Consider the following 49,904-nt stretch of genomic DNA (forward strand, 5'->3'; position numbering starts at 1 on the left):
AGCCGGTGATCGGCGTGGTGTGCGATCCTAATCACCATGAAACCTTCCACGCCTGCCGTGGCAAAGGTGCCTGGGTCAATGAAAAACGGATTCAGGCACATAGTGCTCAGCACCTCAATCAAGGTGTGCTCGGCTTGAGCAGCTCAAACAGTCAGCCAGTTGAACCTTTGACGGCCTTTATTGGTGGCTTGCTCTCGCAGGGCGGCATGTTTATCCGCAATGGTTCCGGCGCGTTGATGAGCGCATGGGCGGCGGCAGGCCGGCTAATAGGCTATTACGAAGCGCACATGAATCCCTGGGATGGTTTACCGGGGATCGTGCTAATGCGTGAGGCGGGTGGCCGCACCAATGACTACCTCAGCAATAACGGACTACAAAGGGGTAATCCGGTGCTGCTGGCGAATAACGTGATCTATCCACAACTCCAAGCCCTGTTACCCGACCATCTTCCACTGTGAAAGCAGCGCTCTCACTCCTGATACTGCTGGCATGCTCTGCCATGCCAGCGCATGCAGAAGATCATTATCAGCTGGAAAAAGTGGTAGAAATCAGCCGTCATGGCATACGTCCACCGACGCCGGGCAACCGTAAAGAGATAGAAGCGGCCACTGAACGCCCTTGGCCGCGCTGGCATACCGCCGATGGAGAACTCACCGCCCATGGCTACGCGGCCGTGGTCAATAAAGGTCGCAGGGAGGGGGATCACTATCGTCAACTCGGCCTACTCTCGCCAGGTTGCCCAGATAAGCAACAGATTTATGTGCGCGCCAGCCCAATGCAACGGACGCGGGCGACGGCGGATGCACTGGTGACCGGTGCTTTTGCTGGCTGTAACCTGACCATTCATCACGTTGCAGACGAAAATGATCCCCTGTTCCAGAGTGAGAAATTCGCTTTTGCTCAAGTCGATCCGGCTAAAGAGTATGCTGCAATTGCCAATAAAGCGGGCGATCTCGCCGCGCTGCAGCAACGTTTGCAACCCGCCATCCAGCAGTTGAAGCAAGCCGTTTGCGCCACTCACTGCCCCTTTTTTGATCGCCCATGGCAGCTTAAGCAAACGAAAAGCGGCAGCACCTATGTGCAGGGATTAAGCGTACTGGCGAGTATGGTGGAAACACTGCGTCTTGGCTGGAACGAACACCTGCCCTCCCCTCAACTTGCCTGGGGCAATATCACATCATCCGCGCAAATTAGCGCATTGCTGCCGCTGCTGACGGCCAATTACGATCTCAGCAACGATGTTTTTTATATTGCCCAGAAGCGCGGCTCCATTTTGCTGGATGCCGTGGTGAAAAGCCTGCAAGACAGCCCTGACACGCCAAATACCCGCTGGTTACTGTTGGTGGCGCATGACACCAACATCGCGATGGTGCGCACACTGATGCCGTTCAACTGGCAATTGCCAGGCTATTCACGAGGGAACATTCCGCCGGGCAGCAGTCTGGTGTTTGAGCGCTGGCGCGATACGCAAACCGGAACGCGTTACCTGCACATCTACTTTCAGGCGCAAAGTCTCGACGAATTACGTTTGTTGACGCCCATCACTGACACGCATCCGCTGTTACGCGAGGAGTGGCATCAGAAAGATTGTCGAACTACCTCGGTGGGCATGCTTTGTCCTTATCATTCGACCTTGCAGCAATTCAGTGCCGCCATTGATCGCAGCGCGCTCAGCCAGGTTAGCTACCCTCAATAGCCATAGCCGGATTCATTATTGATGCTAAATCATTTAGCTTGAACGATTCAGCGACACAACACTTATTTCCAGCCGAACCTGCGATTATTCTAATTTTTCCTGGTCATGATGTTTCCGCGCCGAAAACGCGTATCCTGACAGCGTCAATCATCCCTTAGAAATACCCCTTTTTCTCCTTTGTCACTTTTTTCGGCGACAGGACGCGCCGATTTATTTTTAGCACCAGCTATAACTGGAAAAAAATAAACATTCACTTTTGGGTTTTAAATATGACTGCGAATATTCCCCACCGCTATCGTGCGGATATCGACGGCCTGCGCGCCGTTGCCATTCTTTTGGTTGTGCTTTTCCATTCAGGCGTCACTGCGCTACAAGGCGGTTTCATTGGCGTCGACTTATTCTTTGTTATATCCGGCTTCCTGATTGGTGGCATTATTAGCAAGGAAATTGCCGAGAAACGTTTCTCGTTTTACCAATTCTATTTACGCCGTATTCGCCGCATTGCTCCCGCACTCTTTTTCATGATGACGATATTATTGGCGCTCGGTTTTATTTTGCTATCGCCTTTGGAATTCAGCCAGTTGGCAAAATATAGCGTGGCAGTATTTATCTCTGTACCCAATATGTTATTGCTGAAAAGTGGCGACTATTTCAGTACCGATTCCGATCTCAATCCACTGTTAATGACCTGGTCATTAGGCATTGAGGAGCAATTCTATATTGTGCTGCCTTTTATTTTGCTGCTGGCAGTGCGACTGCGGCGATCCATGGTCAGCGTGGTATTAACCATCAGTGTGGTTTCCTTCGTCGCCTGTATCTGGCTGACCTCAATTGACAGCACTCAAGCCTTTTATCTGCTGCCCACGCGTGCGTGGGAGCTTGGCGCGGGTGTGCTGCTGGCATTATGGAAACCACAGCCTGTTACTGGCCGGGCTGCCAGCCTGATGAATCTCTTGGGTTGGCTGTTGATTATCGCCTCTAGCGTGCTGATCAGCAGTGATGACCGTTTTCCTGGCTGGGTGGCTATCATCCCGGTTGTGGCTGGTTGCTTAATGATCGGCGCGCGTAGTGAACTCAATCAGTTACTGCTGGAAAACTCGCTGATGCGCTTTATCGGCAAAATCTCTTACTCGTGGTATCTGTGGCACTGGCCGCTGTTGAGTCTTGCCCGCATTTGTAGTGACAATCCACTGACCGTTTGGCAAGGGCTGTTGATTAGCACCTTCGCGCTTGGTATCGCGTGGATCTCCTGGCGCTTCGTTGAACAGCCCTTCCGCCAGGCACGCGCGGGCACGCGTTGGGTCATTCCCGGTTACTGCGCCTCGTCATTGTTAGCAGCGGGCGCGATGGTGTTGCTGTGGCAAACAGGGGGGATGAAGTCACGGGTCAGTGAGCTGGTGGTCAATGCCGATAGCTGGAAAATCTCGGCACAGCGTAACCCTTGCCTTCTCAGCTACGGTGCCAACCTGCCTTCACGAGATACCGAGTGTCAACCCAACACCAGCCGTCCGGGTATTGCCCTGATTGGTGACAGCCACGCTGCCGCACTCCGCGCGTCGGTATCCGGCTACGCCTTGCGACAAGATAAACCGCTGTACCAACTCACCAAAGCGTCTTGCCCCTTCCTGATTGGCGCGACCCGCGTGGTGAACCAGGTACCCAATCACGCGCAGCAGTGCATCACCTTTAACCAGAAGGTGTTGCAAATGGTGATGAGCGACAAGATTGATGAAGTGGTCATCAGCGCCTATTGGGCCTCTGGCATGAGCCTGTTACCCGGCGCGGGCTACCGTGAAATCGGCCATCCCGAGAAGAGCAACCTGGAAGCACTGCAAGCGGGGATGGACCGGGTGATCGCGCAGTTAAAACAAGCAGGTAAAAAAGTGACGGTGATTGAGGATGCGCCATCGGTGGATGTCGATCCGTTGCGTTACAGTAATAACCGCAATATGCCGATTCGTCGTGAACTGAGTGCCTGGCTGGGCAAGTGGGAAGCGCCGCCGCTGTTAAGCGAACGCACCATACTGTTCCAGTTCCCAGAAGAAGCGGTGGAGAAGTTGTTGCAAGCCTACAAGCAGCAAGGCGTGCGTGTACTGTCTCTGAGGGAAAATCTGTGTAATCAACAGGGATGCATGATCACCAGCGAAGGATTACCACTCTACTACGACAATAACCACTTGAGCCCAGCGGGCGGTGATATCGCGTTAGGGAAGAACTGGTAGAGGTATCACACGCGCAATAAATAGCGCCGCTACAACGTCATACTGGATTGTAGCGGCACGATTTATCGTACGATGTTGAATTAGCCTTTACGCTTTTTCGCCAGCGGCCAGGCCAGCAACAACAGCAGGATCCACGCGAAGCCCGCGTACAGTGACACGCGCGTATCCGGGAAATAACCAATCAGCGCAATGATAAACACCAGAAACGCCACGCCGACCCAAGCCGTTGCGCTGCCGCCGGGTAATGCAAACTGCAATTTACCGGCTTCCTGCGCACCAATTTTGCGGCGGAAGGCAATCTGCGATAGCAGGATCATAATCCATACCCAAACGGTGGCGAAGGTGGCCAGTGAGGCAATCACCAGGAACACTTTTTCCGGCATCAGGTAGTTGAGATACACCGCCATCAACAGCGCGACCATCATGACAACCACCGTCACCCACGGGGCGCCGCGATCGCTGGTATTAGTGAACACTTTTGGCGCATGGCCCTGCTGCGCCATGCCGTGCAGCATACGGCCCACGCCAAACACATCGCTGTTAATCGCTGACAGAGACGCGGTGATCACCACAAAGTTGAGAAGCGAAGCCGCCGCCGCAATACCAAGGTGCTGGAAGGTCAAGACAAACGGACTGCCCTGCGTACCCACCTGGTTCCATGGATAGATCGACATGATGACAAACAGCGTACCCACATAGAACACCAAAATGCGTAGCGGTACGGAATTGATAGCGCGAGGAATCGACTTTGCAGGATCTTCCGCTTCACCGGCGGTGATACCGATAATTTCAATGCCGCCATACGCAAACATCACCATCTGCAGGGAGAGCAGCATGCCCACAATGCCATGGGCAAAGAAGCCGCCATTAGACCAAAGATTATGAATGCCGGTTGGCTGGCCGCCGTTGCCGATACCCCAAAAGATGATACCGAAACCGGCAAGAATCATGATGATGATGGTGGCGACTTTGAAGAAGGAGAACCAAAACTCCACTTCACCAAACACCTTCACGCTCATCAGGTTAATGCCGCCGATGATCAACACCACGCTCAATACCCAAATCCAGTGCGGTACTTCGGGGAACCATACGCCCATGTAGATACCAAACGCGGTCACGTCGGCAATCGCCACAATCAGGATTTCAAAACAGTAGGTCCAGCCGGTGATGTATCCCGCCAATGGGCCAAGATAATCCTGCGCATAGCGCGAGAATGAACTGGCCTGGGGATTATTTACCGACATCTCACCCAGCGCGCGCATGATGATATACGCAATCGCACCGCCGATGATGTAAGCCAGCAATACGCTGGGCCCCGCCATTTTGATAGCATCAGCCGAGCCGTAAAACAGCCCGGTACCGATTGCCGATCCCAGCGCCATAAAACGGATGTGGCGCGTGCTCAGTCCGCGTTTGAGCTTGTTGGTTTCTTGCATAACCGCCTGTACCTTGAAAATGAAAAACCACGGGCAAGCCCGTGGTTGAAATTAACAGCAATGTTGCTTACTGATGGACAGCGACCTGTTCGCGTCCTTTTGCTCGATCCACCACCGCTGCAATCACCAGCATCACCAGCGATGGCGGCAACCAGGAAAGTCCCTGATCGGCCAGCGGCAAGTGCTGACTAAACAGCGGCAAGGCATCTTTAAAGTTGGTGGTTTTGATCGCATCAACAATACCAAACAGCAGGCTCACCAGCATGGTTGGCGCAATGATGCGCGTGCTTTTATTCCACCACTTCAGGGTGAAGCTCAACACCACCAGCACGATGCACGGCGGATAAATTGCCGTCAGCACCGGAATTGAAATTTGAATCAAATGGCTCAGGCCGAGATTCGACACCACCATTGAGAACAGACCCAGAATAAACACCAGCGTTTTATACGACAACGGCAGGTGCTGCGCAAAGAATTCAGCACACGCACAGGTCAGGCCAACCGCCGTCACCATGCAAGCGACGAAGATCAGCGCGGCAAGGAAGAAGCTGCCCATGCCGCCAAAGGTCTGCTGCACGTAAGCATGCAAAATCGCCGCACCGTTGGCATTCTGATCGACCAGGCCCGCACTACCGGAACCCAGTTTGAACAGGCTGAGGTAAACCAGCGTCAAGCCTACGCCCGCGATGACACCGGCCAGCATGGTATAGCGCGTCAGCAATTTGGCATCTTCAACACCGCGTGAACGCGCGGCGTTAACAATAACAATTCCGAACACCAGCGCACCTAACGTATCCATGGTCAGATAGCCGTTGACGAAACCGCTGGAGAAAGCCGCACGTTGATAATCCGCCGTGGCAGGCGCGATACCGCCCGCAGGCCATAACAGTGCTGCCAGACCCAAAATAGTCAGCGCAACGATTTTCAGCGGTGCCAGAAAGTGGCCAACGGTATCCAGCAGTTTGCCCGGATACAGAGAAATGCCGATCACCAGCGCGAAGTAAATCAGGCTGTAAACAAACAGCGGCAGTGCGCCATCACCGGTCAGCGGGGCAATCCCGACTTCAAAGGAGACGGTGGCCGTACGCGGCGTGGCGAACAGCGGGCCAACCGCAAGGTAGCAGACGGTCGCCAATAGCAGGCCCGCCGCTTTACCAATCGGTGAGCTGAGCGCATCAATACCACCGCCAACGCGTGCGAGCGCGATGACGGTCATCACTGGCAAGCCAACAGCAGTAATCAGAAAGCCGAATGCGGCAATCCAGACGTGTTCGCCAGACTGAATCCCCACCATCGGTGGAAAGATAATGTTTCCTGCGCCAACGAACAGGGCAAACGTCATGAAGCCCAGCGCCAGGATATCCTTGGAGGTTAAACGATGTGTCATAAACTTCTGTACTGCCTGTGGCTGATGTTGCGGTGGAAGTTGAGTTCGTGTTGTCCTCTGGATGCACGTAAACAAGGCCTTATCTGACGGAATCAGAGCGTTATGCGGGCCTAATCGTTAAAGCGCAGGTGATTTAAACTACTTTTCTTCTGTTCGCAGAGGGATAAATCGACAACGGCGCAAATTAAAACGTTTATAGCGAAGAAAGGCAATACGGGATCGAAAAACCAGAAGGATATAACAACAAAGTGACACAAAGCAGTGCATCAGCGGGGAATAGCGGTAAAACACCTCAGATGATTTGCTTAAAGTTTCCGCATCGCGGGAGATCTCTTTGCAAAATCCCCTATTAAGATGCACGAAAGGCGCGATTTACGCGCCTGTTTGCACAAGTTTACAGCATCACCACACTTGTTTCGCGATATCGACCACCAGACGAATCTTCTGCCACTGCTGATCTTCGCTCAGGCTGTTGCCTTCCTCGGTGGAAGCGAAGCCGCACTGCGGGCTCAGGCAGATCTGGTCAAGGCTCACGAACTGTGAAGCTTCCTCCAGACGTGCTTTAACCTGCGCCGGATCCTCCAGCTCACCGTTTTTGGTAGTGATCAGTCCCAGAACAACCTGCTGATGGCCTGGTTTGATGAAACGCAGTGGCTCAAATCCGCCGGAGCGCTCGTTGTCATACTCCAGGAAGTAAGCATCGATATTCACCTGACCGAACAGAATCTCTGCGACCGGCTCATAGCCGCCCTCAGAAATCCAGGTCGAGCGGAAGTTACCGCGACACACATGCAGACCGATGGTGAGATCGGCCGGTTTATCTTCCAGCGCTTTATTCAGCACCTCAGCATAAATGCGCGCCAGTTCTTGCGGATCTTCACCACGTTCACGAATCTGCTGCTGTTGATCAGATGAGCACAGGTAAGCCCATACGGTGTCATCCAACTGCAGGAAACGACAGCCTTCAGCGTAAAACGCGGCGATCGCATCTTTATAAGTCTGCGCCAGATCGGCGAAGTACTGTTTTAAATCAGGATAAACGGTGGCATCAATCACCTTACGGCCACCGCGGAAATGCAGCACGCTAGGGCTCGGGATGGTCATCTTCGCCACGGCATCACCGGCAATGCTTTTCAGGAAACGGAAGTGTTCCAGCATCGGATGGTTAGGGTTGAAGCCCACTTTACCGGTGACTTTCACCCCGTGCGCTTTAGTCTGCACGCCATTGAATTGAATGCCCTGCTCGGCTTCAAACAGCTCGACGCCCTGCAGATCGCCAAAGAAGTCAAAATGCCACCATGCACGACGGAATTCACCGTCGGTCACCACCTGCAAACCGTTAGCACGTTGCTGTTCGACCACATGACGGATTTCGCTGTCTTCGACCTGACGCAACTGCTCAGCGCCAATCTCGCCATTGGCAAACTGCACGCGCGCTTGCTTAATCGCCGCTGGACGTAAAAAACTGCCGACGGTATCGGCACGGAACGGTTGATGAGATGGCATGTTCACTCCTGGCTAAACGCATAATTGCGTCAGGGTATAATTTCGCGCGGTTATTTTTAGCCATCTGGATGGCTATATGTCCACAGAGTGACACGCCGCTTACGTGAGAGCAATGGAAGAAAATTCAGGTGACATGAAAAAAATTCACATTGAGATGTTCGTTCTTCAATTTCCCTCAATTGCCGCCCGCGCCTGCGCCATCTGCTGCTCAGATAACGGCAGATAACCCGCTTCGGTCACTCGGCGCTGCCCTTCTGCCGACAGCACCTGATGCAGGAAAGCATTCACCAATGGCGGTAGTGGCTTACCAGGCGCCTTGTTGACGTAAATATAGAGTGGACGTGACCAAGGATAGCGGCCGCTGCGAATCGATTCGGCATCTGGCATCACGCTATCGCCGCTGGCGGTCATAATCGGCAGCATTTTTACGCCGCTGAGATGAAAACCGAAACTGGCATAGCCAATGCTATTGGGAGTGGCAGCCACGGCTTGCACCACCGCAGCGGAGCCGGGAAACTCCGCGACATCAGAACGGAAGTCACCTTTGCACAGCGCCTGCTGCTTAAAGAATCCCCACGTGCCCGAGGCGGAATTACGGCCAAAGCGCTGGATACTGCGTTTCGCCCAACCAGGCTGATTCAGTCCAAGATCGCCCCAGCGCTGCGGCACAGGGTGTGCACCACACAGGCGGGTCACCGAGAAGAGTGCATCGAGTTGCGGTTGATCGATGTGTGGCAGCGGATTGTCCTGATTCACCACCACCACCAGCGCATCCATTGCCACCGGTACGGCCAGCGGCGGATAACCATAGCGCGTGGTGAATAGCTGACGTTCGTCTATTTGCATAGGACGGCTCATCGCGCCGAGCTGCGCGGCGCCAGCCGCCAAAGCGGTGGGTGCGGTTGAGGATCCGGCCGCCTGCACCTGAACGTTCACGCCCGGTGACTGGCGGCTGAAATCCTCGCCCCATAAGGTCATCAGGTAGCCGAGGGTGTCAGAACCGACGCTGCTCAAATTGCCGGTGAGCATGGTTTGTTGGCCTTGCGCCAGCGCAGAGCACAACAGCAAAGTGAACAGCAACAGCGATTTCATCAGATCTTCCGCAAATCAGGTCGTTAACATTGAAGTGCACATTCTGGAGCGGTGCGATTTATCACGCAATAAATTGCGCCGTTAAGTCGTCTTTAACTGACCTTCTCATGCAGGCCTTTTGCCACAATCAACCGTGGCGGCAGAACAAAACTAAAACAGGTTTCCTGATGCGGAATACTGGTGATCTCCAGGCGCGCATTGTGGTGACTCAGGGCATGCTTAACGATAGCCAGCCCCAAACCGCTGCCGCCAGTGGCGCGAGAGCGAGCTTTGTCCACACGATAGAATCGCTCGGTGAGACGTGGCAAATGCTCTTCGCTAATCCCCGGCCCATTATCACACACCTTAAATTGCGCCCCCTCTCTGGTACGCAGCCAGCTGATATCCAGCCGCGTGCCGTCCGGCGTATGATTGACCGCGTTGTACACCAGGTTGGAAATCGCGCTACGCAGTTGCTCATCGTTGCCAAACACTTTCAGGTGCGGATCGGTGTGGAAATGGATGCTATGGCGGCCCTGACTGAGCGTTTCGGCTTCGCGCTGCAACAACATCAACATGCCGGGTACATCCACCGTCTCCTTCAAGTCGATAGCGGGAGCAGCTTCAATGCGCGACAGCGTCAGCAGCTGTTTCACCAAACTGTCCATGCGACGTGTTTGCTCCTGCATGGTGTGCAACGCCTTGCTACGCGTGCGCTCGTTCATCGCCGCGTCATCCATCATCTCCAGATAGCCCTGCAACACCGTCAACGGCGTACGCAGCTCATGGCTGACGTTGGCGAAGAAGTTACGTCGTGCGCCTTCCAGTTGATGCATCTGGGTCACATCACGCGCCACCATCAGCCACTGACCTTCGCTGTAGGGCATAACACGAAATTCCATATGATGCTGGTTGTTCAGCACCAGCGTCAGCGGTTTATCGAAATCGCGTTGGCGGATATAGCGGGAAAATTCAGGATAGCGCAGTAAATTCAGGATGTTCTGACCGTTATCTTCTGGCCAGCGCAGGCCCAAATGCTGCTGTGCCAAACCGTTGCACCAAAAAATAGTGCCCTCTTCGGTGGTGAGTATCACCGCATCCGGCAGCGATTCTGCACCACTGCGAAAACGTTTGATCAGATTTCCGAGTTCACGGCGGCGACGGCGGTTACGCAGTTGCATCTGGTACAAGCCGTAAAACAGCGGTTCCCAGCTGCCACGACCAGAAGGAGGCGTCATTGAACGATCGACCCACAGCCAGTGCGACAAACGCATCAAGTTTCTAAAGTGCCAAAACATCACGCCGGATACTGCAATCAGCAGCAGCCAGGGCAGATAACCGAACAACAGACCAACCACCAGCGCAGGTAAACAAACCAGCGCCAGCTCGGTCAACAATCTCTTCCAGGAGAGTCGTTCCAGCACGGTAAAAGACTCCGTTTAGTAGCGGGCGGAGAAACGATACCCTGTTCCGCGAACAGTTTGAACCATGCGATCGTGGCCAGAGACTTCCAGCGCTTTACGTAAACGACGAATATGCACATCAACCGTACGGTCTTCAACGTACACATTGGTGCCCCACACGTGGTTCAGCAACTGTTCACGGCTGTAAACACGCTCTGGGTGCGTCATAAAGAAATGCAGTAATTTATATTCAGTCGGGCCCATTTCTAACGGGGTACTTTCCGACATCACACGATGTGAAGAAGGATCCAGGCTTAGGCCCTGCATCTCGATCACCTCTTCCACCGCCATCGGTGAAATACGACGCATCACCGCTTTGATACGCGCCATCAGCTCTTTCGGTGAGAAAGGCTTGGTGATGTAATCATCTGCGCCCACTTCAAGACCGCGTACGCGATCCTCTTCTTCACCGCGTGCCGTCAGCATCATCACCGGGATGTCGCGCGTCATCGCTTCACGTTTTAAATGTTTAATAAACTGAATACCGCTGCCGCCAGGCAACATCCAATCCAGCAGAATTAAATCGGGCCAAGGTTCGATCAGCTTACCAATCGCGCTGTCATAGTCTTCTGCCTCAATAGGCTGGTAATCATTCTGTTCCAGCACGAAACATAACATTTCACGGATGGGAGCTTCGTCTTCCACAACCAAAATGCGCTTAGCCATTATAACTCCTGCTTTTGTGACAATCTGTCACTGGGATTTGCGGCGCCATTATGCGTCAGTTTTATGACACTTTTATGAAAAACCCAACCTATGATAAATAGTTAAAAAACAGAAATGTGACAACGATTATCGCTTTTTTTTCTTTGCGATCTGAAGAGGTTATAATTCGCCTTCGCTTAACTAAGCACGGAGTTTTCATGCGTATCATTCACACAGCGGATTGGCATCTCGGTCAGTTCTTTTACAGCAAGAGCCGAGCGGCAGAGCATCAGGCTTTTCTCAACTGGTTGCTGGAGCAGATTGTTCAGCATCAGGTCGATGCCCTGATCATCGCTGGAGACCTGTTTGATACCGGCTCGCCCCCCAGCTATGCGCGCGAAATGTTTAACCGTTTTGTGGTCGCGCTGCAACCGAGTGGTTGCCAGCTCGTGGTGTTGGCGGGCAACCATGACTCCGTTGCCACCCTTAATGAATCCCGCGAGCTGCTTGCCTGTTTGAATACGCAGGTCATCACCAGCGCCACGCCGCAGGGTGAGCAGCAGGTGCTGACGTTACAGCAGCGCGATGGCACGCCCGGGGCGCTACTGTGCGCCATCCCTTACCTGCGCCCGCGTGACATTCTGCGCAGCCAGGCGGGGCAATCAGGCCGTGAGAAGCAGATCTCCCTGCTGGAAGCCATCGAGCAGCATTACCAGCAGTGTTATGCCGCAGCGCTGGCCGAACGAGCCGATCGCGCACTTCCCATTATTGCGACCGGCCATCTCACCACGGTTGGGGTAACCAAAAGTGACTCGGTGCGTGATATCTATATCGGCACGCTGGATGCCTTTCCAGCACAGGCATTTCCTGCCGCCGATTATATTGCGCTGGGTCATATTCATCGGGCACAGCGCATCGCCGATAGCGAGCATATTCGCTACAGCGGTTCGCCGATCCCACTCAGCTTTGATGAGCTTGGCCGTGATAAAAGCGTGTTCCTGTTGGATTTCAGCAACCAGTTAGAGGCAGTCACCGCGCTGACCATTCCGCTGTTCCAGCCGATGCAGATGTTGAAAGGGTCGATGGCGGAGATTGAGCAGCAGCTGAATCAATTCACTGCGGGTGATAGCCAACAGCCGGTCTGGCTGGATATTGAAATTACCACCCAAGAATACCTCAGCGATTTACAGCGCCGCGTTGAGCTGCTTACTGAATCGCTTCCGGTGGAAGTGTTGCTGGTGCGTCGCAGCCGTGAACAGCGCCAACGCAGCCTGGCGCGTATGGACAACGAAACCCTGAACGAGTTGAAAGTGGAAGAGGTGTTCGCCCGCCGTCTGGCGCAGGAAGACCAGCTGGATGCCGATCAAACCGAGCAACTCACCCAGTTGTTCCGCACCACCCTCGCCGCGCTGGAGAATCCCTCTGCATGAAAATTTTGACGTTACGCTTTAAAAACCTCAATGCGCTGCGCGGCGAATGGTTTATCGATTTTCGCCGCGAGCCTTTTGCCAGCAACGGATTATTTGCCATTACTGGAGCCACCGGCGCGGGTAAAACCACCCTGTTGGATGCAATTTGCCTGGCGCTGTATCACCAGACACCGCGCCTTGGCGTGTTGTCACAAACGCAAAACGAGTTGATTACGCGCGATACCGCCGAATGTCTGGCTGAGGTGGAATTTGAAATCAAAGGTGAAGCCTGGCGCGCCTTTTGGAGCCAGAACCGCGCACGCGGTCAGGCGGATGGCAAATTGCAGGCACCGCGCGTTGAACTAGCGCGCGTGGCCGATAACCAGATTATTGCCGACAAAGTGGGTGACAAACTCAAAGCGATAGAAACGCTCTCCGGACTGGATTTTGCGCGCTTCACCCGCTCAATGATGCTGTCGCAGGGCCAGTTTGCCGCCTTCCTCAACGCCAAACCCGGCGAGCGCGCCGAATTGTTAGAAGAGCTGACCGGAACCGAAATTTACGGCCAGATCTCAATGCAGATTTATGAGCGTTGGCGCACGGCGCGCACGGCATTGGATACGCTGCGCGCACGCGCAAGCGGCATGATGTTGCTGGATGAAGCTCGTCGCAGCGAACTGACTCAGCAATTGCATACGTTGGCTGCTGAAGAAAAAACGCTCAGCGAACAACTGGAACAGGCGCAACAGCAGCAGCAGTGGCTGGCACAATCCCAGCAGTTGGCACAGGAACAACAACAGGCGGAACAAGCAGGGCTCGCCGCGGATCACAGTTGGCTGCAGGCAGAGAACGATCGCCAGCGACTGGCACGAGCTGAACCTGCGGAAAAGCTGCGCGAGAAGCTGCAGCAGCGCGAACAGCTGCAGCGTGATCAACAGGCGCTCACGCAGCAGTCACAGCAGTTGCTTAGCCAGCAGCAACAGGCGCAAACCGCGCTGCTGCTGGGTGAAAGCCAGTATCAAACGGCACAGCAGGCGCGAGACCAAGCCGTGACCGATCAGCATCAGCTGGAAACCTTACTCACTGAACAAGTCATCCCGCTTGATCAGCAGCTCACGCACGGTGCGCAACAGCTGGCTGAACAGCATCGCCTGCACACGCAGCAACAACAGGTATTGCAGCAGAGCCAAAGCGCGCTCAACCAGCATCAACAAGCGAGTGAACGCTTACATCAGCAATTAGCGCAGCAGCTTACCTTCCGTCAACAGGAAGCAGCGCTCGCCAACTGGGGTGCCGAACTGCCGCGCTGGCAGGCAGAGATTGCACGCATTGAAGAGCGCGAACAGTCTCTGGCTCAGCTCAGTGCTCAACAGCAACAACAGCGCACCCAACTCACCCAGCAGCAGCAGGCCATTGCTGAACGTGAACAAGCGCTGCAACCTTTGCAGCACGCTGAAGCGCAAGCCAACCAGCAGCGCCAACAAGCGGAGCAGGCGCTCACTGCGCTGGAAGCTGAGTTTGCCAGCACTGGGTTACGCGATGCCCTGGCGCAGCATCAACATCAGCGCGCAGCACGCCAACAGCTCAGCCTGCTGGCCGCGCGTTGGCAATCGTTGCAACCTCAACGCCAGCAGCGTCAGCAAAAACTGGCGCAACAGCAGCAGCAGCACCAACAAGATCAGCTGGCCTTACAAGCGCTGCGCGAAGACTACAAACGAGAAAATCAGTCGCTGCTTGATATCCGCAAAATATGCGAACTTGAGCGCACTATTGCGCAGTTAGCCGACGAACGCGCCAAACTGCAGGCAGATCAGCCCTGCCCGTTATGCGGATCGTGCCAGCATCCGGCGATTGAACACTATCAGCAACTGCAACTGGGCGAGAATCAGCAACGTTTAGCAGTGCAAGAAGCGCTGGTGGCAAAACTGAAAGAGGATGGCACGGCCAAAGGAGAGCAGCAGAAGCTTTCACTGCAACAGCAGCAGGTTTTACAACAGGAGATAAGCGAGTTAGATCAGCAGATCGCCGCCACGAGTGAGCAATGGCAGCGCTTGAGCAGTGAGCTGGCACTTACCTTCACGCTTGAACAGCAGGATGCATTCTCTCACTGGCAACAGCAGCAAGACGCTCAGGAAACCGCTCAGCAACAACAACTGCAGCAACGAGAAAATGCTGCACGGGCACTGCAACAAGCGAAAGATGCCCATCTGCAACAGCAACAGCAGCTGCAACACCAGCAAAACGCACAACAACTGGCGCAGCAACAGCTAAATAGCGCACAGCAAGCGCTTGATGAGACTCACCAACGTGAAAGCCACGAGCGCAGCGCCTGGCAACAATTAACGCAGCAGCTGGAACAGCAGTTGGCGGCGCATCAATTAGTGCTGCCGGAACGCACCGCTCGTGGCCACTGGTTGCAGGAAGGGCTCCAGCGCTGGCACGCCTGGCAGCAAAGTGAAAAACAACTCAGTGAGTTACAGCCGCAGATAGCGAAAGCCGAAAGTGAGCTTAGTAACCTGCAAAACACGCTGACGCGCGAACAGCAACAGCTGGATACTCTGCAGCAAACGCTCAACACCTTGCAGCAGCACCAGGCTGAACAGCAGCAGCAGCGTCAGCAACTGTTTGGCGATCGCCAGGTCGTGGAGGCACGCCAGCAGCAGCAGGCCGCGCTACAGCAGTGTGAACAGGTTCTGACGCAGCAACTGCAACAGTGGCAGCACGCGCAAAGCCAGTTGCACAGTCTTAACGGGCAGTGCGAACAGATCACCAACCAGCTGCAGGCGATGCAAACGCGCACCCACGACGCTGAATCCGCCTTTCTGGCAGCCTTGCAGCAGAGTGATTTCAACGATGAAGACGCCTTACGCGCTGCACTGCTGGATGAGCAGGAGGTCCAGCGTTTGCGCCAACAGCTGCATACGCTGGAGCAGCAGCGCCAGCAACAGATCACCCTGAATCAACAGCTTAGCCAACGGATGAGCGCCCATCAGCAGCAACGCCCATCGACGCTGAGCGATGAGATCGCGGCCGGTCTCGAGGCGCAACTCGCTTCGCTACGCCAGGCCTTACGCGACAATGGCCGCCATCAAGGTGAGGCGCAGCAGCAGCTAAACAGCGATGCTCAGCAGCGTCAACAGCAGCAATCCTTACTGACGCAGATTGCCGATGATGACGTTTCACTGACGCATCTTGGGCGTCTGAATGATTTAATCGGTTCAGCTAAGGGCGATAAATTCCGTCGCTTCGCGCAAGGATTAACCTTGGATCATTTGGTGTGGCTGGCTAACCGTCAGTTGGATCGCTTGCACGGTCGCTATCTGCTGCAACGCCGCGCTAGCGAAGAGCTGGAACTGGAAGTGGTCGACACCTGGCAAGCCGATGCGACACGTGATACGCGCACGTTGTCAGGCGGTGAAAGTTTTCTGGTAAGCCTGGCGCTGGCATTGGCGTTGTCGGACCTGGTCAGCCACAAAACGCGTATTGAATCGCTGTTCCTGGATGAAGGCTTCGGCACCCTCGATGCTGAAACGCTGGACACCGCGCTGGATGCCTTGGATGCGCTGAACGCCAGCGGCAAAACCATCGGTGTCATCAGCCACGTAGAGGCGATGAAAGAGCGGATTCCGGTGCAGATTAGGGTGCGTAAAATGAATGGCTTAGGCTACAGCAAGCTGGAGTTACCGGGAGATTAAACACAAGCCGCGCAGATGATTACGCCAGGTTTTGTAGGGTGCGCCCACTTCGGATGAAGGGCGCGCCAAGGCGCATCCCGACAACTTAACCCTGACGGCGCAAGTCAGTATGCCATCTCTTTCCTTCAGAGTCAGAGTAATGCCATAGCATTCCCCTTCTCTCTCGGTAAACTGGTGGCAGACTTTTGTACAATCAGGCAAATCAATGAACTCACTGAACCGCACCGCTGGTTTGCTGGCGTTGGCTATGTTGCTCAGCGCTTGTCAGCATCCGTCGGCACCGCCATCCACATCTGTCGCCAATCTGTGCCAGCCACAAAGCGAACCTGGCAGTACATCCTGTAAATGGACTGATGCGATGCAGCACCAGTTGAATCAACAATTTCAGGACGCGGCGCGCTATGCCGGGCAACAATGTATGGTGCGACTGGAATGGCAAAACAGTGGGCGTTATGCGGTGACACAGACGCAAGGCGACGAAACCTTGTGCCTGCGCGCCTGGCAATTGATTGGTCAGTCGAAAGGTTTACCGCCGCCACCCGATCGCACACAGCCAGCGTGGTTTGGCTTTGCGCCGCATCGGGCTAGTTCACCAGCCCATCCTGACGCCACTGGCGCGGGCTGATGCCGAACCAGCGACGAAATGCCCGTGAAAAGGCGCTGACCTCTGAGTAACCCAGCAGCAGCGCCATTTCAGAGATCGGTAGTTGCTTCTGCTGGAGGTAGTGCGTGGCCATCTCGCAGCGCACTTTATCCACCAGCGCGGTAAAGCTGATGCCCTCTTCGCGCAGCCGCCGTTGTAGCGACCAACTCGACAGCCCCATTTTCTCGGCAATCTCCTCCAGCACCGGTTCGCCCTGCATCAGCGACAGATTAACCTGCGATCGTGCCTGCTCCACCACACTCTGCAATGAGGCGCTGCTGTTGAGGCGACGGATCGCATCCTGCATCACCATCAGCAGCATCGGGTCTTGCTCTGGCATGGTACGCAGCAGATCGCGCTTCGGGATCAGCAGCGAGTTGAAAGGCTGATCGAACCACACCGGCGCATCAAATACTTTGCAGTGCTCATGCCACTGTTCCGGTCGCGGGTGCTCGAAATGCACTTCACGCGGCGCCCAGTTTTTTCCGGCCACATGGCGGATCAGATTCAGGAACATGCCCAACGTTAATTCGGCATCCTGACGACGGGAGAGGATCGCCCCATGACGCACCTGGTAATCAAGCCGCCAGCAGTCGCCTTTATCTACCAACCGCGTCAAGGTATCGTGCTGATGCCAAGGGAAGGCATTCACCACGTTATGCAGTGCCTGCTCAAGCGTGGGTGAACACAACCCAATATAGCCAATCAAGCCTAATGACTGCGGTTTGAACTGCCTGCCGTAGTGCAAACCGAAGTTATCAAAGCCCGAATGGCGTGCCGCTTCTTCCATCACGCGGCAGTAGTTGACCAGACCAAGGCTGAGCGTAGGACTGGCCAGCAGTTCGGAATTGATACCGCTGATGCCAAAAATACGGTCCACATCGCCGCCTTTGTCGGTGATGAAGGTGCTTAAGCCGGTTGCCGCTGCCGCCAGCACGCCACGGTTGTTGGCCTGAGCAGAGAGCGAGCTGTACGCTTCAGAAGGAGTCATGAGTGATTGCATCGGAACCTCACAGGGATCGCGCGAGTGAAACTAATAGGGAGATCCAGCAAGATTCGTACCATGACGCACCATTCCATCAGGTCGTCATCAATGACGCCCCTACAACGTCCTGCGACACCTCGCAAGGAGTGCCTTCATACGCCGCAATTCCCCATAGGGTGCGCATTCATGCGCATCGGGTGAAAATTTGAGGGAAAGGTTGATGGCACTGCGCTGTTTCGACGCAGTGCTGCTCATTACTGGTGCAACTCAAACGCCCACAGGCAGCAAATTGGTTTCAAGATAGCGACGACACAAACGCACTGAATGATCCGCCCAGCGCGGTCCCAGACTCAGCGCCATCTCGGTGTCTGCATGCGTACCCATCCATGCGGTCATCTGGATGCGACGTTGAATCAGCAGCGTTGGCACCATCGCCATCTCCTCATCGCTGATGTGTGCCACCCGCTCGTAGCCTTGGATCCAGTTATCCACCCACTCGGCGGCACGAGGATGATGCTCAACAAAACTGATCGCTGCCGCCAGATCATGCAGATACCATCCCATGCCGCAGTCATCGAAATCGATCACCCGGGTTTCACCTTTGTGTAGCAGTAAATTGGTGAGGCGCAGATCGGCGTGGATCAATCCATAACGATCCGTACCTTTGCCAAAGCCCTGCAGCTCTTGCCCGACTCGTGCCATCGCTTCAGTGACAATGCCATGATCGGCCGGATTGAGGTTTGGCGCATCCTGCCAGCGGCCCCAATGGCTCTGATCGCTGACCATGGTGTGATGATCCCAGATGATGCGCTGGAACCCGGCAGGTTTCTGCCAGCTGCGGCTGTGTAGATGCAGGCGCGCCGTGATGTGCCCCAACTGCTGGAAGGCTTTAGGATCGACATCGGTGGTTGGCATCTCGCCTTCGATCCAGTGGAACAAGACCGCGTAACGCACGCCGCCATCGGTCATATTCAGTGACAGCACCGTCTCACCATCGTTTGCCGGGATCGCCTGCGGCACCATGATGCCAATCTCGCGCAGGGCGTCCAGCCACAGTAGCTCGCTCTGAATATCGGCTTTGCTGTGATAGTCAGGACGATGCAGGCGCAGCGCATAGCGTTCCCCACCGGCCTGCAGCAAGAAGGTGGCATTCTCAGAGCGGCACAGGAGCTTCAGCTCGCCCTGCAATGGCGCGGGGTAACAGGCCAGTGCCTGCTGCGCCAATATCGTCATTTCAGCATCGGTCAGGGTATCGGACTGTTTAGCGCTCATTCATCAATCTCCAGCATCAATCTTAAGGTAGGCAAGTGTTATCAGCATGGGATGACAGCGTCCTGACTGCTTGACCACAGACAACCCAAAGTTGACCGCAGCGTGCATCTGGCACTTTTTTTGCCTCAGAGTTGACCGTGGGGGACAAAACTCACTGCGCCCGCGTCAAGTTTTCCCGCCACAGGCAGCGGCATTATCACTTCACTGTAGTGCATACAAAAAAACAGCGCGGTGCAGCCGCCGCACAACAATCACGACGGGGAGACGATTATGACGAGTAAGCTCAAACCCACGCTGGGCACTCTGCATTTGTGGGGTATCGCGGTTGGACTGGTAATTTCCGGGGAGTACTTTGGCTGGAGTTATGGCTGGGGCGTGGCAGGCACGTTGGGATTTCTTATCACCACCGCGCTGATTGCCACGATGTACACCTGCTTCATTTTTAGCTTTACCGAACTGACCACCGCCATTCCGCACGCTGGCGGTCCGTTTGCGTATAGCCGCCGCGCCTTTGGTGAAACCGGTGGTTTGATTGCGGGTCTGGCGACACTGATTGAGTTTGTGTTCGCCCCACCGGCCATTGCCATGGCGATTGGTGCCTATCTCAACGTGCAATATCCCGACCTCAATCCGAAAACCGCCGCGGTCGGCGCTTATCTGGTGTTCATGACGCTCAACATCCTTGGCGTGAAGCTGGCTGCGATGTTTGAATTAGTGGTAACGGTGTTAGCGGTGCTGGAACTGCTGGTGTTTATGGGCGTGGTCTCGCCGGGCTTCAGTATCGCTAACTTTGCCGCCAATGGTTGGGCCGGAAGCGATCACTTCGGCATGCCCGCTGTTTCGGGCATCTTTGCCGCGATCCCCTTTGCCATCTGGTTCTTCCTCGCTATTGAAGGTGCTGCTATGGCCGCCGAAGAGGCAAAAGATCCTAAGCGCACCATTCCCAAAGCCTATATCACTGGGATTTTAACGCTGGTGGTGCTGGCGATAGGTGTGATGCTGCTGGCGGGTGGTGCGGGCGACTGGCGTAAGCTGTCGGACATTAACGATCCGCTGCCGCAGGCAATGAAAATGATTGTGGGCGAGCACTCCAACTGGATGCATATGCTGGTGTGGATTGGCTTGTTTGGTCTGGTTGCCAGCTTCCACGGCATTATTCTTGGCTATTCCCGCCAGTTCTTTGCCCTGGCTCGCGCGGGTTATCTTCCGCCAAGTCTGGCGAAGCTGTCGCGCTTCCAGACACCTCACCGGGCGATTATTGCGGGTGGCGTGATTGGTATCGCAGCGATTTACAGCGATGGGCTGATCAACCTGCAAGGTATGACGCTGACCGCCGCAATGATTACCATGGCCGTGTTTGGCGCCATCGTAATGTACCTGATGAGCATGCTGAGCCTGTTTAAATTGCGCCGTACCGCACCCGAGATGGAACGCAGCTTCCGCGCGCCGGGCTATCCAATTGTCCCCGGTATCGCGCTGGTATTGTCAATGGTGTGCTTGATTGCGATGTTGTGGTTCAACCCAGTGATCGGCGCGTTGTTCGTGGCGATTATGGTGGCGGGATATATTTACTTCCTCGCCACTAAAACCCAGCGTCAGAATGCGCCGCAGGATGCAATGCTGATGGGAGAATAATCACAGGATTGCCTCGCGCGCAAAAATACACATGCGCTGTCAGGGTCCTTTTATTCAACAGCACGCACAATAGGTAAATAGCAGGCTAGCGCCGCTTAGAGGCTGGCAATCTGCAGCGCTGAACAGAGTGAGTCTGCCAGGAGAGCCCGCAGGACGCGGGCGAAAGGCGGGTCGGCACATGGATGTGCCATCCCGCCGGTCCGTCAGGCAGATGAACGGCGCGAGGACGCCAGACGCTAAGCGCCGCCAGACTGCGTTATGGTCAGATACTTCATTAACGAACTTACGCTATCAAAACGACCTTTTTCTTACGATTTCAGCGGCCACAGCCACGCCGCACCGCGCACACCGCTGGAGTCACCGTGTACCGCCTTCAACACCGGCGTTTCACATTCACGGCCAAACACCCATTGTTTCATCAGTGCGGGCACGGTCTGATACAACCGATCGTTGTTACTCATGCCGCCGCCCAGCACGATCACATCAGGATCGAGTAAATTCACCACCTGCGCCAATGATTTGGCCAAGCGCATTTCGTAACGGCTCATCGCTAATTCCGCCACAGGATCCTGCTGCTCAATTAGCTTGATGATCTCCGCGCCCTTCAATGCTTTGCCGCTTAAGCGTTGATAGTCGATGGCAAACCCTGTGCCAGAGACAAAAGTCTCAATACAGCCCTGTAAACCGCAATAGCAGGGTACCTCTTCGCGATGCCTTAACTCATCTGCGTCCATCCACGGCAACGGATTGTGACCCCACTCGCCCGCATTACCGTTGCCGCCAATGCGCGACTCACCGCCAATCGCCACGCCCGCACCTGAACCGGTGCCGATAATCACCGCAAACACCAGCGGCTGGCCTGCGCCTGCACCATCCACCGCTTCAGACACCGCTAAACAATTCGCGTCATTGGCGATGCGCACGTCACGATTCAGCGCCTCGGCCAAATCCTTGTCCAGCGGCTGGCCGTTGAGCCAGGTAGAATTAGCATTTTTTACCCGCTGGGTGTACGGCGAAATGGTGCCGGGAATGCCGATCCCCACGGTGCCCTTTTCCCCGGTTTTCTCTTCTGCCAGCAGCACTAAATCCACAATCGCCTGCACCGTGGCGGCATAGTCATCGCGCGGGGTATTGACGCGGTGACGGAACAGCTCTTGTCCATGATCGGAGAGCGCAATCACTTCAATCTTGGTACCGCCTAAATCAATCCCAATACGCACGATTTATTCCTCATTATTCGTTCAGGTGACAGATACAGTAGAAGGCTGAATCGGGAAAGGCAATGAAACCGATCCGATGTTTCGCTATCATGCGCGCTGACTTTGAGACTTGTGCGCCCGATCGCACCCACGGTAAGGAATCCCGATGTTGTGGTTTAAAAATATGATGGTTTATCGTCTGAATCGTGACATCCCGCTGTCCGCAGACGATCTGGAGAAGCAGCTCGACGCCTTCACGTTTTCACCGTGCGGCAGCCAGGATATGGCGAAAACCGGCTGGGTGTCACCGATGGGCAACCGCGGCGAATCACTGACCCATGAGATTAAAGGGCAGATCGTGATCTGCGCGCGCACCGAGCAGAAAATCCTGCCTTCACCCGTTGTGAAGCAGGCGCTGGAAGCCAAAATCGACAATCTGGAAGCCGAACAGAGCCGCAAGCTGAAGAAGACCGAGAAAGACTCGCTGAAAGATGAAGTACTGCATAGCCTGCTGCCACGGGCGTTTAGCCGTTTCAGCCAGACTTTCATGTGGATCGACACCGTTAACAACCTGATCATCGTCGATTGTGCCAGCGCCAAAAAAGCGGAAGACACCTTAGCGCTGCTGCGTAAAAGCATCGGTTCACTGCCGGTGGTGCCGCTGACGCTGGAAAATCCGATTGAGCTGACGCTGACCGAATGGGTGCGTTCGGGTGAACTGCCAGCCGGTTTCGCGCTGATGGATGAAGCCGAATTAAAAGCGATGCTGGAAGATGGCGGTGTGATCCGCTGTAAGAAACAGGATCTGATCTCTGATGAGATCGCCACCCATATCGAAGCCGGAAAAGTGGTGACCAAACTGGCTCTGGACTGGCAGGAACGCATTCAACTGGTGATTGCTGATGATGCCTCCATCAAGCGCCTGAAGTTCAGCGACACGCTGCGTGAACAGAATGATGACATCGACCGCGATGATTTCGCCCAGCGTTTTGATGCCGATTTCATCTTGATGACCAGCGAACTGGCCGCGTTGATCAGCAATCTGGTGGAAGCATTAGGCGGCGAAGCGAAGCGCTGAAGCCTAAATAAACTAAACCCCGCTGCATGCGGGGTTCATTTCAAAATTTGAAAGCGATATAGGGTGGTAACAAAATCCTGTTTCATGCTGAGAAACATCAAAATTTGTACCGTTTCTCCGTCAAAATCGTAAAGCACACGATATTCGCTATCAGGGTCTAGCCTCTCTCGCAGGTTCAAACCTCTCTGCGATAACAGATGACTAAAGCGATACCGTAAGGGGTCCTGCATAATAGCTGCCAAGGCATCTATCAGCAGTTTATCGACAAACCCTGCCGCAAGCTTCGCGCCGATTGTCCCCATTTTATACGACTCAATATCTTTCAGGGTCCATTCCGCCATCGGCGCAATAACGATTTGAAACTGACGCATCACTGGTTCATCCCTAATTACGTTCTGGCGCTACGTAATCTCGCTAAAACTTCTTCAGGTGTCATTCCCTGATCGTCATTAATTTCCTGTTTTGCGATCATTGCCAGCTTAAACAGCGCGTTAATCTGTCTTTCTTCTTCGATTTTCTTTAACTCAGCTTCACGCTCTGCAGCAGTTTGGACGAACAGCTCAGCAACGCCATTTTTAGTAATAAATACACCGCCTTCAAACAGTTCAGGATTTCCCAAACCCTCGCGAGCAGCCTTCTGGGACATCGTCTGTGCCATACAAATGCAACCTCAACTAAGCAGCGATAACGCGCTTGGGGATAAAATAGACAATCTGAAGCCTAGCACTCATCTGCCCGCGAGGGCAAATTTATGCTTAATTTGTACACCAAAGTGACTATGGCAGTGTTGCTGCTTTTAAAAAATAAAACCGGAAATTCTTTGCAGAATTCCCGGTTCAATAGCAGCTAATGTTGAAGTTTAGGCTTACAAATAGCGGCACAGATAAGACGTTGGCTCTGCCACTTGCAGATGGAATTCGCTGTTGCCGGGCACGTTGAATACGGAACCCGCTTCGTACCATTTCCACTCGGCTTCGCCTGGCAGCAGCACTTTCAGTGCGCCGCTCACGACCGTCATCTCTTCCGGCTGTCCTGTACCGAAGGTATATTCACCTTCTGCCATCACGCCAACGCTGGCACGGCCAATGGTTACACTTTCGAAACCAATGGATTTCACTTTTCCGTCGAAATACTCACTTACGTTGAGCATGTTACTTCCTCACAGCACATTATGGTGTCTGGCAGATTACAAGGGAACTCGCTGATCTGTCACGCGAAAAAGCAGCGCAGATCGCGAGTTGTGATCGTCCTCAGTCAGAGGATCAATTCTGCCGCCAGCTTCGCCACCAGCACGTTAGATAACAGTACCGGAATGCCCAGCATTTTCTGCAGGAAATCGCGGTGCTTCTGGTGATAGCCAATGCAGTCGAGCACCACCACATCCGCGCCCTGCTCTTGCAAAGATAAACCTGCTTCAATCAAATCGTTCTGCTGCGCCAGATAGGGACTGGCAACCGCAAAACATGGCGCGCTGTTCAGGTTGCGCCATTTATTGGCCTGTTCCGCGATTTGCTCTTCCACCGGCACCACAATGCCCACTTTATGCTGTTGCACAATGGCTTTGACCAGCGGTGGGATAATACGATCCGGCTCCAGCAACAACGCTTTTTGCGTTTTCAGCGTGCCAAATTCTCCGGTGCATAACAGCAAAATCGTGTCGTAACCCTGCTCTTCCAGCGCATTGATTTTGCGCTGCAGTCCCTGCTCAACTTTCGGTCCCGATAAACGCACTTGCTCGCCGCTGGTCATACGTGAAACCAATACTTTTTCACCCGCTTCAGGTGAATAGAACTGCCCCACCTCAGCTAAGGTCAAACCGTCGAGTAATCCGGCATGAGCAACCCACTCTTCCGGTAAGTGATCCTGCAGCAGCGGTAGAATGTCGCTACGTGGGGATTGACCAATCGTTAAGGTAACCAGGGACTGTTTCATCATTAGGCTTTCCGCGTGCGCAGGTGGCTGAGACTACCATACAAAGATAGCAGTAAAGCGTACTCTTGCTGGTCATAGAACTGGCAGGTTTCACGCCCGAACTCTTTCGCAACTTCCACCGCAAACTTCACCGTGGCCGCGATATCAACTTCATGGCTGGCACCCGTACCGCAACCTGGCACCACAGACTCCGCGCAAATTGCCACGCCTACCACAGGAACATCGGTGGCGGTTGACGGCTGCAGGATGCTGTTGAGGTGATAAACACCGTTACCGTAAGGCGTAATGTCTTGGGTCGTGATCGGGAACGTCACCGCGGGCTGACCGCTGGTCATCTCCATGATGCGCAGCAAATCTTCTGACACGCGCAGGATATAACCTTCTTTCACCGTTGGCGAAATCGCATAGCCTTTATGGTTGAGGATGCGGTTACCTTTAGTGGTATCGATGGACAGGATCGCATCGACGCCCGCGATCACTTCGTTGTCATTCATGGTGATGTCGTCGCAAGGCGAATCCATGAAGTCCACCGGCTCATGCGGACGAGTTGGCGCATCCGGGCAGATATGCGTGGTGATGATAACGTCACCGGCCAGCACATCCCCTTTGGTCTGCATCTGTGCCAGCTTCAACGCACTGCTGACGGCGGCCACTGCGCCATCCGCATCTGATACCATCCCGATGCGCGTTGGACGCGCACCAATACCACCCAAGCGCCCGACAATGCCCAGCGTTGGCGCAGTGCCGCCGTTACTCTTCCCCTGCGCGCCTGGAATGTCGATGCGCACGAAATCGGTACGCCCTTTTGGTCCGGTCACGCGTTTAAAGCTGGCGGTCACGCCTGGGTAATGGGCGAAGAGATCCACCACCTGCTGCCCATCAACATAGGCGCTGTCGAGTAACTCAAAGACTTGCAGTGTCTGCTGTAAACTCATATTGAATTCCCTGGGTTATTTCTTGGTGCTACTGGCAAAAATAGAATGGAAGAAGCTGTACAGCGCGTCGCCCGCAATAAATCCTGCGGCCATCACCTCCATCGGTGAACGTCCACGCTCGCCCCACACACGAATAATCAGGATACGCAGCGCGATCCCAACCATCACCGCCCAACCCGCAGCGGCGTTATTGATTAACAAACCGGTCGCCAGCAACACACCTAACTGACGTTTTGGCCCACCGATAAACTGAATGATGGCGCCCGGAATCGCCCACATCAGCAGGTTTCCGGCAATACCCGGCTCGGCACCAGCCTGAATGGTTTTTGCGTAAACGCGTGCCACTGGCGGCAACAGGTTCTCGGCAAAGAACAGATTGTGTGCGTACCACACCACCGGAATACAGATCACGAAGGCAATCATCGCCGCGATCAGCTGAATGCGCCGACCCCACAGCTCTTGCTGCATATCAGCACCGTTACCGCGCAGAATAAAGCCCGCTTTCAGGTCGTAGCCCATGTCGGCAAACGCCGGGCCCGTTGCGGCAGTGAAGCCACACAACAAGCAGAGTGCCAGCGGCGGGAAGCCGAGCAGAATACCGAGAATCAGGGTAATCAGCGCCACCGCAAAGGCTGGGAACCAACCGGAATGCATCGCAGCAATCCCGACGATCAACTCATGCACGAAAGCAGCAAACGCGGCGTAGACGATAAACAGCACCAGCATCGGCAAGCCCATTTGGCTCCACAAGCCACCTGCCAGTGCCAGCAATGTTGAAATCACGATATAGCCGACAGTGCCGAACCCAAGTGAGCGCTTCACTTCGCTGTCGCTACGGCTGACGTTGAGCTGATCGTTGCGACGGCTAACAATCACCTGCACCACCTGAATCAGCGCCACCAATCCTGCGCCGACCATCATGCCGTGCGGGATGTACAGTGCATTGATATCGATACCCGCAACCGGTTGCGCATAAGCTCGCAACAGGAAACCAATGCCGAGCATGCTCAGCGCCCAGATGTTGCCAATAAATGCCGTGCCAAATGCCGACATCGGTATTTTCAGCATCGAGCCGACAATACCGCCGACAATGCCCACCACCAGCAGCCACGCCTGGCGACCACCCTTATCACCGGCTTTAATCGCCTCAGCTGCCGCCACGCCCGGAGGCCAGGCATTGGTGGCCGGGAAGACGCGGGTATCAAACAGGCGGTAAAGCAGATAAGCATCAAGCAGCATGGCAGCACTGACGCCGACGAACAGTGGTAGCACCAATTGTGGTTCGCCCAGTGCCCACGGCACGGCGATCGGCATTAACAGGCTGTTAGCCGCACCAAAAGTGGCAGAGGAGATGGCGGTTTGCGCAAGGTTCTGGACTTCGATCGAGCGATAGCGACGGAACCATTGCAAAGGAATGCGCGCCAAGAGCATGGCAAACAGCGCACCGATAATAGAGGTATTGGGTGTCACCCCAATAGTCGTAATAAGCTGAACCCCGATAATGGCACCCGCTACGGAAAGCAGAACCAGCATTAAGCCCACGCCGAAACTTTTTATTGGATTATGTTGACGCATGTTATCCCCGTATTTTCACCCTGTAGAAAACGCGTAATACGTTTACGCCCGACACGCGGGACACTAACGTTTTTTATAAATCGTTCCCTGATTTTTGAAATAAGCAGGTCCGAAGACCTGTTATTTCCCTGGTGTGGCGCGAATAAACGCCTTTAAATCGAAAATAAGGTTATGCGCCGTATTTCTCAGCCATTAAGGCTGCGGTTGTGCGCAATTCGCTGAGCAGCGCTTCCGGGTAACCCGGGGCCGCTTCTTGCGAAAGAAACGAGAGACACAGTGCGGCACTTTCACCGCGATGTTTGTTAGTGACCGCAACGGCCAGCGAACTGATACCTGGCAACGTCTCATTGCGTGCCAGTGCCCAGCCTTGCTGACGAATCACGGCTAATTCTGCACAGAGTGCATCAAGATTGAGCGGTGAGTTCGCCGATGCTGCTTGCCAGTCATCGGCAAAACGTGCACGCACTTCTTCATCACTCAACTGTGCTAACAACACACGGCCAGTTGATGTCCCGGAGAGCGAAACGCGGGTACCCGGTGGCGTCACTAGTTGCGTGAAAAAACGGCCATGGTACATACGCATCACCAGCACATCGTCGCCATCCAGCACCGAGATGTATCCCATGCAACCACTGCTGGCCGCGAGACGGGCCATGGGTGCGGATGCGCTATCAACCAACGGCGTCGACAGATAATGACCTGCCACGGAAAGCAACACGCGACCTACCTGAAAACAACGACTCTCGGCATCACGCTCAAGCAATCCTTCACTTTCCATGGTCGCCAGTAGGCGAGAAACTGTACTTTTCGGCAAACCCAGTGCGTCAACCACCTCGGTAAAGGTCAGGCCCGGATGGCCTTGCGTCACGCCAAAACGCTGGAACAGCTTCAGCACGGCGGCAGCATTTTCGAGTGTGGTCATGGCGTTAGTTTCATTATGTGGAACCGAGTTCCTATATCAATAACCCGAAAGTAAAACGCTACGCTTTTGCGGTCAAGCGCAAATTTTGAACCGGGCAAAATAATGTCGATTTAGCGCAGCATAAAATGTGGCACAAACCTAAAAGCCAATGACGTTATCAGGCTGCGAGGAGGAGGAGCAGAATGGGTGATGGCACTGAGTAGGTATATCCACTTTTTTACCAAAGCTGACATTTTATTAAGCAGCGAAGAGGATGGGATATATTGGCGTCCTTGCCAGAGGCGATAATTACTCTTTATCAGCGTCTTCGTATCGCGCTTTGGCATCCTGCGCTTCAGCTTGGGTTTTATGTTCGCTAATTAAAGAATCGGGTTTCGGATGGTCGGCGCGTAATTCGTACCACGTCACGGTGTCAGCGGCTGAACCTTTTTCGACGGCGACAATGCGTGCTTCTCGCGGATAGGGTGGTTTAGATGGCATAGCTTTCCCTCTTATGTCAGATGTCCACACGGACAGCGGCGATCCCCTGTCTGAACGTTAAGTATAGACAATGGAGGATCGCGGTAAAAAAGAGGGATAAATCCGAGGGTTTAGCTGGCGCGCGCCAGAGACAGCGACTGCAGGATTTGATCAACGACCTGTTCTGGCGCCTGCATGGCGTTCACTTCATGGTGTGCAGACTGACGATAAAGATGCGCACGCTCACGCAGGATATCGCTCATCTCTTCGGCAATAGGGCGACCTGTCAATGTTGGACGCTGTGCCGCTTCCGGCTGGCGTTCCAGACGATCGGCCAATACCGTGGACGGCGCATTCAGCCAAATCACCTGGCCATGCTCACGCATAAAACGTCGATTCACTTCCGCTAACACCATACCACCGCCGGTCGCGATAACGGTCGCCGACGCTGTCACCGCACGCAACGAATCCGTTTCACGTGCACGAAAGCTGTCCCATCCTTCAGAGGAGACAATATCTGCCACGGTACGTTGTGTAGAGAGTTGCAGGTGGTGATCGGTATCGCTAAAGGCATAGCCCAGCGCTTGTGATAGCGCCTGGCCGATAGTGGTTTTACCGCAACCGCGTGCGCCGATCAGATAGATGGGTAATGACATCCGGGCTCATCCTCCGCCGTATGTATGCCGCACGGGCAAGTTCATCAGGTCAATATTGCGTCGCATGATACCTGGATTTTATTTTGTCAGCCACCCGCGAAGCACGATTTACGCGTGTTTAACACCACTATTTTATTATCAATCTGATTATTAAGAAAAAAATGATGCGTGATCCGTGCATCAACCTAAATGTAAGCGCGGGCAACATTTCCTTACCAGGCCATTGATTTACTTTCTGTCACGTTGCCCACATATAAAGGGGTACGAATCATTGGAGGTTCACACCATGCAGAATGAAGAACAACAACTCATCGATAGTTTGTTCAGCCGACTGAAACAGGCTGAAACCCAGAGCGGCCCGCGTGACGCCGGAGCCGAGCAACTGATTAAGCAGCATTTACAGAGCCAGCCGGGCGCGCCTTACTACATGTCGCAGGCGATCCTGATTCAGGAAGCGGCGCTGAAAAAACTCAATGCACAGGTTGAAGATCTGGAAAATCGACTGGCGCAAGCGCAGCAGCAGCAAGCCCCACAGCAAAGCAGCGGGGGTTTCCTGTCGAGCCTGTTCGGAGGGGGTTCACGCCCTGCCGCACCACAGCAGCAGCAGCAGCAGCCAGTGTGGAACAGTGCGCCGCAACAGCCGCAGCAGCAATATGCCCAGCCACAACAGCAGTATGCGGCTCCGCCAGCGCGTGGCACCGGTTTTCTGGGTGGCGCCCTGCAAACCGCCGTCGGCGTGGCGGGGGGTGTGGTGATGGCGGATATGCTGACCAGCATGTTCCACCACTCACAGCCAGAAGAGATTGTGAACATCATCAACGAACCGGCGCTGCCGCAGGTGGATAACAACCTGGATACCTTTAACGGTAACGACAGCAACAATGCCTTCCTGAACGACAACGCCAGCTGGGATAACAACAGCTTTGCGGATAACAACGACTTCAGTGATTTTGGTGGGGGCGATTACGACGACGATGACAGCTTTGTCTGATCAGCGTTGACGTAACCACTTATCCAGTTCGTTAGCAAACAGTTGGCGGTCGCGTTGGTTTAGTGCCGACGGACCGCCGCTTTGCACCCCACTTGCCCGCATCGTTTCCATAAAATCGCGCATCGTTAAACGCTGACGAATAGTATCCGGCGAATAGCGTTCACCACGAGGATTTAATGCCGACGCGCCCTTCTCCAGGACTTCCGCCGCCAGCGGAATATCACCGGTAATCACCAATTCTCCCGGCTGGACACGTTTCACAATTTCATTGTCTGCCACATCAAAACCCGCCGCGACCTGCAACGTCTTCAGCCAAGGTGAAGGCGGCACGCGCAGCGGTTGGTTCGCGACAAACGTAACCGTGATGTTGGCCCGTTCTGCGGCACGGTACAGCACTTCTTTGATGACATTGGGGCAGGCATCGGCATCAACCCAAATTGACATGTGTTTTCCTCTTTAACAGCGAATTACTGGCGATCTTGCCCTCTTACACCAGAATGGCAAATGTTATTTGTCCGGGTTGTTATTCAGCACAGCTGACGTAAGCTAATCCGCACGAGAAAATGAACCATTTTAAGGATAGAGCGATGCTGGAGAAGAAAATCGGGTTTATCGGCTGCGGCAATATGGCGAAAGCCATCATCAGCGGACTGGTTAACAGCGGGCTGATTGCCCCGGCCAATATCTGGGTCTATGACCGCAAAGCAGCGACTAATCAAGCGATGGCGCAGCAATATGGCGTGACCGCAGCAGAGAGCGCAGAGAGTCTGGCCCGCGAAGCCGATATTCTGTTTGGCGCAGTGAAACCGAATGTGATTCTCAAAGTCCTGAATGACCTTGCCAGCCAACTGAAGAAGGATGCGCTGGTCGTGTCGATTGCCGCTGGCGTAACCCTGGATTCGCTGGCAGCGGTGCTGGGCCACGATCGTAAGATCATCCGCGTGATGCCCAACACCCCTTCATTGGTGAATGAAGGCATGACATCGGTCACGCCAAATGTTCTGGTGACAGCGCATGAAGTGGATGAAGTGGTGGGCATTTTCGAAAGCTTCGGTAAAGCGGCGGTGGTAAATGAATATCTGATTCATGCCGTGGTCGGCGTCAGTGGTTCTGCACCGGCGTATGTGTTTATGTTTATTGAAGCGATGGCCGATGCGGCAGTGCTTGGTGGGATGCCGCGTGCGCAAGCCTATCAATTCGCCGCGCAAGCCGTAAAAGGTTCAGCACAAATGGTGCTGGAGACCGGCAAGCACCCAGGCGAATTAAAAGATATGGTCTGCTCACCGGGCGGCACCACCATCGAAGCAGTGAAAGTGCTGGAAGAGCAAGGTTTCCGCGCCGCCGTGATCAACGCCATGCAGCAGTGTATGGCGAAGTCAGAGGCGTTGAGCAAGCAGTAATAACCGACAAAGTTAATCGGGTGCGCCTGAATGCGCACCTGATTAAATCCTCCGCGACCATTGTCGGATGCCCCATCAAAGCAGCCCAACAACCTTAGGCCTTATAGGGCGGGCTTGTTGAACGCTTACCCTTGATACGCCTCGAACAGAGCCATCCCCTGCTCTACGGTCATCGGTTGCTGCATCTCCTCCACCAATGCCGCCGTCAGCGTGTACATGCCTGCGGAACACACCGCCGCAATCATCCCCTGCCGACAGTAAAACGCGATAAAACGCTTCTCTTGCAGCGATCCCAGCAGTCGATAATCGTCCCACTCCTCCGCATGGCCTAAATACTCGTAGCGCGTGCCATAGTGTGCGGTCCAAAAGAACGGCACGCGATCATACATCACTCCTTTACCGAGGATATTGCGTGCCGCGATACGCCCTTGCTGATGGGCTACGCGGTAATGTTCAATTCGCTGTGGGCCGCGTGGCGTCAGATAGGTGGCGATATCCCCTGCCACCCAGATATTTTCTGCAATGCGAAGCTGTCCATCCACCAACAGGCTGCCATCCTTCTGCAGCGTTAAATCATGGATAAAATCAGTGGCAGGAACCACGCCCGTGGCGAACAGCACCAGGCTCGTCGGCAAGGCTTTACCGCCCTTCAACCGTACAGCGCTGACATTGTCCGCGCCTTCCAGCGCTTCCGGTTCACCCTCCACAAATTTCACGCCGTTGCTACGGTGCAAGTCATAAAAATGGCGGCCAATCTCTTCACCAAACTGCTTCGCAAACGGCAGTGGATGGCGAGCGACGACCGTCACGTCAATGTCCCGATTACGCAGCGCTGACGCCATCTCCATGCCGATAAAGCTGTTACCGATAATCACCAATTGCTGGATATCATCGACCTGTTGCAACAGTTCCTCAGCCTGATTGATGGAACGTAACAGATGTACACCCTGCAAATCTTTGCCGGGAATATCGAGCGGCTGCGGCACACCGCCGCTGGCAATCAGTAACTGGTCAAAATGGATCTGTTGGCCGCCTGCTAGCAGCAACATGTTGTCTCGGGCTTTGAGTTGCACCACCTCGCCCTGAATGCGTTCCACTGTGCCTAAAACCTCGGGTTTAAGCAGCTTGGGCACATCCTCAATGGCCATTTTTCCTGATGGGACGAACTTGCTTAATGCGGTGCGATCGTAGGGTGCGGCGGATTCGCGTTCCACTAATACCAACTTTCCGCTGAAGCCTTCATCGCGCAGTGTCCAAATAGCCGCGCTGCCGGCCGCGCCGGATCCCAAAATCACGCAGACCGGTGTTTCACCTTGTGCAACAGATGGGCTGGCCGGTGACATGGCTTGCGGATTGACCAGGACTTTGCCCTCTTCAATGCGCACCGGATATCGCTTGAGATGAGCCAACGCCAGCGGCTCACACATTTTGCCATCACGCAGTTGAAACACCGCTTTGTGCCACGGGCACACTAGCTTGTCACCGCACACCGCGGCCTGTTCCAGCGGTGCCCCCGCATGAGGACATTTTGCTTGTAACGCCTGCACCCGCTCGCCATCGCGAACCAGTACCACATCGACATCGCCCACGGTGAATTTGGTTGGTTTGCGCTGCGCCAGCGACTTGAGTTGCACGACGGATTGATAGCTCACGTTTGGCCTCCTGCGTGGTTATGGGTTAAGTGACCTTAAATCCCTACAAACAGTAAGTGTGGCAAAGCGTAGAGATTTCGCAGAATAAACAAAGCGTAACGGTGAGTAAGCTGTTGTTTATCACACCGTTGCACGACAAATTAATGTCAACGGCGGAAATTAAAAGGGCCCATACAAAATATGAGCCCTGAATATTGGCGGATAATAATTTAGGATTTTTTAAGGCAGGAGCTCATATAAGTTTTACGTGCATCACCGCTGAGCTTTTTATCGCCCGCTTCAGTGTTACAGGTTTTCATCTTCATTTGCTGAGGCGTCATGCTGCCCATTTTGCTGTCTTTTTTCAGACAGTCGCTCATAAAGGTTTTACGTGCATCTCCTTTTAAATCCTGCGAGGAGGCATGTTGATTACACATGGTCATCTTATTTTGCTGTGCAGTTTTTTCTGCCGCACCCGCACTGCCCGCCAACAGCAGGCCTGCTGCCATCATTGCCAAAAGACACGATTTCATTGCCGGATTCTCCATAGCATCATTGCCCATTAATCATGGCAGGAAATAAGCAAAGCAGAAAAAAATATATCTCCTCATGACTTTCGCGCTGCAAGCTCACTGACTGCAACACGAATGACGAATAGCGAAGGAGAGTAAACCGTTAAATGCGGGGGTGGTTCAGCAGTTTTTCGACGTAATTGCGCAGTAGGGTGGTATCCGGTGTTTCTGCGGCGGGCGCAAGCGGAGGCATGGCAGACGTAATACCCGCGGCAATCTCATTAAAATGGTCGGGGTCCAGTTTGCGTAACATCGCTGTCAGCACAATTTCTAATGCCTCAACCTGAGCCACTAACTCCTTGGACTCTTCTTCTTTCTCAGCCAGCTTAAGCAGAAGTTCCGCAATAAGGTTTTTCATGCGACAGGCTCAATAAGCGATGGAAAACAGACGTTAGCACCGAGAAGGTTAAAACAACAGGGAATTCTCACGGTTTTAGGAAAATAAACGACAAGCGCAGCGTAAAAAAGAAACGTAATTTCAACATCTAACAGCGAAACGTTTCACTCGATAATCAGAGGTATTTCCGAAACGTTTCGCTCGTCTTTAACTCATTTACTGCTGGCGCTAATTAATGCGGCCCCATAAAACCTCGACCCGGGCCACCGCCATGTCCACCCCAACCACCTCCGCCGCCCGGCGGTGGGAAGATACAACCGCTCAGCGCGGTAACCAATGCCACTACGGCAGCAAGTTTAATAATACGGACCATAATTACCTCAGAATGGTGAAATCGAGCTGAGTGTATGAGGCGCCATCAAGCACGACAATACAGAATTCTCCGCAACCTGGCGCTATTCATCTCTGCTCACCACGCTTAACAATTTACTGGCACTACTCCTGCGAAAAACCCACACAGGCATCATGATAATGACCAAAAAATCGTCCATTAATCGCAACGGAGTACTTTACAGGGCGCGAGAAAACCCTCAATGTGAGCGCATTACAAATAATGAGATCTTACCATGACCTTACCCACCCTCTCTTTGAGTGATATTCTCGCCCGCCGCGACTGGGAAAACCCAGTGGTGACGAGCCTTAACCGACTGGATGCGCACCCGCCTTTTGCCAGTTGGCGTGATGAAAACAGTGCACGTAATGATGCGCCTTCCTCCTCTCGCCAATCGCTGAACGGGCAGTGGTGCTTTAGCTATTTCAACCAGCCCGAGGCCGTGCCGCAAAGTTGGTTGCTGCAAGATTTACCGGGATCGCATTCACTGCCAGTGCCCGCCAATTGGCAATTACATGGCTACGATGCACCGATTTACACCAATGTGCAGTATCCTATTCCCGTTAATCCACCTTTCGTGCCCCAAGAGAATCCCACTGGATGTTACTCGCTCACATTCAATGTCAATGACGATTGGCTGGCGCAAGGTCAGACGCGCATCATCTTTGATGGCGTCAATTCCGCTTTCTTCCTGTGGTGCAACGGCCAGTGGATCGGCTATTCACAGGACAGCCGTCTTCCCGCTGAATTCGATCTCACACCGGCATTGCAGTACGGACAGAATCGACTGGCCGTGATGGTGCTGCGCTGGAGTGATGGCAGCTATCTGGAAGATCAGGATATGTGGCGTATGAGTGGCATATTCCGAGACGTAACGTTGCTGCACAAACCGCAGACGCAGTTAGCCGATGTTCAGATCGAAACCGTGCTCAGCCCAGAATACATTCGTGGCGATCTGCGCGTTAACGTGAAAATTCATGCAGGTGAACGTTCGCTGGAACAGTGCCGTGTGCGTGTGAGTCTATGGCAGGCTGAGAGTTGTATCGGCAGCGTGGATCAAACGCCAGGCAGCGCCATTGTTGACGAGCGTGGGCACTATCCCGAACGTGCGCTGCTGGTGTTGCCGGTACTGAATCCTCAACTGTGGAGCGCTGAAACCCCGCATCTCTACCGCGTCGTGGTGTCGCTGCTGGAAAGCAACGGTGACATGATCGAGGCTGAAGCTTATGACGTTGGTTTCCGTCGCGTCAGCATTGAGAATGGCCAGCTGTGTGTGAACGGCAAAGCGTTACTGATTCGTGGCGTCAATCGCCATGAGCACCATCCGGAAAATGGCCAAGTGGTGGATGAAGCCAGTATGCGCCGTGATATTGAGCTGATGAAACGCCACAATTTTAATGCGGTACGCTGCGCGCATTACCCTAACCATCCGTTATGGTATCGGCTGTGTGACCAGTACGGATTGTACGTGGTTGACGAGGCCAATATTGAAACCCACGGAATGCAACCGATGAACCGACTGTCGGCCGACCCGCGCTGGTTCGCCGCCTACAGCGAACGTGTCACACGCATGGTCCAACGCGATCGCAACCATGCCTGCATCATTATTTGGTCACTCGGCAACGAATCCGGTCACGGCAGCACGCACAATGCGCTCTATCAGTGGGTAAAGAGCAGTGATGCAACGCGACCTGTTCAATATGAAGGCGGGGGGGCAAATACTGCCGCCACCGACATTGTTTGCCCGATGTATGCACGTGTCGATCAGGATCAACCCTTCCCTGCCGTTCCGAAGTGGTCGCTGAAGAAATGGATTGGCCTGCCAGGCGAAACCCGCCCGCTGATTTTGTGTGAATACGCTCATGCTATGGGCAACAGCTTCGGCGGCTTTGCTAAGTACTGGCAGGCGTTTCGTCAATTTCCTCGCTTACAAGGCGGCTTTGTCTGGGATTGGGTCGACCAAAGCCTGACACGCTACGATGATCAGGGCCAGCCGTGGCAAGCTTACGGCGGGGATTTTGGCGATACACCGAACGATCGCCAATTCTGCATGAACGGCTTGGTGTTTGCCGACCGCTCACCGCACCCTGCCCTGTTTGAAGCTCAGCGTGCGCAGCAGTTCTTCCAGTTCCAGCGTGATACGAACAATGCTTTCCGCTTTAGCGTCTCCAGCGAATACCTGTTCCGCCGCACCGAGAATGAAGTCTTGCGCTGGTCAATTGAGCAAGAGGGAGCCGTGATCGACAGCGGTGAACTGCCGCTCAACCTTGCCCCTCAGGAAACGCAACACCTCGATATTCCGCAACCCGAGCATTTGCAGGGTAATGCCTGGCTCAATCTGTCCGTGTACCAGATCGCTGCGACACCTTGGTCAGAAGCTGACGCGCGCGTCGCCTGGGACCAGTGGCCGCTGCCTGCTGCATTCGTGGCCCGTGCCCATGAGAACAGCATCACTGCACCGGAGTTGATCGCCAATCACAACCTGGTGGCCGTCGTGCTGCCACAACAACGCTGGCACTTCTCGCGTCGCACCGGTGAATTACTGCAGTGGTTTGTCAACGATGAAGAGACGATGCTGACGCCGCTGCAGGAATGCTTTATCCGTGCCCCGATCGATAATGATATTGGTACCAGCGAGGCAGCCAATGTCGATCCCAATGCGTGGGTGGAGCGCTGGAAACGTGCCGGATATGATCAGTTGGAAGCCGTATTGGTTGATATGCAGGTAGATAGCCTGAAACACAGCGTGCTGATTGAAACCCTCCATCACTGGCAGGCTAATGGCCAGCTGATTTTCACCAGCCGTAAGCGCTATCAAATCAGCGGTTGCGGTGAGATGTCGGTGGGCGTGGAAGTGGAACAGGCGCCAGGTTTGCCCTCGCCCGCACGTATCGGTTTACGTTGCCAGCTGGCGCAAACGCCACAGCAGGTCAGTTGGTTGGGACTGGGTCCGCATGAAAACTACCCGGATCGCCAGCAAGCAGCGCAATTCTCACGCTGGCAACAACCACTGGCAGCACTCAGCACCGCCTATGTTTTCCCTGGGGAAAATGGTTTGCGCTGCGGTACACGCCAGCTCGACAGCGGCAGTTGGCAGGTGAAAGGCGACTTCGCCTTCTCACTCAGCCGTTATAGCCTTGAACAGCTCCGTGAGATCTCACATCGACACCTGTTGCAGCCAGAAGCAGGATGCTGGCTGCATCTTGATGGATTCCACATGGGGGTGGGTGGCGACGACTCCTGGAGCCCCAGCGTCAGCCCGGAGTTTTTGCTTTCTCAGCAGCGCTGGCACTATGCGCTGAGGTTGCGTCAGTAGTGGATTCTGCCGCCTGATCACGCGGGGTGACAGGGGATTCCAGCCTGGTTTTCGGGCGGCGATAAAAGCGACGCAGCAGCACTACGTTAATCAGCACCACCAGTGCGGTGGCAAAGAATACCCAGCGATAACCGGTTGCGGCGGAGACCGCCGCACCGAGCAGGGGGCCTGCCACGTTGCCAAGATACATAAAGGATTGGTTATAGCCAAAGATCCGGCCTGTGACGTTATCTCGTGAGTGGCGGACCAGCAGTGTCTGTACCGCGGGCATCATCGCGCCATCAGCAAATCCCAGCATAAAGCGCAGTACGCCCAGCTGAGTGGCGCTGGTGACAAATGACATCGCCATTAGCAGCACCAGAGAAAACAGCATGGTGCCAATCAAAATGCGTTGCGTGCCGATGCGGTCCCCCAGCTTACCCAACCGTGGCGCAGAGATCAGCGCCGACACGCCCGGTAGTGCGGCAATCACCCCACTCAAAAATGCGATATTCTGTGCATCCGGCGCCAGCTCGCGCACAAACAGGGTCAGAATCGGGTTCACCGAGCCGTTACACATCTGGATCACCATAGTGGTGACAAACAGACACATCATCAGACGAGGATTATCGAGGCTGCGGAAAACGTCACGGCCACTCATTTTGTCCTGTTTGCTCACCGGCGTATAACCGGTCTCTTTGATCAGGAACAGGGTGACGAGGAAACTCACCATCAGCAGCACGGCAGTCACAATAAACACCATGCGCAGGCCAAGCCAGTCGGCGAGCAGCCCACCAATCATCGGCCCGAGAATCACGCCTCCAATTTGTCCGGTAGAGACACAGCTCAACGCCCAGCCACTGCGATCGCGCGGGACTTGAGCCGCCACCAGCGCCATGGCATTAGGAATGTAGCCGGAGGTCAGCCCCATCAACGCACGTAGCAGCAGCAGTTGCCAAGCCTGAGTGACAAACGCTTGCAGCAGAATCACTGCCCCCATGCCAAACGAGGCTCGCAGCAGCATTAACTTACGGCCTTTGCGGTCAGCTAAGCTGCCCCAGAGCGGCGCCACAGCAGCAGAAACAATGAAGGTGACACTGAAGGTCAGACCTGACCAGATACTCAGTGCATTGCCGCCGTGGATGCCCAGTTCTTCAACATACAGCGGCAGGAAGGGGATGATCTGACTGATAGCCAATCCGGTAAAGAAACAGCCAAACCAGACGGATATCAGGTTGACCTTCCAAGACTCGATGGAGCGTAGCATGAGCGTGTACGTCAGAAAAAATGAAATGAGGGTTCAGTCTAACAACCTCATAACATCGCTGGACGGCAAAACATGGCATAGGAGTAAAAACGCAGTTTTCCGCTGCCGAGCGTGATTCTGCTCACAGCAAATAGTGTAAGGGATACGATTTGTAGTGTCTTTATGTGCTGTAACAATCAACTCCGCAAGATAAGCGCATCGCCAAGGCACGCCAACGTGAAAAAATATGTCTACCCGTTACTGACAATATTCGACGCCGCATCTATGTTTAAAAAATCACCGGCTATCGCTGGCGAGGCGCTGCCCGTCCTGGACAGTTCCCATGCTTAACCATAATTTCCCAATGCTGCCGACAGGCGGCGGGTTTCGTTGTCTCTGCGGAGGTCAGCCATGAGAACCCATCCAAACAGCGCCAGTCGGGCGATCACCGACTACTTTAATAGCCCCGCCTGGCATGCGCCGCATGAAAGCGACTTGCTGGCAGCGATCATGCGCGAACTGATGGATGACGGCCAGCCCGCCACCAGCAAAGCCATTATTAGCCGAGTGATTGCTAAGCTGGAGTTTGAAGGGGATGAGCAGCGGCTACAGAGTTATCGTAATCTGTTGGCGCAACTGCTGGAGTCTGGCACCCAGAAGTAACGGCGCGGATTATTTCACAGCACGCAATGTGTCAGCTTCGCTCACGCTGGCTTTACCACTCTGGCGTTGATACAAGCACAATTCACGCCCGACCTGATTCTTCATGTGTTTCTGCGGATAACGTCCTTCCAGCAGCAGCACATCGTAGCCCACGCTATCGTCGTATTGAATGGGTTTCCCCACGACGCGCACTGACTTCAAACCACTGGCCTTCAGGCACGCTTGCTGTCTGTTGTGATCGTTTTTCTGCCACGCAGCTTCGCTTGATGCGTGCGCCAGTGGACTCAATAACAGGGTGATAAGCAGAAATGTATTGGCGTTTCTCATCTTCGCTCCTTAATCAATCGTGCACCGATCGACAGAAAAAAAAATTCCCGCCGAGGCGGGAAGAAACAAGACGAGCATTGCATATTCGAGAGTGACGAGGAAATCTCCGTAATGCGCTGCTATCCTCGCCCGGCGCCATGACAGCCCGATGACAATGCGATGTCTGTTTAAATTTATCCGCAGTAAACCTTGGAAATTTTACCACTCTGATCGGCCATGAAATTCAGGCGACGCAGGTTGAAGTCCATTGTCACGGCACCGTTCCACGGAATCGCGCGTACTGGGACGTCAAAGCGTTTGTTATCAAGGCTGGTGAGGGGTTGACCGATAAGGTTTTGATACTGCGATGCACCGCATTGGTCGGTTTCTGGATCATGGCTAACGTCTGCGGTGCTGCTAGATTTTGTGGCGGACTGGCAGGCAGTCAGCGCAAAGAGCGCCGTCGCTACCAATACTTTTCCATAATGGGTCACAAGTTTCTCCTCCTGGATGAATAAACAACATGTTCCTGAGAGTCGTAAAGGGTGCCCATGATGAGGAAAAATTTCCAGCATATTGGTCGAATAAATGCGATTTATGGCGCGATCTTCCTCTCACTTTCCTGCATTAACCGCACTCAGTGTCTAAATTTCGCCCCCTCAGACGCTACAATTATCTAAGATTTTTCTGAGGTGCTAATCATGGAACTCGCCATTTTTATTGGTTTTACCCTCCTGATGACCGTGATTGCGGTCCAGGTACGTTAAACCCGGTTAGCGGCCCAAGGCCGCTACTCCGTTACCCCATCAGTATGTTCTTTTAGTCGAGCGTTAAACGCTTCCAGTGGCATCGGTCTGCCCAGGAAATAGCCCTGCCCTTCTTCGCATGAGAGTGCTTTTAACTCGATGAGCTGTGCTTCAGTCTCGATACCTTCAGCGGTGATGGTGAGTGCAAAGGCGCGCGCCAGCCCAACAATACCCGCGACAACCGATTGTGCCTGTTTTGATTCAGGAAACTCTTTCATCCACGAACGATCAATTTTCAGCCCGTTGAACGGGAAAGTTTTCAGGTAGCCCAATGCAGCATAACCGGTCCCGAAATCATCTACTGTCAGCCTCACGCCCAATGCACGCAGGCCCTGCATAATTTCCAGCGCACGGTCGGGGTTTTCAAAGGTGACGTTTTCGGTGATCTCCAGCTCCAGTCGGGTGGCAGGTAAACCACTCTCTGCCAACGCATGGGCGACACGATCGACCAAATCGTTATTGCGGAATTCCGTCGGTGAAATGTTAACGGAAACGTAGCGCTGCTCGCCCCAATCACACGCGTCCTGACATGCCCGCATCAGCACCCAGTCGCTAATGCCCGAAATCAAACCGTTCTCTTCGGCCAGCGGAATAAAGCGGTCGGGCGTAATCCATTTGCCATCAGCCCGTTGCCAGCGAATCAACGCTTCTGCACCCGCTAACTCACCTGTTTGCAATTGATAGCGTGGTTGATAGTGGAGCATAAAGGTATCGTTAAGCAGTGCCTGTTCAATCGCCTGCACCATTTCACGTTTTGACTCCAGATGATTTGCCATATCGTTGGAGTACCAAACCCAACGCGCACGTCCGGCACTGCGCGCCTGTCCCAAGGCAATATCCGCTAACCGCAGCAGTGCTTCAGGTTGCGTGGCGTCTTGCGGTGCGCAAACAATCCCCATACTGGCGGTTAAACTCAGCTGGTGGGAGCCACTGACAATAGGTTGATGCACCACACGCTGCAGCGCCCGACAGCGATACTCCACCGCAGCGCGCGTGCTTTCTCGCAGCAACAAAATAAACTCATCCCCGCCCAGACGTGCGGCCAGTTCATTGGGGCCAATCAGATTTTTCAACCGCTGGGAAATCTCGTTCAGCACCAGATCGCCTACGGTATGGCCCCAGGTATCATTGATGGGTTTGAACTGATCGAGATCGAAACTGATCACAAATAGCGGATCGTCCTCGCTCGCCTTTTCAAGATGCGTAGTTAAAAACTCTTGTAACTGGATGCGGTTGGCTAAGCCCGTCAGCATGTCATGGCGTGATAAAAATTGAATACGCGCTTCAGCATCAACTTCATGGGTAATGTCTGAAACCGTGCCACGAAAGCCGGTGCGCAGCCCATTGCGGCGAATCGTTTTCGCGATTAACTCACCAATGCGACGCTCGCCGTTGGCCGCCATGAACTGGCAACGCAACGGCGCATGTTGAATTTCATCACCTTGACGCAGTAACCATGCCACCAGCGAATGGCTAGGATGACTCAAAAGATGATCAAGAGGACGCCCGATCCAGCCCTTCACATCATGTCCGGTCACCGCGGCAAAGCGTGAGGAGAGATAGCAAAGTCGTCCCTGGTCGTCGACTTCCCAAATCCAGTCCGAGGCCGCTTCTGCCAGATCGCGGAAACGCTCTTCACTGTTTGCCAGCTCACGCTGGCTGATCGTCAGCATCTCAAAGCGGCGGTCGGAGATCACCGCATTGTGCAACGCATGGCGGATGACTCGACGCGTCACCCACGCCACGGCCAGTGCGGTAAAGCACAACAATGGCATCATTAACCAGATCACGCCAAAACCAGGATTTTTCGCTTGCCAGCGCAAGACCAGCGGTTCGCCCTGAATCACCGGTTCAACCAAGCGTGGCTCATCCAGTGCATCATCCAGGCCATTCGCCACGCGCGGTGCAGTCACATTGAGAGATTTACCCAGCAGCTGCAACTTGCCCGGCGTTAAAATATTGACAAAAACCATCACCGAAGAGGGGCCAGGGATGGTGGGCAAATCCGGCACTTTGCCGGGAGTAATCGGTGCTGCCACCACCATGGCGGGCTGTTCATTGATCATGACATTGCGGGTAATGCCCTGGTCAGACTGCTTACGCGCTGTAGCCAGCAGGATTGCCGTTTGTCCGCCTAACCAACTCTCCAGTGAAGCCTCTGACAATTTACCGTCTATAACCGCATAGCGTGTTTTGCCCGCGCCATCGATCACAAACACACCGTCGTAGTGATACTCCTTGTAGAGGCCAGGACCAAAATTTTCCTCATCCCATGCCCAGACTTTGTTTACCGTCAGATGCAGGTTTTTCCAGCCTTCACCCCAGCTTGCATAATCGCGCACATCAATGATCATCTGCTCTTGTTGCTGCTGCCACGCACGATGCATCAGGTTGATATCCTGCTGCATTGAGTCGCTGTTTTGTCGATGGGCAATTACCAGCACCATCACAACCGAAAGCAACAGCACGCCAAACAGTAGCGAGGTTAGCGTGCGCAAACTGCGCCGCGTAACTCGTACCGTGTGCGCTTCCATATTAGCCCTGGCAGGCAAAGTGGCGTGTCGGTGATACTCAGAATTCATGCATTATGCTCGCAAAACAGAGGCAGCAAAAAGAGGACCGGTTACGTGATAGTGACGCCCGGGTCCTGTAATGGTTTTTTCGGTTATCGGCGCAGACGGCCACAGATTTAGTCCCCGTGGTGGAATATTTGAGCAATGCAATTCTCCATCGGGCAATCTCGACAGCGATTATCGGCGTTGCTACTATGCGTTTTCCTCTGCCCATTGAGCCGACTATGGACACCCAATCCGACAAAGTGACGTTGACGCTGTTCTACGCTGCGAGCTTTGTGGTGTATTACATCGTGACCATGCTGATTACGCTGTTCCCTAACTATGGGGCGCTGCGTAATAACGGTTTGCTGGTGCCGGTGCTCTGCCTGTTCGAATTCGCGGTGATTTATCCGCTGTACCGTTTTTACTGCCAACGTCGTACGGATATCCCGTTAGGCTACTTACGTCCCGGTCAGGCATTGCTGTTTGTCGCCGCTCTGGTCGCGCTGATGGTGGCACAAACCCAATTCCTCCAGCCTGAAGGCTGGTTGATTGCGCAAAGCCAGCAAGGCCGCAGTTCAATGTTGATTCTGTTACTGACGGCCGTATTACTGGCACCGGTATTTGAAGAAGTGCTGTTTCGCGGATTTCTCCTGCAAGGCTTTCTGCTGTGGGCGCCGAAGAGCCGCTTTGCCTGTATGTTGCTCACCTCACTGCTGTTTGCCGCCATGCACACCCAGTATGTGCATTGGGAAACCATTGTGGCTTTAACCCTGTTCTCGCTTTTGCTGTGCTACGCGCGCTTGCGCAGTAACAGCCTCGCGCTGCCTATTTTCCTGCACACATTAAATAACCTGATCGCCATACTCCCGGCGTGGTTCTACGCCTGATCCCGCTCACTGTTTCTTCACGTTCTCATCAATTTTTTTAGCCATTTCAGGTAGTATCGCGGTTTACGCGTTATGGATTGATGGTCGGGAAAGTCGATGATTACCATGTTGGATGTGGCCCGTAAGGCCGGAGTCTCCAAAGCGACTGTGTCACGCGTGTTGGCGGGCAATCGCTATGTCAGCAAAACCACACAGCAGAAAGTCTTTCAGGCCATTGAGGAGACCGGCTATCGGCCGAATTTGCTCGCGCGCAGTCTGGCGACGCAGAAATCACAGAATATCGGTCTGATCGTTACCCACTCTCTGTTCAATGGCCCCTACTTCAGCGAGCTGCTGTATCAAACCGCAACATTGACCAATAATTATGGCCGCCAGCTTATCCTTGCCGATGGCAAAACCTCCGCGGATGATGAACGTGCCGCGATTGAGTTTCTGCTCGATCTTCGCTGTGATGCCATCATTATCTATCCGCGTTTTCTTGATACTGAGGCGCTGGAAGCCATCATTGAGCAGCATGAGGTGCCCATTATGGTGGTCAACCGACAGCTGCAACGCCATGCCGATCATTGCGTATGGGCGACCCATCAGCAAAACACCGTCGATGCCGTCAGCTATCTTATTGAGCGTGGCCATCACGATATTGCCTTTATCACCGGTTTAGCGGGTTCACCCACTGCAGCCGCACGTCTGGCAGGTTACCAACAGGCACTCACTCAGCACGGGCTGAGGGTAAATCCGGATCTTGTCATGCAGGGCGCGTGGACACCGAACAGCGGTCAGCAAGCTGCACAACAGCTACTGGAGAGCGGCACGCCTTTCAGCGCAGTGATGGCGAGCAATGATGATATGGCGATTGGTGCGGCACTGGCCCTGAATGCGGCCGGAAAACGGCTGCCGCAGGATGTGTCGCTAATGGGGTTTGACGATATCCGCATGGCCGAATTTTTCCTGCCACCGCTGACGACCGTGCATGTCCCGGTTGCGGAGATGATCCAGCACACGCTGGCACAACTGGTGGCGATGCTGGAAGGAGAAGAGATTGCAGCACTGCCGCCCTTTAGCGGCAGGCTGATTGAACGTGCATCTGTGACGGATGGCCCGTTTAAATCCTGATGTGGATTTCCCTTAGCACTTCCCTAAGCCGCAATGGGCGGCCTGAAGGTCGCCCCTGCCACTGTCTGCGGTTTAGTACTCGACTTGAGCCGCTAACGTTGCGCCATTATTGCGGATTAGCTGCTGATACCAGAAGAAACTTTTCTTGCGGTAGCGCGCCAGATCCTTCAGATCATGCTCGTCGCGATTTACGTAAATGAAGCCATAGCGTTTGCTGATCCCCTGATGCGTACTCACCAAATCGATTGCTGACCACGGGCAATAGCCAAACAGCTCAACGCCATCAGCAATTGCCAACTGAAGCTGCGCAATATGTTCACGCAAATAGGCGATGCGATAATCGTCGTAGACTTTGTTCCCTGCTTCCAGGGTATCGAACGCACCTAAACCGTTTTCGGTCACAATTAACGGCAGCGCATAGCGGGCATAGATCTGCCGCGCCGTAATGCGAAAACCTACCGGATCGATATACCAGCCAAACTGATTTTGTTTGAGATGCGGGTTGTTACAGCCGACGTACACTGAAGTGTCGATGCCCGCCATCTGCTGATCGGCGCGCTGTTTGCTATTAAGTTCACCGTGTGCCGCCTCTGGCATATCCGCGCTAACGGTAGCCGAGGCGTAATAGTTGAAGGCGATAAAGTCAGGCTGACCGGCAGCAATGATCGTCATATCATCGGCTTCAATGGAAGGCAGCCAACCGCGCTGTTGTAGGAATGCCCACACCACATGGTTATAGCGACCGTGCACTGCCAAATCGAGATAGAGCCAGTTACGGATGGCTGAGAAGTTATCCGCCGCCAGCACATCTTCCGGCCGCGAACTGGCGGCGTAGATGCACGAGATATTCGGTGCCGGGCCAATTTTCGCCTGGGGCAAGCGCTGATGGCAGGCAATCATCGCTTTGGCTTGCGCCAGCATCATATGGTGATTTTGTTGATACAGCGTCTTTTGCGGGTCGGCGGTGCCCGGTGGTAAGGTGCCAATCACCTCCCCTTTCAGGATCATCATGTTCTGTTCGTTGATGGTCAGCCAGTATTTGACCTTGTTGCCATACTGCTCAAAACAGGTGATGGCAAAGCGCTCAAACGCGGCCACCGTGCGACGATTGGACCAGCCGCCCTCTTGTTGTAGTGCCCACGGCAAATCAAAGTGGTAGAGCGTCACCAGCGGTTCAATGCCGTGGCGGCAAATCTCATCAATCAGTTGCTGGTAAAAAGCCACACCTGCGGCATTCAATTCACCATCACCTTCAGGATAGAGGCGGCTCCAGGCAATCGAGAAGCGGTAGGTCTTTAATCCCAGCTCTGCCAGCAGCGCAATGTCTTCCTTAAAACGATGGTAATGATCGCTGGTCACGGTGAAATCAGTGATGCCTTCATGGAACTGGGCTTTATCAATCACCGATGGCCCTTTGCCATCTTCCTTCCACGCCCCTTCGACCTGATAGGCTGAAGTGGATGCGCCCCAGAGAAAACCGTCAGGAAACGCGCCCAATGTTGGATGTTGCATGTTTACCTCCTGTTAACGTGCGGCCAATTCGCGCCGCAACTGGATAATCTCCTCGGCCAGCTCACGACACAGCATGGCGTTCATTAAATGATCCTGCGCGTGCACCATGATCAGGTTCACCGGGATCTTGCCGCAGCCTTCGTCAGCCCCAATCAATGCCGTTTGAATGCGATGAGCGGCCTTGGCGGCAGCCGTCGCATCGGTCAACATCGCGTCCGCTCGCGTCCAATCTTGATGGCGTGCCGCCCGCAGTGCTTCCATCGAACAGGATCGTGCTTCCCCCGCCTGAATGATCAATTCCATTACCGTGCTTTCATCAATTTCCATCGATTACTCCTTTAAAGGTTGAACGGATGCGACTTGTTCCAGCTCTTGTTGCAGTAACTGGCGCTCGTACATTTTGAAAAACGGGTAGTAGATCAGGGTTGCGATGGCGACCAGCACACCGATCAACACGATCACCCGCCAGTCCCAGCCTGTAGACCAAGCTGCACCAATCGGTGCCGGTGTCGTCCAAGGGGCGAGGGATACCACGTGATTGATCAGGTTAGTTTTGGTCGCGATCCAGGCAATGACCGCATTGACCAGCGGCGCACAGATAAACGGGATAAACAGAATCGGGTTCATGACCACTGGCGAGCCAAAAATCACCGGCTCGTTGATGTTGAACATGCTTGGCACAATGCTGAGTTTGCCGATGGAACGCAGATGCGCCGACTGGCTGCGCAGATAGAGCAGCACCAGCCCCATGGTAGAACCTGAACCGCCAATCACGATAAAGAACTGCCAGAATGGCTCGATAAACACGTGGGTGACGGGTTCTCCCGCATTGAGTGCCTGCTGGTTAAGCCCCAGGTTGGTGAGCCAGAACGCCTGTAAAATCCCACCCACAATCACCGCACCATGGATGCCAGCAAACCACAGCATATGACACAGCAAAACCGCCACCAGCACCGCGGGCAGCGAGTCGGAAGCAGAGATAATCGGGGCAAATACCGCCATGATCGCCTGTGGCAGGAGCATGCCAAACTGCGCCTGCACCCACAGGCTGAGTGGGAACAACGTGATGAAAATGGCGATAATGGGGATCAGCAGATCAAATGACTGGCGGATTTTCGGCGGCACCTGCTCCGGCAGTTTAAAACCGATGTTGTGCTTCTGCAGGAAATGCATCAACTCCGTGGCAAACAGCGCCACCAGAATAGCGGTGAAAATGCCCTCTCCACCCAGTGATCCCACCGGGAGCGTTTTGCCACTTTGCGGGGCTGCGACCACCAGAAATGTCATCAATGACAAGCTGGCCGCCATAAAACCGTTCATCTTGTAGCTGTTGGCGAGGTTGTAGGCGATAGCACTGGCGATGTAGAGCGCCATAATGCCCATGGTCATGTTATACGGCATCATGATCTGCTCTTCATGCGCCTGCACCATGCCAAGCCACCACTGTGCAAAAGCCCACGAACTGTCAGCGGAAAAAGGAGGATGCGCAAACAGCAGCATAAAAGAGCCGACGATCAGGAACGGCATTGAGGCGATGAAACCATCGCGAATGGCAATCACATGACGCTGGCTGGAGAGACGCCCAGCGAGTGGGCTGATACGGTTTTCAATCACACCAAATAAGGATTCGCTTATGCTGCTCATACGTGAGCTCCTTGCATCAGGCAAATAGAGAATAGGCCTGTGCGCTGAGTCACAGGCGATGACTATTATTTTTTGTATGAATCAGGGATCAGGTGTGAATCAGTTTTAGTGAATCATTTAATATTTTCTCGCCATTCATCATGCCGTAATCCATGCTATTTATGACGGATATCGGCTTATTTAACTGCTGCGCCAGCGGTTGAAAGTCAGCGAGTTTGTATTTGATTTGCGGCCCTAACAGGCAGCAGTCATAGTGGACAATTTCATCATTAAACTCTTCAATACCAACGGCTTTTATTTCAACCTCGATGCCTTGCACTTTGGCAGCCTTCTCCATTTTTTGCACCACCATGCTGGTGGACATCCCGGCGGCACAGCACAGTAAAATCTTTGGCATTGTTAGTTCCTCCATGTGGGGTTTAATTAACGAATACACACAGCAAAGATTTTCTGCAACCGGTTTCAGATTTGGTTACAGGAACTGTGAGAAATATCAAAACTCAGAACAGGGAAAATAAATCGGCAAAAAATAATACAGCTGAGGGATTATAAGATTGCGGAGGATTGAAGGTATCTCGCGGCACCTCGGCTCATGCTGGTTCGTTAAGCATCTGGTAATAACGTTGTCTGGTTCCGCTCAGGGGCTGATGGGTGCAGGTGATAACGCAGTCTGGTGCCGCTCAGGGGATGAGGGGGACAGGTGATAACGCAGTCTGGTGCCGCTCAGGGGC

45 protein-coding genes (1 of these 45 only partly in view) are annotated in these 49,904 nt (G+C 54.0%); 14 read left to right on the top strand and 31 right to left on the bottom strand.

Going from position 1 to position 49,904, the window contains the following annotated elements:
• The 3 genes from HA51_RS17295 to HA51_RS17305 all read left to right on the top strand — a co-directional run.
• A protein-coding gene (locus tag HA51_RS17295; RefSeq protein WP_084935841.1) for an inositol monophosphatase family protein crosses the window boundary here: on the top strand, nucleotides 1-458 show its 3' portion. The gene continues 352 nt to the left of window position 1, outside the view; 458 of the gene's 810 nt are visible here — the last part of the coding sequence; its start codon lies off the left edge, out of view; the stop codon is at nucleotides 456-458.
• Nucleotides 459-499: 41 nt separating this feature from the next.
• A complete protein-coding gene (locus HA51_RS17300) occupies nucleotides 500-1,696 on the top strand; it encodes a histidine-type phosphatase (RefSeq protein WP_084935842.1) in 1,197 nt (398 codons plus the stop codon).
• A 269-nt stretch (nucleotides 1,697-1,965) separates the two neighbouring features.
• On the top strand, nucleotides 1,966-3,918 hold the full coding sequence (locus HA51_RS17305) for an acyltransferase family protein (RefSeq protein ID WP_084935843.1): 1,953 nt from the start codon (nucleotides 1,966-1,968) through the stop codon (nucleotides 3,916-3,918).
• Between the two features lie 80 nt (nucleotides 3,919-3,998).
• Here HA51_RS17305 and proY read toward each other — a convergent pair whose 3' ends face one another.
• From proY to phoB, 6 genes are all read right to left on the bottom strand, one after another.
• Complete coding sequence (proY, locus tag HA51_RS17310) at nucleotides 3,999-5,354, bottom strand: proline-specific permease ProY (protein ID WP_084935844.1); 1,356 nt, start codon at nucleotides 5,352-5,354, stop codon at nucleotides 3,999-4,001.
• A gap of 67 nt (nucleotides 5,355-5,421) precedes the next feature.
• Nucleotides 5,422-6,741, bottom strand: a complete 1,320-nt coding sequence (brnQ, locus tag HA51_RS17315; RefSeq protein WP_084935845.1) for a branched-chain amino acid transporter carrier protein BrnQ — start codon at nucleotides 6,739-6,741, stop codon at nucleotides 5,422-5,424.
• A 402-nt stretch (nucleotides 6,742-7,143) separates the two neighbouring features.
• On the bottom strand, nucleotides 7,144-8,247 hold the full coding sequence (locus tag HA51_RS17320) for a cobalamin-independent methionine synthase II family protein (RefSeq protein ID WP_084935846.1): 1,104 nt from the start codon (nucleotides 8,245-8,247) through the stop codon (nucleotides 7,144-7,146).
• A 165-nt stretch (nucleotides 8,248-8,412) separates the two neighbouring features.
• Nucleotides 8,413-9,339 carry a PstS family phosphate ABC transporter substrate-binding protein gene (locus HA51_RS17325; protein ID WP_084935847.1) on the bottom strand — a complete coding sequence of 309 codons (927 nt, stop codon included), beginning with the start codon at nucleotides 9,337-9,339 and terminating at the stop codon, nucleotides 8,413-8,415.
• A gap of 92 nt (nucleotides 9,340-9,431) precedes the next feature.
• Nucleotides 9,432-10,742 carry a phosphate regulon sensor histidine kinase PhoR gene (gene phoR, locus HA51_RS17330; protein WP_084935848.1) on the bottom strand — a complete coding sequence of 437 codons (1,311 nt, stop codon included), beginning with the start codon at nucleotides 10,740-10,742 and terminating at the stop codon, nucleotides 9,432-9,434.
• 15 nt (nucleotides 10,743-10,757) lie between these two features.
• Nucleotides 10,758-11,447, bottom strand: coding sequence for a phosphate response regulator transcription factor PhoB (phoB, locus tag HA51_RS17335; protein ID WP_034830536.1), 690 nt, complete (start codon nucleotides 11,445-11,447; stop codon nucleotides 10,758-10,760).
• 197 nt (nucleotides 11,448-11,644) lie between these two features.
• On the opposite strand from phoB, the gene sbcD reads away from it, so the two are divergent.
• The 3 genes from sbcD to HA51_RS17350 all read left to right on the top strand — a co-directional run bounded on the left by sbcD (nucleotide 11,645) and on the right by HA51_RS17350 (nucleotide 17,155).
• Nucleotides 11,645-12,856 (top strand): exonuclease subunit SbcD, encoded by a 1,212-nt coding sequence (sbcD, locus tag HA51_RS17340; RefSeq protein WP_084935849.1) that lies wholly within the window; start codon nucleotides 11,645-11,647, stop codon nucleotides 12,854-12,856.
• Nucleotides 12,853-16,530, top strand: a complete 3,678-nt coding sequence (locus tag HA51_RS17345; protein WP_084935850.1) for an AAA family ATPase — start codon at nucleotides 12,853-12,855, stop codon at nucleotides 16,528-16,530. The genes sbcD and HA51_RS17345 overlap by 4 nt, the downstream gene beginning before the upstream one ends.
• 205 nt (nucleotides 16,531-16,735) lie before the next feature.
• On the top strand, nucleotides 16,736-17,155 hold the full coding sequence (locus HA51_RS17350; RefSeq protein ID WP_084935851.1) for a cell envelope integrity TolA C-terminal domain-containing protein: 420 nt from the start codon (nucleotides 16,736-16,738) through the stop codon (nucleotides 17,153-17,155).
• Here HA51_RS17350 and qhpR read toward each other — a convergent pair.
• Both qhpR and HA51_RS17360 read right to left on the bottom strand, forming a co-directional pair.
• A complete protein-coding gene (gene qhpR, locus HA51_RS17355; protein WP_084935852.1) occupies nucleotides 17,115-18,176 on the bottom strand; it encodes an AraC-like transcriptional regulator QhpR in 1,062 nt (353 codons plus the stop codon). The two genes, HA51_RS17350 and qhpR, sit on opposite strands and share 41 nt — an antisense overlap.
• Before the next feature lie 249 nt (nucleotides 18,177-18,425).
• Nucleotides 18,426-19,430: a phosphotransferase enzyme family protein gene (locus HA51_RS17360; RefSeq protein WP_084935853.1), complete on the bottom strand. Its 1,005-nt coding sequence runs from the start codon at nucleotides 19,428-19,430 to the stop codon at nucleotides 18,426-18,428.
• 270 nt (nucleotides 19,431-19,700) lie between these two features.
• On the opposite strand from HA51_RS17360, the gene eat reads away from it, so the two are divergent.
• Nucleotides 19,701-21,065, top strand: coding sequence for an ethanolamine permease (eat, locus tag HA51_RS17365; RefSeq protein WP_084935854.1), 1,365 nt, complete (start codon nucleotides 19,701-19,703; stop codon nucleotides 21,063-21,065).
• A 308-nt stretch (nucleotides 21,066-21,373) separates the two neighbouring features.
• Here the strand turns inward: eat and mak are convergent, their stop codons facing one another.
• Nucleotides 21,374-22,285: a fructokinase gene (gene mak / locus HA51_RS17370; RefSeq protein ID WP_084935855.1), complete on the bottom strand. Its 912-nt coding sequence runs from the start codon at nucleotides 22,283-22,285 to the stop codon at nucleotides 21,374-21,376.
• Between the two features lie 145 nt (nucleotides 22,286-22,430).
• On the opposite strand from mak, the gene rdgC reads away from it, so the two are divergent.
• Nucleotides 22,431-23,342: a recombination-associated protein RdgC gene (gene rdgC / locus HA51_RS17375; RefSeq protein WP_084935856.1), complete on the top strand. Its 912-nt coding sequence runs from the start codon at nucleotides 22,431-22,433 to the stop codon at nucleotides 23,340-23,342.
• A 35-nt stretch (nucleotides 23,343-23,377) separates the two neighbouring features.
• Here the strand turns inward: rdgC and HA51_RS17380 are convergent, their stop codons facing one another.
• The 9 genes from HA51_RS17380 to aroL form a co-directional block, all read right to left on the bottom strand.
• A complete protein-coding gene (locus HA51_RS17380) occupies nucleotides 23,378-23,716 on the bottom strand; it encodes a type II toxin-antitoxin system RelE/ParE family toxin (protein ID WP_084935857.1) in 339 nt (112 codons plus the stop codon).
• Between the two features lie 14 nt (nucleotides 23,717-23,730).
• Nucleotides 23,731-24,000, bottom strand: a complete 270-nt coding sequence (locus HA51_RS17385) for a hypothetical protein (protein WP_084935858.1) — start codon at nucleotides 23,998-24,000, stop codon at nucleotides 23,731-23,733.
• Nucleotides 24,001-24,207: 207 nt separating this feature from the next.
• Nucleotides 24,208-24,492: a pyrimidine/purine nucleoside phosphorylase gene (gene ppnP / locus HA51_RS17390; RefSeq protein WP_084935859.1), complete on the bottom strand. Its 285-nt coding sequence runs from the start codon at nucleotides 24,490-24,492 to the stop codon at nucleotides 24,208-24,210.
• 104 nt (nucleotides 24,493-24,596) lie between these two features.
• Entirely contained in the window at nucleotides 24,597-25,274 is a 678-nt protein-coding gene (locus HA51_RS17395; protein WP_084935884.1) for an AroM family protein, read from the bottom strand.
• A gap of 2 nt (nucleotides 25,275-25,276) precedes the next feature.
• Nucleotides 25,277-26,209 carry a DUF1177 domain-containing protein gene (locus HA51_RS17400; RefSeq protein ID WP_084935860.1) on the bottom strand — a complete coding sequence of 311 codons (933 nt, stop codon included), beginning with the start codon at nucleotides 26,207-26,209 and terminating at the stop codon, nucleotides 25,277-25,279.
• 15 nt (nucleotides 26,210-26,224) lie between these two features.
• Entirely contained in the window at nucleotides 26,225-27,784 is a 1,560-nt protein-coding gene (locus HA51_RS17405; protein WP_084935861.1) for an OPT/YSL family transporter, read from the bottom strand.
• Nucleotides 27,785-27,953: 169 nt separating this feature from the next.
• Nucleotides 27,954-28,706: an IclR family transcriptional regulator gene (locus HA51_RS17410; protein ID WP_084935862.1), complete on the bottom strand. Its 753-nt coding sequence runs from the start codon at nucleotides 28,704-28,706 to the stop codon at nucleotides 27,954-27,956.
• A gap of 288 nt (nucleotides 28,707-28,994) precedes the next feature.
• Nucleotides 28,995-29,186: a YaiA family protein gene (locus tag HA51_RS17415; RefSeq protein WP_084935863.1), complete on the bottom strand. Its 192-nt coding sequence runs from the start codon at nucleotides 29,184-29,186 to the stop codon at nucleotides 28,995-28,997.
• A 110-nt stretch (nucleotides 29,187-29,296) separates the two neighbouring features.
• Complete coding sequence (gene aroL, locus HA51_RS17420; RefSeq protein ID WP_084935864.1) at nucleotides 29,297-29,821, bottom strand: shikimate kinase AroL; 525 nt, start codon at nucleotides 29,819-29,821, stop codon at nucleotides 29,297-29,299.
• Between the two features lie 286 nt (nucleotides 29,822-30,107).
• Here aroL and HA51_RS17425 point away from each other — a divergent pair, with 286 nt between their 5' ends.
• On the top strand, nucleotides 30,108-30,812 hold the full coding sequence (locus HA51_RS17425; RefSeq protein ID WP_084935865.1) for a DUF2076 domain-containing protein: 705 nt from the start codon (nucleotides 30,108-30,110) through the stop codon (nucleotides 30,810-30,812).
• On the opposite strand, the gene HA51_RS17430 is transcribed toward HA51_RS17425, so the two are convergent.
• Nucleotides 30,813-31,256 carry a YaiI/YqxD family protein gene (locus tag HA51_RS17430; protein WP_084935866.1) on the bottom strand — a complete coding sequence of 148 codons (444 nt, stop codon included), beginning with the start codon at nucleotides 31,254-31,256 and terminating at the stop codon, nucleotides 30,813-30,815.
• Nucleotides 31,257-31,399: 143 nt separating this feature from the next.
• Here HA51_RS17430 and proC point away from each other — a divergent pair, with 143 nt between their 5' ends.
• Entirely contained in the window at nucleotides 31,400-32,212 is an 813-nt protein-coding gene (gene proC, locus HA51_RS17435) for a pyrroline-5-carboxylate reductase (protein ID WP_084935867.1), read from the top strand.
• A gap of 125 nt (nucleotides 32,213-32,337) precedes the next feature.
• Here proC and HA51_RS17440 read toward each other — a convergent pair whose 3' ends face one another.
• The 4 genes from HA51_RS17440 to HA51_RS27230 form a co-directional block, all read right to left on the bottom strand.
• Nucleotides 32,338-33,864 (bottom strand): FAD-dependent oxidoreductase, encoded by a 1,527-nt coding sequence (locus HA51_RS17440; RefSeq protein WP_084935868.1) that lies wholly within the window; start codon nucleotides 33,862-33,864, stop codon nucleotides 32,338-32,340.
• Nucleotides 33,865-34,073: 209 nt separating this feature from the next.
• Nucleotides 34,074-34,376, bottom strand: coding sequence for a PsiF family protein (locus HA51_RS17445; RefSeq protein WP_084935885.1), 303 nt, complete (start codon nucleotides 34,374-34,376; stop codon nucleotides 34,074-34,076).
• 142 nt (nucleotides 34,377-34,518) lie between these two features.
• Nucleotides 34,519-34,773: an anti-adapter protein IraP gene (gene iraP / locus HA51_RS17450; RefSeq protein ID WP_084935869.1), complete on the bottom strand. Its 255-nt coding sequence runs from the start codon at nucleotides 34,771-34,773 to the stop codon at nucleotides 34,519-34,521.
• Nucleotides 34,774-34,984: 211 nt separating this feature from the next.
• Nucleotides 34,985-35,125, bottom strand: a complete 141-nt coding sequence (locus tag HA51_RS27230; RefSeq protein ID WP_169718792.1) for a hypothetical protein — start codon at nucleotides 35,123-35,125, stop codon at nucleotides 34,985-34,987.
• A 253-nt stretch (nucleotides 35,126-35,378) separates the two neighbouring features.
• Here HA51_RS27230 and HA51_RS17455 point away from each other — a divergent pair, with 253 nt between their 5' ends.
• Entirely contained in the window at nucleotides 35,379-38,459 is a 3,081-nt protein-coding gene (locus HA51_RS17455; RefSeq protein ID WP_084935870.1) for a beta-galactosidase, read from the top strand.
• Here the strand turns inward: HA51_RS17455 and HA51_RS17460 are convergent.
• Nucleotides 38,398-39,705 carry a multidrug efflux MFS transporter gene (locus HA51_RS17460; RefSeq protein ID WP_084935871.1) on the bottom strand — a complete coding sequence of 436 codons (1,308 nt, stop codon included), beginning with the start codon at nucleotides 39,703-39,705 and terminating at the stop codon, nucleotides 38,398-38,400. The two genes, HA51_RS17455 and HA51_RS17460, sit on opposite strands and share 62 nt — an antisense overlap.
• A gap of 390 nt (nucleotides 39,706-40,095) precedes the next feature.
• Here HA51_RS17460 and HA51_RS17465 point away from each other — a divergent pair, with 390 nt between their 5' ends.
• Nucleotides 40,096-40,347, top strand: coding sequence for a biofilm development regulator YmgB/AriR family protein (locus HA51_RS17465; RefSeq protein WP_084935872.1), 252 nt, complete (start codon nucleotides 40,096-40,098; stop codon nucleotides 40,345-40,347).
• Nucleotides 40,348-40,356: 9 nt separating this feature from the next.
• Here HA51_RS17465 and HA51_RS17470 read toward each other — a convergent pair whose 3' ends face one another.
• The 3 genes from HA51_RS17470 to HA51_RS17480 form a co-directional block, all read right to left on the bottom strand.
• Nucleotides 40,357-40,674 (bottom strand): hypothetical protein, encoded by a 318-nt coding sequence (locus HA51_RS17470; RefSeq protein ID WP_084935873.1) that lies wholly within the window; start codon nucleotides 40,672-40,674, stop codon nucleotides 40,357-40,359.
• A gap of 173 nt (nucleotides 40,675-40,847) precedes the next feature.
• On the bottom strand, nucleotides 40,848-41,147 hold the full coding sequence (locus tag HA51_RS17475; protein WP_084935874.1) for an I78 family peptidase inhibitor: 300 nt from the start codon (nucleotides 41,145-41,147) through the stop codon (nucleotides 40,848-40,850).
• Nucleotides 41,148-41,443: 296 nt separating this feature from the next.
• A complete protein-coding gene (locus HA51_RS17480; protein ID WP_084935875.1) occupies nucleotides 41,444-44,041 on the bottom strand; it encodes a bifunctional diguanylate cyclase/phosphodiesterase in 2,598 nt (865 codons plus the stop codon).
• Nucleotides 44,042-44,256: 215 nt separating this feature from the next.
• Here HA51_RS17480 and HA51_RS17485 point away from each other — a divergent pair, with 215 nt between their 5' ends.
• The gene (locus HA51_RS17485) at nucleotides 44,257-44,904 is read left to right on the top strand and encodes a CPBP family intramembrane glutamic endopeptidase (protein ID WP_084935876.1); all 648 of its coding nucleotides are present in this window, start codon (nucleotides 44,257-44,259) and stop codon (nucleotides 44,902-44,904) included.
• 96 nt (nucleotides 44,905-45,000) lie between these two features.
• Nucleotides 45,001-46,017 (top strand): LacI family DNA-binding transcriptional regulator, encoded by a 1,017-nt coding sequence (locus HA51_RS17490; RefSeq protein WP_084935877.1) that lies wholly within the window; start codon nucleotides 45,001-45,003, stop codon nucleotides 46,015-46,017.
• Between the two features lie 72 nt (nucleotides 46,018-46,089).
• Here the strand turns inward: HA51_RS17490 and HA51_RS17495 are convergent, their stop codons facing one another.
• The 4 genes from HA51_RS17495 to HA51_RS17510 form a co-directional block, all read right to left on the bottom strand.
• Nucleotides 46,090-47,529, bottom strand: a complete 1,440-nt coding sequence (locus tag HA51_RS17495; protein ID WP_084935878.1) for a glycoside hydrolase family 1 protein — start codon at nucleotides 47,527-47,529, stop codon at nucleotides 46,090-46,092.
• A 12-nt stretch (nucleotides 47,530-47,541) separates the two neighbouring features.
• Complete coding sequence (locus HA51_RS17500; RefSeq protein WP_084935879.1) at nucleotides 47,542-47,856, bottom strand: PTS lactose/cellobiose transporter subunit IIA; 315 nt, start codon at nucleotides 47,854-47,856, stop codon at nucleotides 47,542-47,544.
• 3 nt (nucleotides 47,857-47,859) lie between these two features.
• Nucleotides 47,860-49,173 (bottom strand): PTS sugar transporter subunit IIC, encoded by a 1,314-nt coding sequence (locus tag HA51_RS17505; RefSeq protein ID WP_084935880.1) that lies wholly within the window; start codon nucleotides 49,171-49,173, stop codon nucleotides 47,860-47,862.
• 88 nt (nucleotides 49,174-49,261) lie between these two features.
• Nucleotides 49,262-49,570 carry a PTS sugar transporter subunit IIB gene (locus tag HA51_RS17510; protein ID WP_084935881.1) on the bottom strand — a complete coding sequence of 103 codons (309 nt, stop codon included), beginning with the start codon at nucleotides 49,568-49,570 and terminating at the stop codon, nucleotides 49,262-49,264.
• Between the last annotated feature and the right edge of the window lie 334 nt (nucleotides 49,571-49,904).

This window comes from Pantoea rwandensis, assembly GCF_002095475.1.
In the GTDB taxonomy this organism is placed as follows: domain Bacteria; phylum Pseudomonadota; class Gammaproteobacteria; order Enterobacterales; family Enterobacteriaceae; genus Pantoea; species Pantoea rwandensis.

Excerpts from the sequence above, each read along its gene's own strand:
- HA51_RS17300 (WP_084935842.1), top strand. The coding sequence starts at position 500 with ATGCCAGCGCATGCAGAAGATCATTATCAGCTGGAAAAAGTGGTAGAA.
- HA51_RS17305 (WP_084935843.1), top strand. The coding sequence starts at position 1,966 with ATGACTGCGAATATTCCCCACCGCTATCGTGCGGATATCGACGGCCTG.
- proY (WP_084935844.1), bottom strand. The coding sequence starts at position 5,354 with ATGCAAGAAACCAACAAGCTCAAACGCGGACTGAGCACGCGCCACATC.
- brnQ (WP_084935845.1), bottom strand. The coding sequence starts at position 6,741 with ATGACACATCGTTTAACCTCCAAGGATATCCTGGCGCTGGGCTTCATG.
- HA51_RS17320 (WP_084935846.1), bottom strand. The coding sequence starts at position 8,247 with ATGCCATCTCATCAACCGTTCCGTGCCGATACCGTCGGCAGTTTTTTA.
- HA51_RS17325 (WP_084935847.1), bottom strand. The coding sequence starts at position 9,339 with ATGAAATCGCTGTTGCTGTTCACTTTGCTGTTGTGCTCTGCGCTGGCG.
- phoB (WP_034830536.1), bottom strand. The coding sequence starts at position 11,447 with ATGGCTAAGCGCATTTTGGTTGTGGAAGACGAAGCTCCCATCCGTGAA.
- sbcD (WP_084935849.1), top strand. The coding sequence starts at position 11,645 with ATGCGTATCATTCACACAGCGGATTGGCATCTCGGTCAGTTCTTTTAC.
- HA51_RS17345 (WP_084935850.1), top strand. The coding sequence starts at position 12,853 with ATGAAAATTTTGACGTTACGCTTTAAAAACCTCAATGCGCTGCGCGGC.
- HA51_RS17350 (WP_084935851.1), top strand. The coding sequence starts at position 16,736 with ATGAACTCACTGAACCGCACCGCTGGTTTGCTGGCGTTGGCTATGTTG.
- qhpR (WP_084935852.1), bottom strand. The coding sequence starts at position 18,176 with ATGCAATCACTCATGACTCCTTCTGAAGCGTACAGCTCGCTCTCTGCT.
- HA51_RS17360 (WP_084935853.1), bottom strand. The coding sequence starts at position 19,430 with ATGAGCGCTAAACAGTCCGATACCCTGACCGATGCTGAAATGACGATA.
- eat (WP_084935854.1), top strand. The coding sequence starts at position 19,701 with ATGACGAGTAAGCTCAAACCCACGCTGGGCACTCTGCATTTGTGGGGT.
- rdgC (WP_084935856.1), top strand. The coding sequence starts at position 22,431 with ATGTTGTGGTTTAAAAATATGATGGTTTATCGTCTGAATCGTGACATC.
- HA51_RS17385 (WP_084935858.1), bottom strand. The coding sequence starts at position 24,000 with ATGGCACAGACGATGTCCCAGAAGGCTGCTCGCGAGGGTTTGGGAAAT.
- ppnP (WP_084935859.1), bottom strand. The coding sequence starts at position 24,492 with ATGCTCAACGTAAGTGAGTATTTCGACGGAAAAGTGAAATCCATTGGT.
- HA51_RS17395 (WP_084935884.1), bottom strand. The coding sequence starts at position 25,274 with ATGAAACAGTCCCTGGTTACCTTAACGATTGGTCAATCCCCACGTAGC.
- HA51_RS17400 (WP_084935860.1), bottom strand. The coding sequence starts at position 26,209 with ATGAGTTTACAGCAGACACTGCAAGTCTTTGAGTTACTCGACAGCGCC.
- HA51_RS17405 (WP_084935861.1), bottom strand. The coding sequence starts at position 27,784 with ATGCGTCAACATAATCCAATAAAAAGTTTCGGCGTGGGCTTAATGCTG.
- HA51_RS17410 (WP_084935862.1), bottom strand. The coding sequence starts at position 28,706 with ATGACCACACTCGAAAATGCTGCCGCCGTGCTGAAGCTGTTCCAGCGT.
- HA51_RS17415 (WP_084935863.1), bottom strand. The coding sequence starts at position 29,186 with ATGCCATCTAAACCACCCTATCCGCGAGAAGCACGCATTGTCGCCGTC.
- aroL (WP_084935864.1), bottom strand. The coding sequence starts at position 29,821 with ATGTCATTACCCATCTATCTGATCGGCGCACGCGGTTGCGGTAAAACC.
- HA51_RS17425 (WP_084935865.1), top strand. The coding sequence starts at position 30,108 with ATGCAGAATGAAGAACAACAACTCATCGATAGTTTGTTCAGCCGACTG.
- HA51_RS17430 (WP_084935866.1), bottom strand. The coding sequence starts at position 31,256 with ATGTCAATTTGGGTTGATGCCGATGCCTGCCCCAATGTCATCAAAGAA.
- proC (WP_084935867.1), top strand. The coding sequence starts at position 31,400 with ATGCTGGAGAAGAAAATCGGGTTTATCGGCTGCGGCAATATGGCGAAA.
- HA51_RS17445 (WP_084935885.1), bottom strand. The coding sequence starts at position 34,376 with ATGAAATCGTGTCTTTTGGCAATGATGGCAGCAGGCCTGCTGTTGGCG.
- iraP (WP_084935869.1), bottom strand. The coding sequence starts at position 34,773 with ATGAAAAACCTTATTGCGGAACTTCTGCTTAAGCTGGCTGAGAAAGAA.
- HA51_RS27230 (WP_169718792.1), bottom strand. The coding sequence starts at position 35,125 with ATGGTCCGTATTATTAAACTTGCTGCCGTAGTGGCATTGGTTACCGCG.
- HA51_RS17455 (WP_084935870.1), top strand. The coding sequence starts at position 35,379 with ATGACCTTACCCACCCTCTCTTTGAGTGATATTCTCGCCCGCCGCGAC.
- HA51_RS17460 (WP_084935871.1), bottom strand. The coding sequence starts at position 39,705 with ATGCTACGCTCCATCGAGTCTTGGAAGGTCAACCTGATATCCGTCTGG.
- HA51_RS17465 (WP_084935872.1), top strand. The coding sequence starts at position 40,096 with ATGAGAACCCATCCAAACAGCGCCAGTCGGGCGATCACCGACTACTTT.
- HA51_RS17470 (WP_084935873.1), bottom strand. The coding sequence starts at position 40,674 with ATGAGAAACGCCAATACATTTCTGCTTATCACCCTGTTATTGAGTCCA.
- HA51_RS17480 (WP_084935875.1), bottom strand. The coding sequence starts at position 44,041 with ATGAATTCTGAGTATCACCGACACGCCACTTTGCCTGCCAGGGCTAAT.
- HA51_RS17485 (WP_084935876.1), top strand. The coding sequence starts at position 44,257 with ATGGACACCCAATCCGACAAAGTGACGTTGACGCTGTTCTACGCTGCG.
- HA51_RS17490 (WP_084935877.1), top strand. The coding sequence starts at position 45,001 with ATGATTACCATGTTGGATGTGGCCCGTAAGGCCGGAGTCTCCAAAGCG.
- HA51_RS17495 (WP_084935878.1), bottom strand. The coding sequence starts at position 47,529 with ATGCAACATCCAACATTGGGCGCGTTTCCTGACGGTTTTCTCTGGGGC.
- HA51_RS17500 (WP_084935879.1), bottom strand. The coding sequence starts at position 47,856 with ATGGAAATTGATGAAAGCACGGTAATGGAATTGATCATTCAGGCGGGG.
- HA51_RS17505 (WP_084935880.1), bottom strand. The coding sequence starts at position 49,173 with ATGAGCAGCATAAGCGAATCCTTATTTGGTGTGATTGAAAACCGTATC.
- HA51_RS17510 (WP_084935881.1), bottom strand. The coding sequence starts at position 49,570 with ATGCCAAAGATTTTACTGTGCTGTGCCGCCGGGATGTCCACCAGCATG.